Annotated in this window: 57 protein-coding genes and 1 pseudogene (1 of these 58 only partly in view); 23 read left to right on the top strand and 35 right to left on the bottom strand. The window is 70.1% G+C overall.

Translation table 11 applies throughout. From position 1 onward, the window contains the following. The 4 genes from ACFYXF_RS24160 to ACFYXF_RS24145 form a co-directional block, all read right to left on the bottom strand. A protein-coding gene (locus tag ACFYXF_RS24160; protein ID WP_389352212.1) for a bifunctional serine/threonine-protein kinase/ABC transporter substrate-binding protein crosses the window boundary here: on the bottom strand, positions 1–538 show its 5' portion. 1,712 nt of this gene lie to the left of the window's left edge; the window shows 538 of its 2,250 coding nt (coding positions 1–538); the start codon lies at positions 536–538; its stop codon lies beyond the left edge, outside the window. Positions 539–620: 82 nt separating this feature from the next. Then, entirely contained in the window at positions 621–2,792 is a 2,172-nt protein-coding gene (locus ACFYXF_RS24155) for a bifunctional serine/threonine-protein kinase/ABC transporter substrate-binding protein (RefSeq protein WP_389352211.1), read from the bottom strand. Next, complete coding sequence (locus ACFYXF_RS24150) at positions 2,792–3,703, bottom strand: hypothetical protein (RefSeq protein ID WP_389352666.1); 912 nt, start codon at positions 3,701–3,703, stop codon at positions 2,792–2,794. Before ACFYXF_RS24150 ends, ACFYXF_RS24155 begins: the two co-directional genes overlap by 1 nt. Before the next feature lie 449 nt (positions 3,704–4,152). Further along, a complete protein-coding gene (locus ACFYXF_RS24145; RefSeq protein WP_389352209.1) occupies positions 4,153–5,628 on the bottom strand; it encodes a hypothetical protein in 1,476 nt (491 codons plus the stop codon). Positions 5,629–5,805: 177 nt separating this feature from the next. Here ACFYXF_RS24145 and ACFYXF_RS24140 point away from each other — a divergent pair, with 177 nt between their 5' ends. Beyond that, a complete protein-coding gene (locus ACFYXF_RS24140) occupies positions 5,806–6,756 on the top strand; it encodes a transglutaminase-like domain-containing protein (RefSeq protein WP_389352207.1) in 951 nt (316 codons plus the stop codon). 6 nt (positions 6,757–6,762) lie between these two features. Here the strand turns inward: ACFYXF_RS24140 and ACFYXF_RS24135 are convergent, their stop codons facing one another. Further along, entirely contained in the window at positions 6,763–8,061 is a 1,299-nt protein-coding gene (locus ACFYXF_RS24135; RefSeq protein WP_389352206.1) for a PucR family transcriptional regulator, read from the bottom strand. A 118-nt stretch (positions 8,062–8,179) separates the two neighbouring features. Here ACFYXF_RS24135 and ACFYXF_RS24130 point away from each other — a divergent pair, with 118 nt between their 5' ends. The 4 genes from ACFYXF_RS24130 (at position 8,180) to ACFYXF_RS24115 (ending at position 13,481) form a co-directional block, all read left to right on the top strand. Then, the gene (locus tag ACFYXF_RS24130; protein ID WP_389352664.1) at positions 8,180–8,638 is read left to right on the top strand and encodes a nucleoside deaminase; all 459 of its coding nucleotides are present in this window, start codon (positions 8,180–8,182) and stop codon (positions 8,636–8,638) included. Next, positions 8,631–9,620 (top strand): isopenicillin N synthase family dioxygenase, encoded by a 990-nt coding sequence (locus ACFYXF_RS24125; protein ID WP_389352204.1) that lies wholly within the window; start codon positions 8,631–8,633, stop codon positions 9,618–9,620. The genes ACFYXF_RS24130 and ACFYXF_RS24125 overlap by 8 nt, the downstream gene beginning before the upstream one ends. A gap of 154 nt (positions 9,621–9,774) precedes the next feature. Next, positions 9,775–11,895: a hypothetical protein gene (locus tag ACFYXF_RS24120; RefSeq protein WP_389352203.1), complete on the top strand. Its 2,121-nt coding sequence runs from the start codon at positions 9,775–9,777 to the stop codon at positions 11,893–11,895. Beyond that, the gene (locus ACFYXF_RS24115) at positions 11,895–13,481 is read left to right on the top strand and encodes an ABC transporter substrate-binding protein (protein WP_389352202.1); all 1,587 of its coding nucleotides are present in this window, start codon (positions 11,895–11,897) and stop codon (positions 13,479–13,481) included. The genes ACFYXF_RS24120 and ACFYXF_RS24115 overlap by 1 nt, the downstream gene beginning before the upstream one ends. A gap of 4 nt (positions 13,482–13,485) precedes the next feature. Here ACFYXF_RS24115 and ACFYXF_RS24110 read toward each other — a convergent pair whose 3' ends face one another. From ACFYXF_RS24110 to hemL, 9 genes are all read right to left on the bottom strand, one after another. Further along, on the bottom strand, positions 13,486–14,457 hold the full coding sequence (locus tag ACFYXF_RS24110) for a CU044_5270 family protein (protein ID WP_389352200.1): 972 nt from the start codon (positions 14,455–14,457) through the stop codon (positions 13,486–13,488). Continuing rightward, positions 14,454–15,068, bottom strand: coding sequence for an RNA polymerase sigma factor (locus tag ACFYXF_RS24105; RefSeq protein WP_389352198.1), 615 nt, complete (start codon positions 15,066–15,068; stop codon positions 14,454–14,456). The genes ACFYXF_RS24110 and ACFYXF_RS24105 overlap by 4 nt, the downstream gene beginning before the upstream one ends. Before the next feature lie 84 nt (positions 15,069–15,152). Further along, positions 15,153–16,280 carry a c-type cytochrome biogenesis protein CcsB gene (ccsB, locus tag ACFYXF_RS24100; RefSeq protein WP_389352196.1) on the bottom strand — a complete coding sequence of 376 codons (1,128 nt, stop codon included), beginning with the start codon at positions 16,278–16,280 and terminating at the stop codon, positions 15,153–15,155. Then, on the bottom strand, positions 16,281–17,984 hold the full coding sequence (locus ACFYXF_RS24095) for a cytochrome c biogenesis protein ResB (protein WP_389352194.1): 1,704 nt from the start codon (positions 17,982–17,984) through the stop codon (positions 16,281–16,283). Positions 17,985–17,987: 3 nt separating this feature from the next. Beyond that, a complete protein-coding gene (locus tag ACFYXF_RS24090; RefSeq protein ID WP_389352662.1) occupies positions 17,988–18,764 on the bottom strand; it encodes a cytochrome c biogenesis CcdA family protein in 777 nt (258 codons plus the stop codon). 10 nt (positions 18,765–18,774) lie between these two features. Further along, positions 18,775–19,413 (bottom strand): TlpA family protein disulfide reductase, encoded by a 639-nt coding sequence (locus ACFYXF_RS24085; protein ID WP_389352192.1) that lies wholly within the window; start codon positions 19,411–19,413, stop codon positions 18,775–18,777. Positions 19,414–19,479: 66 nt separating this feature from the next. Further along, the gene (locus ACFYXF_RS24080) at positions 19,480–20,802 is read right to left on the bottom strand and encodes a hypothetical protein (protein WP_389352190.1); all 1,323 of its coding nucleotides are present in this window, start codon (positions 20,800–20,802) and stop codon (positions 19,480–19,482) included. Between the two features lie 110 nt (positions 20,803–20,912). Next, the gene (locus tag ACFYXF_RS24075; protein WP_389352188.1) at positions 20,913–21,620 is read right to left on the bottom strand and encodes a histidine phosphatase family protein; all 708 of its coding nucleotides are present in this window, start codon (positions 21,618–21,620) and stop codon (positions 20,913–20,915) included. Beyond that, positions 21,617–22,939, bottom strand: a complete 1,323-nt coding sequence (hemL, locus tag ACFYXF_RS24070; protein ID WP_389352661.1) for a glutamate-1-semialdehyde 2,1-aminomutase — start codon at positions 22,937–22,939, stop codon at positions 21,617–21,619. The genes ACFYXF_RS24075 and hemL overlap by 4 nt, the downstream gene beginning before the upstream one ends. A 360-nt stretch (positions 22,940–23,299) precedes the next feature. Here hemL and ACFYXF_RS24065 point away from each other — a divergent pair, with 360 nt between their 5' ends. After that, positions 23,300–23,947 carry a hypothetical protein gene (locus ACFYXF_RS24065; protein ID WP_389352186.1) on the top strand — a complete coding sequence of 216 codons (648 nt, stop codon included), beginning with the start codon at positions 23,300–23,302 and terminating at the stop codon, positions 23,945–23,947. 72 nt (positions 23,948–24,019) lie between these two features. Here ACFYXF_RS24065 and ACFYXF_RS24060 read toward each other — a convergent pair whose 3' ends face one another. The 5 genes from ACFYXF_RS24060 to ACFYXF_RS24040 all read right to left on the bottom strand — a co-directional run bounded on the left by ACFYXF_RS24060 (position 24,020) and on the right by ACFYXF_RS24040 (position 29,528). After that, positions 24,020–24,670, bottom strand: coding sequence for a LysE family translocator (locus ACFYXF_RS24060; RefSeq protein WP_389352185.1), 651 nt, complete (start codon positions 24,668–24,670; stop codon positions 24,020–24,022). Positions 24,671–24,955: 285 nt separating this feature from the next. Then, a complete protein-coding gene (locus ACFYXF_RS24055; RefSeq protein WP_389352183.1) occupies positions 24,956–25,996 on the bottom strand; it encodes a hypothetical protein in 1,041 nt (346 codons plus the stop codon). Positions 25,997–26,123: 127 nt separating this feature from the next. After that, positions 26,124–26,417: a putative quinol monooxygenase gene (locus tag ACFYXF_RS24050; RefSeq protein WP_389352182.1), complete on the bottom strand. Its 294-nt coding sequence runs from the start codon at positions 26,415–26,417 to the stop codon at positions 26,124–26,126. A gap of 28 nt (positions 26,418–26,445) precedes the next feature. Then, entirely contained in the window at positions 26,446–28,974 is a 2,529-nt protein-coding gene (locus ACFYXF_RS24045) for a GH32 C-terminal domain-containing protein (RefSeq protein ID WP_389352180.1), read from the bottom strand. Between the two features lie 347 nt (positions 28,975–29,321). Further along, positions 29,322–29,528, bottom strand: coding sequence for a hypothetical protein (locus tag ACFYXF_RS24040; protein WP_389352178.1), 207 nt, complete (start codon positions 29,526–29,528; stop codon positions 29,322–29,324). Between the two features lie 209 nt (positions 29,529–29,737). On the opposite strand from ACFYXF_RS24040, the gene ACFYXF_RS24035 reads away from it, so the two are divergent. The 4 genes from ACFYXF_RS24035 to ACFYXF_RS24020 all read left to right on the top strand — a co-directional run bounded on the left by ACFYXF_RS24035 (position 29,738) and on the right by ACFYXF_RS24020 (position 33,861). Next, entirely contained in the window at positions 29,738–30,760 is a 1,023-nt protein-coding gene (locus ACFYXF_RS24035) for a sugar ABC transporter substrate-binding protein (RefSeq protein WP_389352177.1), read from the top strand. Between the two features lie 176 nt (positions 30,761–30,936). Continuing rightward, positions 30,937–31,932 (top strand): ABC transporter permease, encoded by a 996-nt coding sequence (locus ACFYXF_RS24030; protein ID WP_389352175.1) that lies wholly within the window; start codon positions 30,937–30,939, stop codon positions 31,930–31,932. Beyond that, complete coding sequence (locus ACFYXF_RS24025; protein WP_389352173.1) at positions 31,929–32,765, top strand: ATP-binding cassette domain-containing protein; 837 nt, start codon at positions 31,929–31,931, stop codon at positions 32,763–32,765. Before ACFYXF_RS24030 ends, ACFYXF_RS24025 begins: the two co-directional genes overlap by 4 nt. A gap of 73 nt (positions 32,766–32,838) precedes the next feature. Beyond that, a complete protein-coding gene (locus tag ACFYXF_RS24020) occupies positions 32,839–33,861 on the top strand; it encodes a LacI family DNA-binding transcriptional regulator (RefSeq protein ID WP_389352172.1) in 1,023 nt (340 codons plus the stop codon). Positions 33,862–33,928: 67 nt separating this feature from the next. Here ACFYXF_RS24020 and ACFYXF_RS24015 read toward each other — a convergent pair whose 3' ends face one another. The 4 genes from ACFYXF_RS24015 to ACFYXF_RS24000 form a co-directional block, all read right to left on the bottom strand. Beyond that, positions 33,929–34,753: an MOSC domain-containing protein gene (locus ACFYXF_RS24015; RefSeq protein ID WP_389352170.1), complete on the bottom strand. Its 825-nt coding sequence runs from the start codon at positions 34,751–34,753 to the stop codon at positions 33,929–33,931. Between the two features lie 23 nt (positions 34,754–34,776). After that, positions 34,777–35,184 carry an ArsI/CadI family heavy metal resistance metalloenzyme gene (locus ACFYXF_RS24010; RefSeq protein WP_389352168.1) on the bottom strand — a complete coding sequence of 136 codons (408 nt, stop codon included), beginning with the start codon at positions 35,182–35,184 and terminating at the stop codon, positions 34,777–34,779. A gap of 99 nt (positions 35,185–35,283) precedes the next feature. After that, positions 35,284–35,970, bottom strand: coding sequence for an aquaporin (locus ACFYXF_RS24005; RefSeq protein ID WP_389352659.1), 687 nt, complete (start codon positions 35,968–35,970; stop codon positions 35,284–35,286). A gap of 44 nt (positions 35,971–36,014) precedes the next feature. Then, positions 36,015–36,329 carry an ArsR/SmtB family transcription factor gene (locus tag ACFYXF_RS24000; RefSeq protein ID WP_389352167.1) on the bottom strand — a complete coding sequence of 105 codons (315 nt, stop codon included), beginning with the start codon at positions 36,327–36,329 and terminating at the stop codon, positions 36,015–36,017. A 65-nt stretch (positions 36,330–36,394) separates the two neighbouring features. Between ACFYXF_RS24000 and ACFYXF_RS23995 the strand changes: the two genes are divergently transcribed. Continuing rightward, positions 36,395–36,826 carry an arsenate reductase ArsC gene (locus ACFYXF_RS23995; protein ID WP_389352165.1) on the top strand — a complete coding sequence of 144 codons (432 nt, stop codon included), beginning with the start codon at positions 36,395–36,397 and terminating at the stop codon, positions 36,824–36,826. Between the two features lie 97 nt (positions 36,827–36,923). Further along, entirely contained in the window at positions 36,924–37,556 is a 633-nt protein-coding gene (locus ACFYXF_RS23990) for a precorrin-8X methylmutase (protein WP_389352163.1), read from the top strand. A gap of 15 nt (positions 37,557–37,571) precedes the next feature. On the opposite strand, the gene ACFYXF_RS23985 is transcribed toward ACFYXF_RS23990, so the two are convergent. The 3 genes from ACFYXF_RS23985 to ACFYXF_RS23975 form a co-directional block, all read right to left on the bottom strand. Beyond that, on the bottom strand, positions 37,572–38,687 hold the full coding sequence (locus ACFYXF_RS23985) for a HoxN/HupN/NixA family nickel/cobalt transporter (RefSeq protein WP_389352162.1): 1,116 nt from the start codon (positions 38,685–38,687) through the stop codon (positions 37,572–37,574). Positions 38,688–38,801: 114 nt separating this feature from the next. Then, positions 38,802–39,575, bottom strand: coding sequence for a cobalt-precorrin-6A reductase (locus ACFYXF_RS23980; protein ID WP_389352160.1), 774 nt, complete (start codon positions 39,573–39,575; stop codon positions 38,802–38,804). Between the two features lie 263 nt (positions 39,576–39,838). Then, positions 39,839–40,378, bottom strand: coding sequence for a GNAT family N-acetyltransferase (locus ACFYXF_RS23975; protein WP_389352159.1), 540 nt, complete (start codon positions 40,376–40,378; stop codon positions 39,839–39,841). 87 nt (positions 40,379–40,465) lie between these two features. On the opposite strand from ACFYXF_RS23975, the gene ACFYXF_RS23970 reads away from it, so the two are divergent. Further along, entirely contained in the window at positions 40,466–41,017 is a 552-nt protein-coding gene (locus ACFYXF_RS23970; RefSeq protein ID WP_389352157.1) for a hypothetical protein, read from the top strand. Positions 41,018–41,101: 84 nt separating this feature from the next. On the opposite strand, the gene ACFYXF_RS23965 is transcribed toward ACFYXF_RS23970, so the two are convergent. Then, complete coding sequence (locus ACFYXF_RS23965) at positions 41,102–42,325, bottom strand: AI-2E family transporter (RefSeq protein ID WP_389352156.1); 1,224 nt, start codon at positions 42,323–42,325, stop codon at positions 41,102–41,104. A 196-nt stretch (positions 42,326–42,521) separates the two neighbouring features. On the opposite strand from ACFYXF_RS23965, the gene ACFYXF_RS23960 reads away from it, so the two are divergent. Both ACFYXF_RS23960 and ACFYXF_RS23955 read left to right on the top strand, forming a co-directional pair. Beyond that, entirely contained in the window at positions 42,522–43,730 is a 1,209-nt protein-coding gene (locus ACFYXF_RS23960; protein WP_389352154.1) for an acyltransferase family protein, read from the top strand. Positions 43,731–43,832: 102 nt separating this feature from the next. Beyond that, a complete protein-coding gene (locus ACFYXF_RS23955) occupies positions 43,833–44,333 on the top strand; it encodes an NUDIX domain-containing protein (protein ID WP_389352152.1) in 501 nt (166 codons plus the stop codon). Positions 44,334–44,528: 195 nt separating this feature from the next. Here ACFYXF_RS23955 and ACFYXF_RS23950 read toward each other — a convergent pair whose 3' ends face one another. The 3 genes from ACFYXF_RS23950 to ACFYXF_RS23940 all read right to left on the bottom strand — a co-directional run bounded on the left by ACFYXF_RS23950 (position 44,529) and on the right by ACFYXF_RS23940 (position 46,960). After that, complete coding sequence (locus ACFYXF_RS23950; RefSeq protein WP_389352150.1) at positions 44,529–45,176, bottom strand: class I SAM-dependent DNA methyltransferase; 648 nt, start codon at positions 45,174–45,176, stop codon at positions 44,529–44,531. 130 nt (positions 45,177–45,306) lie between these two features. After that, positions 45,307–45,894, bottom strand: a complete 588-nt coding sequence (locus ACFYXF_RS23945; protein WP_389352149.1) for an exonuclease domain-containing protein — start codon at positions 45,892–45,894, stop codon at positions 45,307–45,309. Between the two features lie 271 nt (positions 45,895–46,165). Beyond that, positions 46,166–46,960 (bottom strand): helix-turn-helix domain-containing protein, encoded by a 795-nt coding sequence (locus ACFYXF_RS23940; protein WP_389352148.1) that lies wholly within the window; start codon positions 46,958–46,960, stop codon positions 46,166–46,168. Positions 46,961–47,056: 96 nt separating this feature from the next. Between ACFYXF_RS23940 and ACFYXF_RS23935 the strand changes: the two genes are divergently transcribed. Continuing rightward, positions 47,057–47,452, top strand: a complete 396-nt coding sequence (locus tag ACFYXF_RS23935) for a GNAT family N-acetyltransferase (RefSeq protein ID WP_389352146.1) — start codon at positions 47,057–47,059, stop codon at positions 47,450–47,452. A 24-nt stretch (positions 47,453–47,476) separates the two neighbouring features. Here the strand turns inward: ACFYXF_RS23935 and ACFYXF_RS23930 are convergent, their stop codons facing one another. Both ACFYXF_RS23930 and ACFYXF_RS23925 read right to left on the bottom strand, forming a co-directional pair. After that, a complete protein-coding gene (locus tag ACFYXF_RS23930) occupies positions 47,477–48,115 on the bottom strand; it encodes a nucleotidyltransferase domain-containing protein (protein WP_389352145.1) in 639 nt (212 codons plus the stop codon). 211 nt (positions 48,116–48,326) lie between these two features. Then, on the bottom strand, positions 48,327–48,992 hold the full coding sequence (locus ACFYXF_RS23925) for a nitroreductase (RefSeq protein ID WP_389352143.1): 666 nt from the start codon (positions 48,990–48,992) through the stop codon (positions 48,327–48,329). 99 nt (positions 48,993–49,091) lie between these two features. On the opposite strand from ACFYXF_RS23925, the gene ACFYXF_RS23920 reads away from it, so the two are divergent. Continuing rightward, on the top strand, positions 49,092–49,493 hold the full coding sequence (locus ACFYXF_RS23920) for a RidA family protein (protein ID WP_389352141.1): 402 nt from the start codon (positions 49,092–49,094) through the stop codon (positions 49,491–49,493). Here the strand turns inward: ACFYXF_RS23920 and ACFYXF_RS23915 are convergent. Next, a pseudogene (locus ACFYXF_RS23915) lies at positions 49,474–49,659 on the bottom strand (short-chain dehydrogenase); the annotation flags it as partial. The gene ACFYXF_RS23920 and the pseudogene ACFYXF_RS23915 sit on opposite strands and share 20 nt — an antisense overlap. Before the next feature lie 38 nt (positions 49,660–49,697). On the opposite strand from ACFYXF_RS23915, the gene ACFYXF_RS23910 reads away from it, so the two are divergent. After that, a complete protein-coding gene (locus tag ACFYXF_RS23910; protein WP_389352690.1) occupies positions 49,698–50,162 on the top strand; it encodes a hypothetical protein in 465 nt (154 codons plus the stop codon). A 129-nt stretch (positions 50,163–50,291) separates the two neighbouring features. Here ACFYXF_RS23910 and ACFYXF_RS23905 read toward each other — a convergent pair whose 3' ends face one another. After that, positions 50,292–50,921, bottom strand: a complete 630-nt coding sequence (locus ACFYXF_RS23905; protein ID WP_389352140.1) for a TetR/AcrR family transcriptional regulator — start codon at positions 50,919–50,921, stop codon at positions 50,292–50,294. A gap of 125 nt (positions 50,922–51,046) precedes the next feature. On the opposite strand from ACFYXF_RS23905, the gene ACFYXF_RS23900 reads away from it, so the two are divergent. Genes ACFYXF_RS23900 through ACFYXF_RS23890 form a run of 3 tightly spaced genes read left to right on the top strand, consistent with a single transcriptional unit; the run spans position 51,047 to position 52,698 of the window. Next, the gene (locus ACFYXF_RS23900) at positions 51,047–51,781 is read left to right on the top strand and encodes an SDR family NAD(P)-dependent oxidoreductase (protein ID WP_389352139.1); all 735 of its coding nucleotides are present in this window, start codon (positions 51,047–51,049) and stop codon (positions 51,779–51,781) included. Positions 51,782–51,804: 23 nt separating this feature from the next. Beyond that, positions 51,805–52,053: a hypothetical protein gene (locus tag ACFYXF_RS23895; protein ID WP_389352137.1), complete on the top strand. Its 249-nt coding sequence runs from the start codon at positions 51,805–51,807 to the stop codon at positions 52,051–52,053. A gap of 27 nt (positions 52,054–52,080) precedes the next feature. Continuing rightward, a complete protein-coding gene (locus tag ACFYXF_RS23890; protein WP_389352135.1) occupies positions 52,081–52,698 on the top strand; it encodes an NADPH-dependent F420 reductase in 618 nt (205 codons plus the stop codon). A gap of 32 nt (positions 52,699–52,730) precedes the next feature. Here the strand turns inward: ACFYXF_RS23890 and ACFYXF_RS23885 are convergent, their stop codons facing one another. Beyond that, on the bottom strand, positions 52,731–53,534 hold the full coding sequence (locus ACFYXF_RS23885) for an SDR family oxidoreductase (protein ID WP_389352133.1): 804 nt from the start codon (positions 53,532–53,534) through the stop codon (positions 52,731–52,733). A gap of 163 nt (positions 53,535–53,697) precedes the next feature. Between ACFYXF_RS23885 and ACFYXF_RS23880 the strand changes: the two genes are divergently transcribed. Together ACFYXF_RS23880 and ACFYXF_RS23875 are read left to right on the top strand one after the other, a co-directional pair. Then, positions 53,698–54,693, top strand: coding sequence for an ArsR/SmtB family transcription factor (locus ACFYXF_RS23880; RefSeq protein ID WP_389352131.1), 996 nt, complete (start codon positions 53,698–53,700; stop codon positions 54,691–54,693). Between the two features lie 119 nt (positions 54,694–54,812). Next, positions 54,813–55,013, top strand: a complete 201-nt coding sequence (locus ACFYXF_RS23875) for a hypothetical protein (protein WP_389352129.1) — start codon at positions 54,813–54,815, stop codon at positions 55,011–55,013. The last annotated feature ends 149 nt before the right edge of the window (positions 55,014–55,162 follow it).

The raw sequence follows: 55,162 nt of genomic DNA, 5'->3' as shown, positions 1-55,162 counted from the left end.
CGAGGTAGCCGGGGGTGCCGACGATCGCGCCGGGCTCGGTCAGCGCCGTGGCACCGCCGGCCTGGGCGATGCCGAAGTCGATCAGCCGGGGGCCGTCGAGGGCGAGCAGGACGTTGCCCGGTTTGACGTCCCGGTGCACCAGGCCGGCACCGTGCACCTCGGTCAGTGCCTCCGCCAGCCGGGCGCCGAGCGCGGTGACGGCGTACGGCGTCAGCGGGCCGTGGCCGTCCACCGCCTCGGCCAGGGACGGCCCCGGCACGAACGCGGTGGCCAGCCACGGCTCGCGGGCCTCGGCGTCGGCGTCGGTGACCGGCACCAGCCAGCGGCAGGTGAACCCCCTGGCCAGCCGCGCCTCGCGCCGGAACCGTTCCCGGAAGGCCCGGTCGGCGGCGTACTCGGCGCGGATGACCTTCAGGGCGACCAGGGTCCCGTCGGCGGTGCGGGCCAGGTAGACCACGCCCATGCCGCCCGCGCCGAGCCGGGCGAGCAGCCGGTGCCCGCCCAGCTCGCCGGGGTCGTGCGCGTGCAGCGCCCGCATCAGTCCAGCTCCTCCGGTTCCACGGCCACCGTCCCAGCCCCTCCGACATCTACCGCGCCGGATCCCGTCGGATCCCGTCGGATCAGCTTCCGGTGAGGTCCAGGACGCCCACGTACGCGAACCGGCTGTTCTGGACGCGGTACTGGTGCATCAGTCGCTGCTTCATCCGCTTCCGGTCGTCGAAGGCGTAGGTCGCGGCCACCCCGGTGAACCGGGCCGCGGCGAGGGCCCGGGTGAGCCGGTCGTGGGTGGGCCGCTTCCCGCCCTTCGGGGCGAGGGCGGTGAGCCGGTCGGCGAGCAGCCGCGTCACGTCGTACGCCTCGGCCGCCCACGGGCCCGGCGCGCTGCCGTACCGCTTGCGGTAGGCGGTGGCGAAGGCGCTCACGGGTGCGGCGTCGGGTCCGATGTACGACGTCAGCGCCTGCCAGCCCTCGGCCGCCCGGCCCGCCCCGGCGACGAAGGCCCCGGTGGCGGAGGCGGCGTCGAGGTAGCGGGGCCCGGTGAAGTTCCGCTCCGCGAGGGTACGGGCGACCGCGGCGGCGCGTTCGGGGGTGCCGATGTAGTAGAAGCCGTCGACACCGCGGCCGAGCATGTCGTCGGTGACGGGTGCCAGGTCGCTCGTGCTCGCGAGGGCCGGCACCACGCGCAGGTACAGCTCCAGCTGGCCGCTCGCGGCGCTGCTGGTCACGAGCACTGACTCCATGCCGACCAGCCCGCCCGCCCTGTCGCCCAGCAGACCCATTTTGCCGACACCCCCCGCGCCGAGTGCGGTGACAGTGGCGAAGGCGCCGTACGCGGACAGCGTCGCGGCCTGGAAGTACGAGCGCGGGTCGGTGCCGGCGATGCCCGCCTGCGCGGCGCGGGTCGACAGCTCCGACACCGTCAGCAGGGGCATCACGGCGGCGTCGTAGACCTCCAGCGCGGCCAGCGTCGAGGCGTAGCCGGTGGGGCCGACCACGGCGAGGACATCGGTGGCGCCGGTCAGCCGCCGCGCCGCCCGGACCGCGCGGGCCGGCTCCCCCCGGTCGTCCTCGGTCCGCAGGGCGAGGGTGAACGGCCTGCCCTCGCGTGCGTTGAACCGCTCCACCGCCAGCCGCGCGCCCCGCTCCTGCGCCCGCCCGGCCTCCCGCAGCGGGCCCGTCAGATCCGCGTGGAGGCCGATGACCCAGGGGCTGTTCGCGGTCTGTGCCCGCGGAGTGTCCTCGTCGTCGCGCAACGCCGCCCACAGCGCGGCCCCGCCGCCCGCCAGGAGCAGCGCCGCGCCGCCGCCCAGGGCGAGGACCCTGCGGCGGCTGCGCCCCGGGGAGTCCTGGGAATCCGGGAACTCCGGGGAATCCTGCGGGACTTCGGTGGGCTCTATGCCCGGAAGGGCGAGCATCTCCGCCGACCGTTCGGCGATCATCCGTACGACCGGGTCGGGCAGCCAGTCGACGGTGCCGGCCGGGGCGTCCTCCACCAGTGCCGCGTCCAGCTCGGCGGACGTGGGCCGCTCCTCCGGCTCCTTCGCCAGGCAGCGGCCGAGCAGCGCCCGCAGCTCGGTGTCCTCGACACCGTCCAGCTCGGGCTCGTCGTGGACGGTGCGGTACAGCAGCGCGTCCGCCGCGCCGGTGCCGAACGGCAGGCGGCCGGTGGCCGCGTACGCCAGCACGCACCCCAGCGAGAAGACGTCGCTCGCCGCGCCCACCTGCCGCGCCCGTGCCTGCTCGGGAGAGAGGAAGCCGGGGGTGCCGACCACCATGTTGTCCGAGGTCAGCTCGGTCTCGTCGGCCGCTGTCGGACGGGCGATCCCGAAGTCGATGAGGCGGGGGCCGTCGAGGGCGAGCAGGATGTTGCCCGGCTTGACGTCCCGGTGGACCAGGCCTGCCTCGTGCACGGTGGTCAGGGCGCGGGCCAGCACCTTGCCGAGCACCCGTACCGCACGGTCCGGCAGCGGTCCGCAGGCCGCGACCGCCTCGGCGAGGGAGGGTCCGGGCACGAACGTGGTGGCCAGCCAGGGCGCCGCCGCCTCCGTGTCCGCGCCGAGCACCCGTACCACCCACGGGCTGTCGACCTGCCCGGCAGAGGACGCCTCGCGTCGGAAACGGGCCCGGAACTCGGCCTGTTCGGCGTACTCGGGCTGGATCACCTTCACGGCGGCCAGGTCGCCGGTCCCGGTCCTGGCCAGGTAGACCACGCCCATGCCGCCGGCTCCCAGGCGGCCCAGCAGACGGTTGTCGCCGAGGCGGGAGGGGTCGGCGGGAAGGAGACGCTCCATCACTCGCCGCCCTTCTTGTCCCCGACGGTGGGGCTGGCGGAGGGGGTGGCGGCGGGGGTACCGGGGGAGGTTGCCGGGTCCGGTGAGGCCGAGTCTGCCCCGGTGGGGCTTCCGATCACGTCCTGCACCCGCACCAGCGTCCTGGCGGCCACATCCAACTCGGGCGACGTGCCCTCCTGCCCTCCGCACGAGGACGCGGAGATCACGACCGGGCCGAACACGGACTGCGTCCACGAGTAGGGGTACGGCCCGCCCCGGGTGTCGCTGACGCACGCGCCCGACTCCGACAGCGAGTCGTCGCTGGACGTGTTGCCGCTCTCGCCCCAGGCGACGGCCACGGAGGAGAGATCGGTCAGCCGCTCGCCCGCCCGCAGGGTCTGTTCCGGGCAGCCGACGGCCTCCTCCAGCATCCCGGCCTGCTCCCAGGCGGCGTCCAGCGCCGTCCGGTGCACGGTGACCGTGGTCGACATCCGCATCGCCCCCTCGGCACCGCTCGCGGGCACCTCGAAGTGGCGGGTGAGCGTGGCCAGTACGTCCTCCGGCAGACCCTCCCGCTGCCATGCGCAGCTCTCGCCCAGCACGGCCCAGGTGTTCGGATCGCTCTCGTACGGCGTCCCCGGCGCCGCCCCCGACCCGGCCTGCTCCGGATCGGCGATCACCTTCCGGACGAACGCCCACGCCTCGGCCGCGCTGCGCGGCTGCTTCGCCGGGTCCGCCTGTTCGGTCGGCGAGGCCGCGGGTAAGGCATCGACGCCGGTGACCGCCTCCGTGTCACCATCACTCCGGGCGGGATCCGGGCTCGCCCCCCGCGTCGTCTCCCCATCCGGACCGCTGCCGCCGTCAGTACAGCCGACCAGCAGCGCCGCGCACGTCATCACCACCCCGCAGACCGACCGGGCTCTCGCATACATCACGATCTCCTCCTCCGGTTCCGCCGCTCCACGTGCCGGCCACCGCGCACACCGCGTCAGCGGCGCGGTTCATGCCTGTACCGATGCCGCACCCGCACCAGGCGGTTCCCCCAACGCCCTGTTTCCTCAAGGTAGTTCAGAGTGCTCATGCTGTACGGGACATGCCTCATGAACTGTCGGCAACCGGGACGCCGGTGCCTCGCCGATGGCCTGCGAGAGCTCGGCCGACCGTGCGGACCTGCGCCGAAACCACGACCCGTGCCGCATCGCCCGTGCCGCATCGCCTGTGGCGGAAGTCCGGGACCGAGTCCGCGATCAGGTCATCGGTGCGCCCGGGGGCGCGGGGGCGTACCGACGGCGGACCATCGGCCCCTGTCGGGGTACTCGCCGGGCGAGACGCGACGGAGCTCAGGGCAAGCGCACATGGGCACCAGTCTCTGCCCCACGCCCTAAGGCATCAGCCGCTGCATCACCGCGCGCGGCAGCGACGGATTGCCGGCCGCAGCCTCCGCCACCCCCCACTCCTCGTCGGCGAGCAGTTCCACGACGGCCTTGGGCGGGAGTGCCGGGTGACCGGCGGCTATGGCTCTCGCCCGGATGTCCGCCAGGCAGGCGAGCAGTGCTCGCGGGGTCGCGTTGCGATGGCGGGCGACCTCGCGGAACGCCTTCTGTACCGGCGGCCGGTGGCGGGTGAGGTCCTCCAGGAGTTCCCCGGACGCGTCCGGGTTGGTCGCCACCCTGGCGAGGACCCGGACTCCGTGCCGGTCGAGCATCGCGCGCAGCTGTGCCTCGGAGAGGCCCGGGTGCGGTGCGATCGACTTGAGCACCTTCGCGTCGGGGTCGGCGGCCAGCGCGTCGCGTATCCCGGCGGGCAGATCGCGGCGCAGGGCCAGGAGCATCCGTACGGTCGAGTCGGTCGACCGGGCCAGCTCCTCGACCTCGGCCGGGGAGGCGGTCGCGACGCGTGGGAGCAGGGCGGCGCCGAGCTTCGTGGTGGTGGCGAGGCGGGCGAGCAGGTCGAGCGGCACGTTGGGGTTGTGCGCGAGGTGGAAGCGAACGTCGCGGCTCTCGTCGTCCGCCAGTGCGCGCATCAGGGTCTCGTCGATCGCCGGGTTCTCGGCGAGGACGGCGCGGATGCCGGGAACGGGGTCGACGGTGAGGCGTCGGGCCGCCTCCGGAGGGAGGTCGTGGCGTTCGGCGAGGGCCCAGCGCAGCATCGTCGACGGGTGGTCCGCGAAGGCGGCCACGGCCTCGGTGGGGGTGGCGGAGTTGCACAGGGCCGCGTGCTGGATGTTGTGCACGGCGGACTCGTGGGAGCCGTCGCAGGAGGCGTCGGGCGGCAGATCGCAGTCGGAGTGTTCGCAGTCCGGGTCGTGGGTGTACGGCGTCTCCTCGCGGTCGCAGACCTCGCACCGGCTCGCGGGCGGCAGCCCCTCCCCGCTGATCAGCGCCGCCAGTACGGCGGGCGGCGTCGCCTCGTTCCAGGCCACGGCCCGGCGGACCTCGGCGTGCGGATGCCCGGCGAGCCTCGCCGCGGCCTCCGGGGTCGCCCGCAGGGCGAGTTCCGCGACGACGTCCACGTCCGGGTCGGCGGCGAGCGTCTCCACCACGTCGGGCGGCAGGCCCGGGCAGGAGGCCAGTCGTTCCCGGTTCCGGTGCCACGGGTCCGCCGCGAGCCGCCGGGCCCACTCCGGGTCGCCCCGCCCCCGGTCGAGCAGCTGGAAAGCGGTCTCCGGGACCCGGGCGTGGAGCGCGACCACCTGCGCGTGCGTGAGGTCCTCGCGTTCGACGAGTTCGTCGACGAAGTCCGCGTCGGCCGCCGCGACCGCGATCAGCCGGTCGACCAGCTCCGGCGGCAGGGCGGTGTTGGCGGCGAGCCCGTTCAGGACATGGGCATGGACATGGACATGATTCGCAGGGGGCACAGGGGCATTCTGGCCGCGGCAGGGCCGGCGTTCACATGCTTTTCCCCGCCCCGGCCCACTCCCCTGCCCGCCCCCCTGGACAATCTGCGGCGAATTTTGGCACGGTGGTGCGAGCCGGCCGGCAATCGAACGTACGACCGAATACGTACTCGACCCCCAGTCCCAGGGAGCCCCATCGTGCCGTCCGCGCACCCCGGTCCCGCCCCGGAGGCCGCCGCCTTCTACCGCACCCACAGCACCTTCTCCGACCCCGGCGACCTCGCTCCGCTGTACGCCGGCCTCCCCGCCTCCCCCGCCCAACTCGCCCGCACAGCACGCGACTTGATGATCCACCGGCGCGAGGGCGACCTCTTCCGGCACACGCACCCCGCCGAGCGACTGCGGCTCGACGCCGAGACCCGCTACCTCGACGACATTCTGCGGATCGTCATCGCCCGCGACGACTCCCCGCTGACCCGGCGGCGCGCGGCCGGGGACCGGTTCGTGGGCGTCTGCCGGGACTTCGCGCTGCTGCACTGTTCGCTGCTGCGGCACAGCGGCGTTCCCGCGCGGGTGCGGTCCGGGTTCGCCGACTACTTCGGGACGGACGGTTTCCACTGCGACCACGTCGTCACCGAGTACTGGGACGAGGCGCGCGGCTGGCTGCTCGCCGACGCGCAGCTCGCCGATCCCGCCGTCACCGCCGCCTGGAACGTCGGCTTCGACCCGATGGACGTACCCCGTGACCGTTTCCTGGTCGCGGGCCGGGCCTGGCGGGACATCCGGGCCGGGGACGCCGACCCCGGCGCCTTCGGGCTCCACCCGCCGGAGGAGGGTCCGCTGAACGGCGAGTGGTTCGTGGCCGGCAACGTGCGGCTCGACCTCGCCGCGCTGAACAAGGTGGAGACCCTGCTGTGGGACATCTGGGGGACGGAGGCCGAGGAGGACGGCCGGACCATGACCGAGCCCCTCCGTGAGCTGTACGACCGGGTCTCACTGGTCGTCGCCCCCGACTCTCCCGAGGACGTCTCGTTCGAGGCCGCTCGGCAGCTCTTCGCCGAGGAGGACGGGCTGCGGACGCCGAAGACCGTGCTGTCGGTGTCCGAGTACAACCCGCCGCGCCAGGTCACCCTCCGGGCGTTCGGCTAGCGGCTGCTACGCCACCGTCCGCAGGCCCGCTGCTCCCGCCCCCGCCGCCCCCGTCCCCCGCACCACCCGCCACGCGCAAGCCGCCGTCAGCAGCTCCCCCAGCAGGTCCGGGTCGTCGATCTCCAGGCCCAGCAGGGACTCGATGCGTTCCAGGCGTTGGTAGAGGGACTGGCGGCCTATGTGGAGGAGGGTCGCCGTGCGGGTCGGGGAGCAGCCGTTGCGGAGGTGGACCTCCAGGGTGCGGACCAGGTCGCTGGGGTGGGCCGCCTCCCAGGCCAGCAGCGGGCCGAGGGTGTGCTGGACCAGGCGGGTCAGGCGGTCGTGGTTGGCGTCGACCCCGCCTCGGGTCAGTTCCCGTTCGAGGGCCAGGGCACGGGACGAGGTCACCAGGGGGCCCTGGGGTGCGTTCGGCTCCGGGGGCGGCACCGTCAGGGCCAGTTCCAGCGTCGTACGGGCCGCGCGCAGCGTCTCGCTCCAGCGCAGCCAGCCGCTGTCGGCGTCGACGGCGTGGCCCACGGCTACGGTGAGGCCGGGGGCGGTGGTCGCCGTACGGAACGCTTCCTGCACCGCCCGTACGGGATCCCGTCCCCTCTTCGGTCCAGGCCCCGCCGCCCCCACTCCCGCCCCCGGCAGCACCGCCACCAGCGCCAGCACATCCCCCGGGAACGCCGCCCGCAGCACCGCCCCGCCCAGGACCCGCACCGCCCGGTCCACCGCCCCGACGTCCCGCGTGCCGTGCACGGAGACGCCGATCAGCCGGGCGCCGGGGCCGGGGTGGAACCCGGACAGGGCCGCGCGGGCCTCGACCTCGGGCTGGTTCAGGGGCTGGGCGTCGGCGAGGTCCGCGAGCAGGGCGGCGGTGTGGTCGTCGCCCCAGGGGCGGACCACCGTACGGCCGGACAGGCCCCGGGCGACGATCGCGCGGTTGGCGGCCTCGGTGATGCGTACGAAGGGGACGACCCGGCGGAGCGCCAGGAGGGGCAGGCCCAGGCGGCGGGCCTCGTCCGTCACCTCGGGCGGCATCGCCGGGAGCGAGCGGCCGATCTCCACCGCGAGGCCCGCCGCACCCCGGGCGGTCAGCTCACGGACGTACCGGCGCCGCACCTCCTCGTCCGTGTCGGTGAGGCCGAAACCGTTGGTCAGCAGCAGCTCGCCGCCGTCCAGGAAGTTCGCGCCCTCGTACACCTCGCTGGAGTGGACCCAGCGCACCGGACGGTCCAATGCCGACTGGCCGGTGAGCAGTTCGGGGTCGGCTGCGCGGACCGGGTCCAAGGTCAGGACTTCACGGAGGGTGAGTGCGGGCACGGGTGCCTCCAGGGGCGCTGACACTTCGTCCTGCTGCGGGATGTCCGGAGAGTACTTTCCGCACGTTGCCCCGGTGTTTCCGTCGAAGGAGAGTGGACCCATGGATCAGATGGATCAGATGGTTCAGCTGGATGACGTACAGGCCCGCTCCTGGCTCGCCGTCGCCGTCTCCGAGGCCCGTGCCGGGCTCGCCGAGGGCGGTATCCCGATCGGCGCCGCGCTCTTCGGCGCCGACGGCACGCTCCTCGGGCGTGGGCACAACCGGCGCGTCCAGGACGGCGACCCCTCGACACACGGCGAGACGGCCGCGTTCCGGAACGCGGGACGGCAGCGTTCGTACCGTGGGACGACCATGGTCACCACGCTCTCGCCCTGCTGGTACTGCTCGGGTCTGGTCCGGCAGTTCGGCATCTCCCGGGTGGTCGTGGGCGAGGCCGTGACCTTTCACGGCGGCCACGACTGGCTCGCCGAGCACGGCGTCGAGATCGTGCTGCTCGACGATCCCGAGTGCGTCGAGCTGATGCGCGACTTCATCAAGAACAATCCCGCACTGTGGAACGAGGACATCGGTGAGTGACCAGGTGAGTGACCGTCCCGTGGAACCGCGCATTCCCACCATCGACCTGCGCCCCTGGCTCTCCGGGGACCCCGACGCCCGTGCCGCCATCGCCCGTACCGTCGACGAGGCCCTCCAGACCGCCGGTTTCCTGCTGGTCACCGGGCACGGCGTCGACCCCGCCCTGCGGGCCGGCGTCCGGGAGGCGGCCCGTGCCTTCTTCGCGCTGCCCGCCGAGGCGAAGGAGCGGTACGCGGTGAAGGTCGGGGGGCGGGGGTGGCTGGGGCCCGGGGCCGAGGCCAACGGGTACTCGGAGGGGACCGAGACTCCGCCCGACCTCAAGGAGTCGCTGTCCTTCGCCACGCACGAGCCCTTCGACGACCCGGTCGTCAACGCCGAGTGGTGCGCGCCCAACGTGTGGCCCACCGAGGCGCCCGAGCTGCGGGCGCTGTGCGAGGAGTATCTCGACCGGATGGGCGAGCTGGAGAAGGAGCTGCTCACCCTGCTCGGTGACGCGCTCGGGATCGAATCCGACTTCTTCTCCCGGCACATGGACCATCCGACGTACGGCTTCAACATCAACTGGTACCCGGGGATCGAGGTCGTCGGCGAGCCGGAGCCGGGGCAGTTCCGGATCGGGCCGCACACCGACTTCGGGACGGTCACGATCCTCGACCGGCAGGCCGGGAAGGGCGGGCTGCAGGTCTACACGGACGAGGGCGGCTGGGAGGACGCGCCCTTCGATCCGGAGGCGTTCACCATCAACATCGGTGATCTGATGGCCCGTTGGACCGGGGACCGGTGGCGGTCGGGGCGGCACCGGGTGCTGCCGCCGCCGGCCGACGCGCCCGCCGAGGAGCTGATGTCCCTCGTGTACTTCGGCGAGTGCACCCCGGGCACGATCGTCGAGTCGGTCCCCGCCCCGGTGGGCCGGGTCGCGTACGAACCCTTCGACTCGCACGTCTATCTGCGGGGACAGTTGGACTCGATCACCGTCGAGTAAGGGGCCGTTCAAAGCTGAGCATCGGGCCGATAATTTCGTAACTCAACGGACATCTCACTATCTGGTCCGATGCAACTCCCTCTTCTTACACTGGTGTTGCTGCAACAAACAGCAGACTGACAGTGCACTGGACCGCGCCAGGGGGAGGGATGCGGTGCTCAGACGGCTGCACGGACGCGGGGCGCTCTTCGACATCGAGCCGCCGGGGCTCGCGCCCCGGCTCATCGGACTGCGGCCCCACCACCACATCGCTTCTCCCCTCGAACACCCCCGTGAGCTGCCGTTCGTCGTGCTCACCGCCGGGCGCGGGCTCGGCAAGAGCGCCGTCTTACGTGAGCTGCGCGCCGCCTACCAGGGGCACACCCCGATCGCGCTGATCGACTGCGAGGACCCCCAGTTCACCGGGTCGTTCGAGTCGCGTCCGGCGCAGGCCTGGTCGCCGCTCGCGCAGGCGCTTCTCGTGATCGCCGAGCAGCTCGCCGAACCGGTCACCGGGGCCCGGCGGATCGCCTTTCCCCGGCTGATGTCGGGGCTGATCGCGGTGGCCGCCGGCGGCTGGGGCAACGCCGACACCGAGCGCATCCGGTGGGAGGTCCAGCGGATGCTGCTGCTCAACGAGAGCGGCTCGTGGTTCAGCGGGTTCGCCGCGCGCTGGGCGGGCCGGGTCGCCGCGAAGGCGGTCGCGGCGGCGATCAGCGACGACCCGCTGGTGTCGGCGGTCATCGAGGCGACGCTGGAGGCGATGACGGAACGTTCCTCGGGTTCGCGGCAGCGCCGGGCGTCCACCTGGTACCGGACCTACCCCAACGCCGGTGACCGTGCCGAACTCGGACTCCGGCTGCTCTCCGACCACTTCAGGGCCGGCGGCACCTCCCGCGAGCACGCCGAGCGCTATCTCGTCCGCGCCCTGCGCGCCGACCTCACCGACGCCTACACCGGGATGCGGGCGCACCTGCAACGCCTCGGCCGTCCACTGGTGTTGGTCGACAACGCCCAGGGGTCGCCCGGCCGCGAACTCATCGAGCAGGTGCTGCGCGACCGGTCCGAGGGGATCACCGACCAGGTCGCCTTCATCGCCGCCGTGCGGGGCAGCGGCGGCCAGTCCTCGCTGCGCAACGCCGTACGCCGGGATCTGCGCGAGACCGCCCAGCGCACCCGCTGGACCCCGTCCGACACGGCCGCCTCCCGGGCGCTGCTGGTGTCGCTGCCGCCGCTCTCCTCCGACGACACGCTGCACATCGTCGACGCGGTCTGCACGGGTACGGCGGTGCCCGTACCGGCCGAACTCCCGCCCGCCACCCACCGGTTGACGTGCGGAAACCCGCTGGGCATCGCACTGCTCGCCGAGTCGGCCCGGCAGAACCTCCCCCAACTGCCGCCCACCGCGCCCTTCGGCGCCCTGCTCACCGCCGACCTCGTCCTGTACGAGGACCGCGACGGCCGTCCCGCCTACCGCGAACTCCTCGACCGGCTCGTCCCCGCCGACCGGCTCGACGAACTGACCGTGCTGGCCGCCGCCCACGACCACGACTCGGCCTGTCTGCTCGCCGCCGCCGGGCTCCCGGACGACTTCGGCCCGTCGAGCGTCCGCGCCCTGGAGACCCGGCTCACGGCGGAGGGACTGCCCGCCGTACCCGGGCAGTTCGTCGGCGACGGCTTCGTCCGCACCCTGCTCCTGCTGCGCCTGCACCACCGGCACGCCGACCACGGCAAGTGGCGGGACGTCCACGAGACCCTCATCCAGCACTACGAGGGACCCGAACCGTCGGCGGCCCGCTACCGCCTCCACCACGAACTCGCCCTCGGCGACACCGGACCGGCGGTCGCGTACCTCCGCGACACCTTCCACACCCTCGACACCCGCACCTGGCTCGACACGCTCCTGTTCGTCGCGTCCGCGCCCTACTTCCACGCCCACGACACCGAGGGCCACGACTTCGCGGGCGGCGACCACCACCGCGCCCGGATCGCCTTCGGCCACACCGACGCCGAGCAGCTCCCGCCGGACGACGTGGACGCCGTACTGCATCTGCGGGTACGCCGACTCCTGCACGCCGTCTGGCAGTTGACCGACCCGCTGGTGCTGCCCGACCGCACACTGTGCTCCCGGCTGCGCTACGAGCTGGAGCAGCTCTCCAACGACCCGCTGGCCAGCAACGCGCTGCTGTGGCAGGCCTCGCAGGAGTGGCCCGAGGACGCGCTGGCCGGGCGCCCGCTGCGCGTCCCGGGCGACGAGGACTCCGCCGACGACGACCGCAACGACGGAGGCGCGTGATGGCTCGCAGGGGTTTCAGGGGCATCGGGATGCGTCTGCGCGAGGAGGTCTGGGAGATCCCCCTGCGCAGGTTCCTGGCTCTGCTGCTGGTCGCGGGGCTGGTGGCCGGACTGACGTACGGCATCAAGGAGTGGACGTACGACGACCGTTCGTGCGCGCCAGGTGTGGAGCGGCCCGAAGGCAGCGAGGAGTGCGTGGGCGTCTCGTCCACTGGTTACTCCTTCGGCCGCGCCCAACTCGCCGACACCATCAGGGCGATCGACCGCGAGAACGACTCGCTCGGCGACGACTACGTCACCGTCGCCCTGTTCGAGCCGTTCACCGCGACCGACGCGGACAACCTCGGGGATGTGCTGCACGAACTCCAGGGCGCGTATCTCGCCCAGTGGAAGGTGAACCACGACGCGAACGGCGAGGGTCCGCCGATCCGCCTCGTGCTCGCCAACCCGGGCCGCACCGGCGCCCATTGGGAGCACACGGTCGACCAGCTGGAGAAGATGACGACCACCTCGGACCGGCTGCGCGCGGTCACCGGGATCGGGCTCAGCACCGAGGAGAACACGCGGGCGGTCAAGGAGCTGACCAGCCGTGGCATCCCCGTCGTCGGCACCTCCATCACGGCCGACAGCCTCGCCAACGGCCAGCAGGGCAACCCGGCGGGCATGGAACCCTTCCCCGGGCTCGCCCGCGTCGCCCCCACCAACACCGACGAGGCCCGCGCCCTCGCCTCCTTCGCCAAGGTGGCGGCCGACAAGGCGGTGCTGGTGTACGACGATCCGGGCGACCCGTACACCCTCACCCTGCAAGCCTCGTTCGAGAAGCTCCTGACGGGCTCGCGCTATCAGCCGTGGCCCTTCACCCCGCTCGCCGACCGCACCAAGGAAGGCACCACCGCCAACGACTTCCGGCAGATCAGGGAGCTGATGTGCGACACCGCGCCCGCCGTGAACACCATCCTGTTCGCCGGCCGTCACACCCAACTGCGCCAGTTCATCAACGCACTTGGCGAACGAGGCTGCCAGCAGCGGGAGTTCACCATCCTCACCGGTGACGACGCCTCCTATCTCACCGGCGACGCGAAACTCGACCCCGAGGCCCTCAAGCACGGCATCTCGGTCCGCTACAGCGCCCTCGCCCACCCGGACGCCTGGATCAAGAGCCCCCCGAAGACCGGGGGTTCGGCGGCCGACGCCCAGGATCTGGCCGACCTGCTGACCGCCGCCCAGGCCAACAGGACGGCCAAGACCGACAGGCCCCTGCCGATCGGCGAAGTCGACCTGGAGGACGGCCAGCTGATCGTGGCGTACGACGCGATGCGACTCACCGTCGAGGGCGTCCGCGAGGCCACGCCCCGCGGTCAGTCCGCGCCGACCCTCGCCGACGTGGGCGACGAGTGGACCCTCATCAAGGGCTCCTCGGGCCGGGTGAACGGCGCGAGCGGCTGGATCTGCCTCGACAACTACGGCAACCCGTACGACAAGGCCGTGCCGATCGTGGAACTGACCCCCGACCGGCACGCCCGTTTCGTCGAGATCGCCTGGCCTACCGGGAAGCCCCCGGAGAAGGACTGCCTGCCGCCGTCGTGACCGCTTACGGGCGTTGGCCGGTCCGGTCGACCACCGCCCGCTCCAGGACCGAGCTGCTGCCCGCCAACTTCCCGTCGTCGAGCAGCCGTTCGCCGAGGAAGGTGTACTTCTTCCTGTCGAAGATCAGCTGCTCCTCCTCGCCGTCGGCGCCGGTCCTGGTGACCGCGATCCCCGTCCGGCCCGCCGCGTCCTTCACGTCCGGGACCACCTCGACGCCCGGGATCTTCGCGGCGGCCCGGTAGAGCGCGGCGCCCACCTTCGGCGGCATCAGGGTCTCCCGGATCAGGTCGCCGAAGAGGACGAAGGCCCGGTAGTCCTTGTCGGGCTGCTCGTTGTCGACCTCCTTGGCGACGGTCTCGTACAGCCAGGCGAGCATCTTGTCGGGGTCGGTCGGCAGCTTGGACAGGGAGCGGTAGCTGGTGGCCGACGGGGTCTTGGGCTTCGGCAGCAGGTCCCCCTCGAAACTCAGTACCTGGTGCTCGTGGCCCTCCTTGTCCTCCTCCAGGAGTCCGTCCCGGACGCCGTCCACCGACAGCCAGGTCTCCCGGTCGTGGACGGGATCCAGCTTCCCGGGCCCGCCGTTGGTGTAGGTCAGGTAGGCGACCCGGCTCTTGATGTAGACGAACTGGTCGTCACGGACACCACTGGGCAGTTCGGTGCCCTCGGCGGCGAGCGCGATGTTCTCCAGCAGGGTCGTCGCCGTCTGAGCGGTCGTCGTGGTCGTGGTCCCCTTGCCACTCGTACCGTCCGCGCCGCCGCCCGGAAGGGCGACGAAGGTGAGCGCGGCGACGGTGGCGACGGCCCCGGCGGTGATCGCGGGCCGCAGCCACGGATTGCGCCGCGCCGCCTTCTTCTCGCCCTCGTGCCGTATGTCGCGCTGGCTGTCGTGCCGGATCTCGGTCATCAGATGCTCCTTGAGGAGTCGGTGACGGGCCGGCGGAAGGTCTCGCTCGGAAAATCCGGGGGATGTGCTCATCGGTTTCCCTCCCTCATGGGCCCGACCGCGGTGATGCGGTCACCTCTCATCTGTCCGCGCCCGGTTGGCGGTTCCAGGTTTTTGACATGTTTCGCGAGCTTTGTACGCGCCCTCGACAGCCGCGACCGTACGGTCCCCACCGGCACCCCCAGCGCCTCGGCCGCCGCCGGGTAGTCGAGCCCCGACCACACGCACAGCGCCAGCACCTCCCGCTCGGGCCGCCGCAGCAGCGCCAACGCGGTCCGTACGAGGGCCAGTTGGTCCGTGTCGTCCAGGCGGCCCGCGACCTCGTCGGCGAAGTCCCGCTCGACCTCGTCCCGGGGCAGCCGGGCGACGGCGGCGGCGTGTCTTCGGGCGGCGCGGCGGGTGTTGCGCGTGACGTTGGTGGCGACGCCGAGCAGCCAGGGCCGCAGCGAGCCGCCCTCCTCGTCGACCTTGGCGCGCAGCCGCCAGGCGTCCAGGAAGGTCAGCGAGACCACGTCCTCGGCCGCCGACCAGTCCCCCGTCAGCCGGAAGGCATGGTTGTAGACGGAGCGCGCGTACGCGTCGAAGAGTTCACCGAAGGCGTCGTGGTCTCCCGCGCGGATCCGTTTCCGCAGATTCGTGTCCACGCCCACTTACCTGTCCGTACGCCGAAGGCCGGTTCCCGTGACCTGAGTCACAGGAACCGGCCTTCGGTACAAGGGAGTTACGGCTCAGACTCCGGCGTACGAGTGCTTGCCGCTGACGAAGATGTTGACGCCGTAGTAGTTGAAGAGGAAGCACGCGAAGGCGATCAGCGCGATGTACGCGGCCTTGCGGCCCTTCCAGCCGGCCGTGGCGCGTGCGTGCAGGTAGGTGGCGTAGGCGACCCAGGTGATGAACGCCCAGGTCTCCTTGGGGTCCCAGCCCCAGTAGCGGCCCCACGCGTCGCCCGCCCAGATCGCGCCCGCGATGATCGTGAACGTCCACAGCGGGAAGACGGCGGCGTTGACGCGGTACGAGAACTTGTCGAGGGACGCGGAGGCGGGCAGCCGTTCCATGACGGAGGTCGCGAAGGTGCCGGGCTTGCCGCCGGACGCGAGCTTGTTCTCGTACGAGTCCTTGAAGAGGTACAGGATCGTGGCGACCGCGCCCACATAGAAGACGGCACCGCAGAGGATCGCCGTGGAGACGTGGATGTACAGCCAGTACGAGTGGAGCGCCGGGACGAGCTGGTCGCTCGCCGTGTACAGGACGGTGACCGCGAGTCCGAGGTCGAGCAGGACGGACGTCACCAGGGGCAGGCCCAGCCAGCGGATGTCCTTCTTCAGCGCGAGGAAGACGAGGTACACGCCCACGGCCGTGGTGGAGAACGTGAGGTTGAACTCGTACATGTTGCCCCACGGCGCCCGCTGCACGGACAGCGCGCGGGCCAGCACCCCGGCGAACTCGACGAGGAACGCGACGACCGTGAGGGACACGGCGATCCGCCCGTAGAGGTCGCCCTGCTCGTCGCCGCCGTGGGCGCCGGGCCCGTCCGGCACGTCCCGGGCCCCGGCGGCGGCCCGTACGACGACCTTCGGCCGCTCCAGTACGGCGGTCCCGCCGGCGTTCTTGACGGTCACCTCCGGCGCCTTCGCACCGGCCGCCCCGGCCGGCTTCGCGGTGAGCGCGGCGGCCGTACGGCTGATCTTGCTGCGGCTGCCGAAGGTCCACTCGGCGATGTAGGTGAAGAAGGCCAGGGTGTAGACGGCCATCGCGGAGTAGATCAGCGTGTTGCTGATGTTCGCGAGGTTCTCGTTGGTCGCGGCGGCGAGAGTCGTCGTGTGGACGAGTTCGGTCGCGGTGGCGAGAGCGGACATTTACTTCTCAGCCCCTTCGGAAGGTACGGCTGTGGGGTCGGGGGTATCGGAGGCAGGGGGTTCGGCATCGGGGGCGCCTGGCGCCTGGTCGTACAGGATTCCGGCGAGGTCGCCGAGTTCCTCGGGCACCTTGGCGGACTCGCTGCGGCCGAGGCCGCCCAGCTCGACGACGGTCACGCCGTCGGAGCCGCGCACCGCCCGCACCCACACCCGTCGGCGCTGGATGAACAGGGAACCGGCGAGGCCGAAGATGGCGACGATCGCGCCGGCGAGCGCCCAGCCGCTGGCGGGCTGCCGGGTGACCTGGAAGTTGGCCCACTCCTGGGTGCCCTCGTAGGTGACCGAGCCGGCGCCGTTCGGGAGGGTCATGGTCTCGCCGGGCTTCAGGTTCTCCCGTACTTCCTTGCCCTTGGCGTCCTTGAACACCTTCATGTGGCTCTTGTCGAGCTGGTACACGCTCTGCGGGATCCCCGCGTTGACCCCGAGGTCGCCGTGGTAGCCGACCAGGTTCAGCACCGGGTTGTCGAGCGCCGGGAACTGCGAGGCGATCTCGTTGCCCGGCACATAGGTGGGCAGGAAGAAGGCCTGGAAGCCGAGCTGTTCCGAGACGCCCTTGGCGTTGCGGTAGCCGTCCATGACCTTGATGGCACCGGAGGAGGTGACGTTCGAGTCGAGGGGCAGCAGGGCCACGGGCTGGCTGTAGACGACCTTGCCCTTGCCGTCGCGGACGGTGATGACGGGCGCGTAGCCGTGGGCGGTGAGATAGACCTTCGAGTCGCCGATCACCAGCGGCTCGTTGACCTTGATGGTGCGCTTCTGGTCCTTGCCGTACGCGCCCACGCTGTAGCTGACGTCGGCCTCGTAGGTGCGCGGGGTGCCGCGGTTGGGCCCGGAGACCTCGTACGTGCCCTTGAAGTCCTTCAGGGTGAAGCTGAAGGGGTCGAGGTCGTCGGTGTCGAAGAGGGTGCCCGACTTGAAGTCGTCGTACTGGGTGAGCGTGTTGGAGAAGCCGTCGCCTTCGAGGATCAGCTTGTTGCCCTCGGACTTGTACAGCTGGCCCCAGGCGAAGGCGGTCAGCATCACGATCAGCGCGATGTGGAAGGCGAGGTTGCCGACCTCGCGCAGATAGCCCTTCTCGGCGGCGACCGCGTCCCCGGCGAGGTGGGCGCGGAAACGGCGCTTCCGCAGCAGTACGAGGGCTGCCTCGCGCACCTGCTCAGGCTCGGTCTCCGTACGCCACGTCGTGTAGGCGGGCAGCCGGGTCAGGCGGCGGGGCGCGCCCGGCGGACGGCTGCGCAGCTGGCCGACGAACTGCCAGGTGCGGGGCACGATGCAGCCGATGAGGGAGATGAACAGCAGGATGTAGATCGCCGAGAACCACACCGAGCTGTAGACGTGGAACAGCCCGAGCTTCTCGTAGATCGGCCCCACGAAGCTGTGCCGCTGCATGAAGTCGGCGACCTTGGTCTCGTCGGTCCCCGACTGCGGGATCAGCGAGCCGGGGATCGCCCCGAGCGACAGCAGGAACAGCAGCAGCAGCGCGACCCGCATCGAGGTGAGCTGCCGCCAGAACCAGCGGAACCAGCCGATGACACCCAGGGCGGGCACACCCGGTGCCTCCTCCTGGGGGGCGGTGGACAGCTGGGAGGCGGCGGCGCCGAGTTCCTGCTCGTCGCTCTTGCTGTCGGCGGTGGTGTTGCTCATGGATCAGATCCCCACAGTGAAGCCGTTGGACCAGGTCTGCATCTCCTGCACAAGACGGTCCCACGCGCCGGTAAGGAGCAGGACACCGGTCAGGATCATCATCGTGCCGCCGATGCGCATGACCCAGACATAGTGGCGCTTGACCCAGCCGAAGGCACCGAGCGCCTTGCGGAAGGCGACCGCCGCGAGCACGAAGGGCACGCCGAGTCCGACGCAGTAGGCGACCGTCAGGATGGCCCCGCGCCCGGCGCTGGCCTGGTCGAAGGCGAGGCTGTTGACGGAGGCGAGGGTCGGGCCGATGCAGGGCGTCCAGCCGATACCGAACAGCGCGCCGAGGACGGGAGCGCCGAGCAGCCCGCTCACCGGCTTCTTGTGGAAGCGGAACTCGCGCTGGGTGAGCCAGGGCATCATGCCCATGAAGAAGATCCCCATGAGGATCATGAGGACGCCGAGCACCTTGGACAGCGTGTCCTGGTGCTCCTGGAGCGTCTGCCCGAAGTACCCGAACAGGGCGCCCGTGGACACGAACACGGCGGTGAACCCGAGCACGAAGAGCGAGGCCCCGGCGACCATCCGCCCCCGGCGGGCGTCACCGAGATCGGTACCGGTCACGCCGGTGACGTACGACAGATAGCCGGGTACGAGGGGCAGCACACACGGCGAGAAGAAGGAGACGAGGCCGCCGAGCAGGGCGATGGGGAGAGCCAGTATCAGGGCGCCGTTCAGCACGGTCTGGTTGGCCTCGGGCACGGAGGCGGCCAGCGTGAGCGCACCGGTGATGCCGGACACGTCACTTCTCCGCGAGGACGGGCTTGAGCATCTTGCGGAGGTTGTCCTCGCTGAGCGCCTGGAGCGTACGCGCGGCGATCTTCCCCTGCCGGTCGAGAATCAGCGTGGAGGGGATGGCCTGCGGGTTGAGCGTGCCCTTCTTGAAGCGGAGCATCAGCTTGCCCGTCGGGTCGTACAGACTCGGGTACGTGACCCCGTACTGCTTCTCGAAGGCGACCGCCGGACCGGTGCTGGTGTCACGGGTGTTGATCCCGACGAACTCGACGCCCTGGTCCTTGAGGTCGGCGGAGACGGCGACGAAGTTCTTCGCCTCCAGCCGGCAGGGCCCGCACCACGAACCCCAGACATTTATGACGACGACCTTGCCCTTGTAGTCGGCGACGTCGAGCTGCTTGCCGTCGATGGTCGGGCCGGAGAGATCGGGGGCGGCGACCCGCTCGCCCTTGGCGACGGTCGCGATGCCGTCGGTCCCGGTAACGAAGTTGGTGTCGCCCGAGCCCCCGGACGTACCACCGGAACCGCACGCGGTCAGGGCGAACGCGGAGGCGACGACCGTGGCGGTGAGCGCCATGGCCCTGCGGCTACTGACATGGCCACGGGGACGGTTCGAGGAGAGGGGGGCGCGGCTGGCGGCACTCATGTGAAAAGTTTCGCATGTCCGTTCCGAGGATCTTGCGCACCCCCCTTGCGGGCGTAAACCCGCATTTCAGGCGGCGTTTCCGGTGCTCGACGGGGAGGCCGTCCCGGCAGCCTTCCCGGCATCGGCGAGGAACTCCTTCCAGCCACCCACCGGCTGCGTCCCGACATCGAGGGTCCGCAGCTTCTCCAGCACCTCGGGCTTCTGTACGTCCATCCAGTCGACGTACTGCCGGAACGAGACGAGCCTGACGTCCTCACCCTTCTCCCTCTCCCGCGCGATGTGCTTGAGGGCGGCCTCGACGGCGTCCATGTAGATGCCGCCGTTCCAGTGCTCGAAGTGGTTGCCGATGAAGAAGGGGGCGCGGTTCGTCTCGTACGCCCGCTGGAAACCGGCGATGTAGGCGCCGGCCGCCTGCTCGCGCCAGGCCGGGTAGTTGTAGGCGGGCGCGTTGGTCGAGTTGATCGACTGGTTGGCGAGCATGTTGTAGTCCATGGACAGGACCTCGAACTGGCGGCCGGGGAAAGGTATCGCCTGGAGGGGCAGATCCCAGACGCCGTCCGTCTTCGTGGGCCACACCTGACGGCCGCCGGGCGAGGAGGCGTCGTAGCGCCAGCCGAGTTCACGGGCGGTGGGCAGCAGGTTGTCCTGCCCGAGGAGACAGGGCGTACGACCGCCGATCAGCTCCTTGTCGTAGTCGAAGGGGAGGGCGGGCAGGTCGGTCCACCCGGTGTTGGTGCGCCACTCCTTGACGAACCCCTTGGCCTGGTCGATCTCGCTGCGCCACTGCTGGGGCGTCCAGTTGGCGACCGTGCCGTAGCCGGAGCAGAAGTGGCCGTTGAAGTGGGTGCCTATCTCGTGGCCGTCGAGCCAGGCCTGGCGGACGTTGGTGAGGGTCGCCTTGACGTGCTCGTCGGTGAGGTAGCCGATGTCGGAGGCGCCGGGGGCGTTGTTCGGCGGGAGGTACTTGCGCTTCTGCGACTCGGGGAGGAGGTAGAGCCCGGAGAGGAAGAAGGTCATGTGGGCGCCGTGGGTCCTGGCCAGCTCCAGAAAGCGCGGGAAGAGCCCGTTGCCGACCTCGCCCGCTCCGTCCCAGGAGAAGATCACGAACTGGGGCGGGGTCTGGCCGGGCTCCAGCGGTACGGGCTTGGCGGGCTGGTGGGGCTGCTTGCCGGTGAAGGAGGTGGAGCCGTCGCCGATGGGCTTGGCGGTGGAGGTGGCGGTGGGCGACGGCTTGCCGGAAGGTCGGCCGTCGCTGGAACCTCCGGACCCTCCCGACCCCTCTTGCAGGACGGTCCCGCAGCCGGCGGTACCGAGCGCGGCGGCGGCCCCGAGGCCGAGGCCGAGCGCACCTCGCCGGCTGAAGCCGGCGGCACCCTTCTTGACGTGCATGTGTTCCCCATCCGTCGTACCCGCTGGTGGTCACCCAGTCAGAGGGCACGACGAATGGGGAGGTTCCTCCTGTTGTTACGCAGTTCGGAACAATTGCAACAACTGTGTCACTACGCCCCGAAGGCCTTGTCCTTCCCCTTCACCGGCTTGGCGCCGGCGAGGAGATGGGCGGGGACGAGGTCGCGGGCGGGCTCGCTGTAGCCGACGGACACGATCTTGTCGCCGCGGTAGGTGAAGCTGGTGAGGGAGGCGAGCGTGCACTGCCGCTTGCGGGGGTCGTGCCACAGGCGCCGCCGCTCCACATAGCTGCGCACGATCCAGATCGGCAGCTGGTGACTGACGAGCACGGCCTCGTGCCCACGGGCGGCGTCCTTGGCGGCGTCCAGCGCCCCCATCATCCGTACGACCTGATCGACGTACGGCTCCCCCCAGGACGGCTTGAACGGGTTGACCAGGTGCTTCCAGTTCTCGGGCCGCTTGAGGGCGCCGTCGCCGACGCCGAAGGTCTTGCCCTGGAAGACGTTGTCGGCCTCGATGAGCCGCTCGTCGGAGGCGAGATCGAGGCCGTGCGCCTTGGCGATGGGCGTCGCGGTCTCCTGCGCCCGCTCCAGCGGGGAGGCGCCGACGTGCGTGACGTCACGGGAGGCGAGGTGCTCGGCGACGCGGTCGGCCATGCGGCGCCCGAGGTCGGAGAGGTGGTAGCCGGCGAGCCGCCCGTACAACACCCCGTCGGGGTTGGCGACTTCGCCGTGCCGCATGAGGTGGACGACGGTGATGTCGCTGTCGGAGTTGTTCGTCTGATTGCTGATGTCGCTCATGCTGCCGTGGCCTCCGCCGCCGCACGGGCCGCCGCCGGGAGGGCGTCGGCGATTTTCTGGATGGCCCGCTCGTCGTGCGCGGTGGAGACGAACCAGGACTCGAAGGACGAGGGCGGGAGGTAGACGCCGCTCGCCAGCATGGAGTGGAAGAACGCGGTGAATCGGAACGACTCCTGCGCCTTGGCGCCCTCGTAGTCGCGCACGGGCTGGTCGGTGAAGAACACGGAGAACATGTTGGAGGCGTTCTGCACGGTGTGCGCGACGCCTTCCTTGCTCAGCGCGTCGGAGACCAGTGTCTGGAGTTGCGCGGAGACGGCGTCGACGGTGACGTACGCGGCCTCGTCGAGCAGCCGCAGCTGGGCGAGCCCGGCGGCGGTGGCGACGGGGTTACCGGAGAGGGTGCCGGCCTGGTAGACGGGCCCGGCGGGAGCGAGGTGGGCCATGACATCGGCCCGCCCACCGAAGGCGGCGGCGGGGAATCCCCCGCCCATGACCTTGCCGAAGGTCATGAGATCGGGCCGTACGCCGTCGATCCCGAACCACCCGCTACGACTGGTCCGGAACCCGGTCATGACCTCGTCGGAGACGTAGAGCGCGCCGTTGGCGGCACAAGCGTCCTTGAGCCCCTGATTGAACCCGGGCAGGGGCGGTACGACGCCCATGTTGCCCGGGGAGGCCTCGGTGATGAGGCAGGCGATCTCGCCGGGGTGCGCGGCGAAGGCGGCGTGCACGGCGTCGAGGTCGTTGTAGGGGAGCACGATGGTGTCGCCGGCCTGGGCACCGGTGACGCCGGGGGTGTCGGGCAGCGCGAACGTGGCGACACCGGACCCGGCGGCGGCGAGCAGCGAGTCGACGTGACCGTGGTAACACCCGGCGAACTTGATCACCTTGGCGCGCCTGGTGAAGCCGCGGGCGAGGCGAATGGCGGACATGGTGGCCTCGGTGCCACTGGAGACGAGCCGCACCTGCTCAAGGGGATCGATCCTCTCGACCATCTCCTCGGCGAGAGCGACCTCCCCCTCCCCCGGCGTACCGAAGGAGGTGCCGCGCGAGACGGCGTCCTGGACGGCGGCGATGACCTCGGGGCGGGAGTGGCCTAGGATCATCGGCCCCCAGGAGCAGACGAGGTCGACGTATTCGCGCCCGTCGGCGTCGGTGAGATATGGGCCACGCCCCGACACCATGAACCGGGGCGTACCCCCCACGGCACGGAAGGCACGCACCGGCGAGTTGACTCCGCCGGGTGTGACGGCCGTCGCACGGTCGAAGAGGCCCTGCGAGACGGGCGCTTCATATGAATAGGGCAACCCACCAGCCATCCCGCTGGCTGCCCCGCTAGACATTTCGCTAGACGTTTCGCTCATGACCTGCGACTTCTCCGACTTCTCGGACTCCGGTTGCCAGTGACCCCCTCAGGGTAGGCGGCCGGACAGCGGCCCGTCGGCCCCACCCGTCTGCGAAACTGGGACCGAACACACACAGGGACACACAGAGACACACGGCTCATCTGCCCGTACATACGGACGATGGGCGGACGATGGTGTTCAGAGGCTGCGAAGATCCTGCGGACAGGTGTTTCAACGCACGTTTCGGCGGGCGGACGTGGGGGAGGTCACTGACACGATGATCGGGTTGCGCGGAGGGGTTCGCGCGTCCTAGAAAAGCAGTCGGGTGGAGATATGCATCGCGGTGGCGGACTGGGCGAGGGGACCGACGACCTGGGTCCTCGACGTGCGCAGCGGGGAAGGCACCGACGCGACGTGGAGGAAGCGGCAGAAGCGGCACGGCAGGGAACGGGTCCTGGGCAGGGCCCGGGATCGAACGGTGTGCCCGAGGGCCTCGACCGGAGGGTCGAGCGGCTCCGGGCGGCGAGCGGGAATGGTGGTCGGGTGGGGGTGACGTACAAATACTTCGGCGCGCCGGACGGCGCCACGGCAGCCCGCGTCCCGATCTCGATGCGCCCCGAGGAACTCGGCGGCGACGAACTCGGCATGAACGGCATGTTCACCAAGATCAAGCCCGAGACGATGGCCGCGATGGTCCTCACGGGCATCGAGGGCGTCCCCCTCAACAAGGTGCCGCCGCTGGAACTGGTCGTGCTGCATCCGGACTACGCGGTGGTGAAACTCCCGATGACGGTCGTCGACCCGTTGCGGGGCATCGGCGAGGAGGCGGTGGGCGCGGCGGCGTTCATCTGGTCGACGGTGCCGGACCGGGGCGGGCCTCGGGATGCGTTCAATGTGTATCAACTGCTGCATGAGTGGCAGGACTTCTCGCATCGGCTGCATGAGGCGGGGCATCAGCCTTATTGCCTTGTTTGGCCGTGAGCCGGGGGTTGGTGAGTAGGTAGCGGGCGAGGTCTTCGGGCCTCGCCCTTTTCCGTGCCGCTTCTACGTCTTCTACGTCGTCCCCCGGTCGTCCAGCGCCAGGCGTACCGCGAAGGTCGCGATGACCGTGCCGGTCACCCGGTCCAGGGCCCGGCGGACGTGGGCTCTGCGGAGCCAGGTGCCCAGGGCGGACACGGAGATGATGAGGACGCTGCACCAGAGGACGGCGACGACTATGTGGACGGCGGTCAGGAGCAGGCCCGTCGAGAGGTGCGGGGCGCCGGCGGGGATGAACTGGGGCAGGACCGCGACGTAGAAGACGCCCATCTTGGGGTTGAGGAGGTTGGTCAGGGTTCCCTGGCGCCAGCCGCCGGCCAAGGTGTCGTCGTCGCCGGTCACGGCCTCGTCGGGGGTGGTGTCCGTGGGGCGAGCGCGGAAGGTGGCGTGGATCATGCGGGCGGCCATCCACAGCAGGTAGGCCGCGCCGGCCCAGCGCAGGATCTCGTACAGGATGTGGGACGCGGTCACCAGGGCGGTCACACCGAGCGAGGTCAGCGTGCCCCAGACGACCGTGCCGGTCTGGATGCCCAGCACCACCCCCCAGGCGCGGGTGCGGCGGCCGACGGCCGCGGTGCGCAGGATGACCGCCGTGTCCAGGCCGGGGGTGACGACGAGCAGCCCGACGACCAGGGCGAAGGACCACAGCGCGGTGCTCATTGTCATGCGGGACCACCTCGGGGCTCTGTGGATCGACTCGGAGTCCGGCGGTTGTGGATGCTGCCATGGGTTGGTTACGGGCGGATATCAGCCACGCGAGGCTGGGGACGCTCAGCGTCACCTGCTCGCGGGTGTCCGTCTCGACCGGCGGTTCGCCCTCGTGCTCGGCCAACAGGGTCCTGCGGAGCCGGAGTTGGGACAGGCAGATGAACGCGTGGACGAAGAGGGCGACCGCGCCGGCGGAGTTCATGCCCGGGAGACAGTTCCCAGACTGAAGGAAGCCGCTCCTACCTACCCTGGCGTTGCCGGAGTGTCATCGGGATCACCCGGGCCATACACATCGGCGGAGCTGTCACTGGAGATCACAGTGCTACCGCCGGCGCGTAGCGGTACAGGAATCGCGTCCAGCCGTGCCAGGGAGGGATCGTTCACCTGGCCGGCTGCCAACGCCCACGCGACGCCTTGCTCCGCCTCCGTACGCGCCGCCACACCGACATAGATCAAGACAATCAGGAACGGCAGGGCCAGCAGACACCAGGGGGTCCAACGGACCGCCAGGACGACACAGGCCGCGGCCAAGGGGCCGAACATCGCGATACGGAAGTCGGCTTCGGACTGGAGCCGGTCGTGTTCCAGTGCGACAGGCTCCGCCGAACCACGCAGGCGCAGAATGATGTCATAGCGGTCCGCCTTCAACTGATCGGCCAGCGTCTCGGCGTCGACCACCTGGCGGACAAGCCAGTGGCGAGTCCAGCCGCGGGTGAGCGCGTGGGTTTCCCACTCGGCCTTTGTCCGAGCCGGTAGATCTGCGGGAGGATCGGCCAGCAACTGGTCGAGGAGTTGGCTGCGGAACACCGCGTCATGACTGAACCTCTCCGCGAGCCGGCTGACAACCGCGTCGCCGAGTGCCTCGTCGCCTTGGTTCTCCCGGCGATCGCCAGGGGTTACGGGCGCGATCGGAGTACGACGCAGGGCAGCCCCGACCGCGTATGTGACGCTCAGACCCAGCCTCGTCGCGATCACACCGACGAGGTAGGCGATCACGCTGACGGCGATTCCCACCGCGACGAGCCCTACGGCGTGCGCCAGCCGGTACAGATCTGACAGGACCCCCCGCGCATTCCCTGGCTCGGGCACTCGATGGCCGACAGCGAGCCACAACACGACCAACCACGTATACCCCACAGCGAGAGGAGTACGAATCTCCCGCACTCCCGGCAACAGAGCGGCCAGCATGCGGCAATTCTCACTGAAACCGCATTGTCCGAAAAGGCCCTGACGTGCCATCACCGGTGGCTGGTCGAGGGGATCGGAAGACCGCAGATCGGTCACGATCGCAGCAGGACGCGGGTGCGAAGGAGCCGGAAGGAGCCGCGGCCGTACATCTGCCGCTTGATCGTCACAGCGTCCCGGTCCTGGCGCAGGAATCCGGCGAAGCGCCGTACCGGACCAGGTCAGGTCAGGTCACCGGGTCGAGGAACGTCAGCACCGAGGCGTCCTCCTCGATCAGCGGGGCGAGGACCGCGTTGAACGGGCCGCCGTACGGAGCCTTCAGGTGCGTCTGGAAGGCGTCCTCGTCGCGGTACGCCTCGAAGATCCAGAAGGCGCGTGGGGCGGCTGCCTTGGTGTAGACGTCGAAGGCGAGGTTGCCTTCTTCCTCGCGCACCTTCAGGGCGTAGTCGCCGATCAGGCGGGCGACCTCGTCCTCCGCTCCCTCGCGGGCGGTGAACTCGGCCAGCAGGGTCTTCTTCACAGTTTCGTGTCCTTGTCCGTTGCGGGTGTCACTCGTGGGCCGAGTCGAGCTGCCAGACCTCGGCCTCGTCCAGCTTCACCGAGCCGTTCTCGGCGAAGATCTGCACCCCCTCGCTGGCGGGGTCGGGGAAGATCTGGTCGGTGATCACGGCTTCGCCGCTGCCGCCGAAGACCTCCACGGAGGACCAGTCGACGAGGATGCGCAGCTTGACCTTGCCGTTCTCCGCCTTCAGAGGTGCGGTCTGGACTCCGGGGAAGGTGCTGTCGAAGTCGACGGCACCGGAGTGGGTGCGGTCGACGTACAACTCCTGTGTCGTGGTGTCGTAGCCGATGACGGTCTCCTCGCCGTCGGCGCCGGTACGCACCTTCAGGCCGAAGCGGTCGGCGTCCGCGAGGGAGAAGGTCGCCTCGATGTCGAGGGCCTTGCCCTGGACCGCGGGGTCGGTCAGGGGCTGAGAGGTGTTCGTGACGGTGACACCGGCCGCGGTCGCCGGGGGCTCCTGTCGCAGGGACGTCACGCTGTCCACCGGCTCGCTGGTCAGCCGGATCCGGCCGTCGACCGTACGGAGGGCCATCTCCCGGGGGACGCTCTGCGCACCGCGCCAGGGGGAGGTCGGGATCGCGCCGCCGTAGTCCCAGTTGTTCATCCAGCCGACCATGTACCGCTTGCCGTCCGGCGCGTCCTCCCAGGACACGGCCGCGTAGTAGTCCTTGCCGTAGTCGGCCCAGTCGGCGCGCTGTACGACGGACTTGGCGGCGGTGTCGGCTTCGGTGAACCGGTCGGCCAGGATGTGGCCCCAGCCGGTGGTGTTCATGTCGACGAGTTGGATCCGCGCCTGCTTGCCCGCGTAGGGGCGCAGGTCGAAGGAGGCCCAGTCCAGGGTCTCGCTGTTGGCTCCGGTGGCGCTCCGGACGACCTTGCCGTCGACGATCAGGTTGACGGACGTCTCCTGGGAGACGGGCTGGGCCCGGGTGTCGGAGAGCGTGATGTGGTCGACGTTGAGGTGGCCCCAGCCGCCGGTGTTGTCGTCGACGATCCTGATCCGCGCCTGCTTGCCGGCGAGGTCCTTGACGTCCCAGGAGGCCCAGTTGAGCGCCTCGGCGTCCTTTCCGGTGGCGCTGCGGACCACGTTGCCGTCGACGAGCAGTTCGATCGCGGTCGGGTTGTCGGAGCCGGCGGGGTGGTTGCCGCCGCCCACAAGGAAGTTGACGTAGTCCTTGTCGATGGTGAACTCGGGCGAGGTGAGGGTGCCGGTGGTGGAGTCGCCGTGCAGATAGCTGTTGACCAGGCCGTTGCCCAGGAAGCCGGAGACCGCCTGCTGGTCGGGGAGGGTGCCGGTGGCCGGTGCGGTGCCGAAGGCGGTCCCGGTCGTCGTCCAGCCGCCGTACGTGCCGCCCTCGAAGTCGGCGAGGAGCGTGCCGTCCACGTGCGGATGCCGGCCGCCGCCGACCTTGAAGTTCAGGTACTCGCTGTCGACGGTGAAGGAGGGCGAGGTCAGGGTGCCGGTGGTGGCGTCACCCGAGTGGAAGCTGTTGGCGAGGCCCTTGCCGTCGAAGCCGTCGACGGGGCTCTGACCGTCCAGCGCCCCGGCTGCCGGTCCGCCGCCGAAGGCGGTGCCGGTCGTCGTCCACGTACCGAAGTCCGTGGCCTCGAAGTCCTGCATCACCGTGCCGGTGGGCGGGGTGTACGTGTCCTTGTCGTCGGCGGTGAACTTCTCGCCGTCGAAGTCGCCGACGAAGTACTGGGCGGCCGAACCGCCCGCGATACCACCGGGGTTGATGTTGACGACCAGGACCCACTTGATGTTGTTCGTGTCCCCGTCGACCGCGAGGGGGAACAGGTCCGGGCACTCCCACACCCCGCCCGTCGCGCCCGCCGGGCCGAACTCGCTCCGCAGGCTCCAGTCCTTGAGGTTCTTGGACGAGTAGAACCGCACCTTGTGCTCGGCGGACATCGACACCGTCATCAGCCAGCTCTTCGTCGGTTCGTACCACTGGACCTTCGGGTCGCGGAAGTCCCTGGAGCCGATGTCGAGCACGGGATTGCCCTGGTACTTCGTCCAGGTACGGCCGCGGTCGGTGCTGTAGGCGAGCGACTGGGCCTGGATGCCCGTCGTTTTGTTGTGGCTGGTGTAGATCGCCACCATCGCCGGGTTCTCCGTCGTGCCGAAGCCGGTGGTGTTGTCCCGGTCGACGACCGCGCTGCCGGAGAACACCATCTCGTTGGCGTCGTACGAGAGGGCGAGCGGGAGTTCCGTCCAGTGGACGAGGTCCGTGCTGACCGCGTGGCCCCAGGACATGTCGCCCCACGAGTTGCCGTTTGGGTTGTACTGGTAGAAGAGGTGGTACTCGCCCTCGTAGTACACGAGACCGTTGGGGTCGTTCATCCAGTTCTGTTGCGGCGTGAAGTGGAACTGGGGCCGGTAGGTCTCGGCGTACGGCGCGGTGTCGGCGGCTACCGCCTGGGGGGCGAGCGGGGTTGCGGACAGGGCGCAGACCGTCGCCACCGCCGCGATCGTCCGTATGCGGGCATGCCGGGATACACGTCCAGCGCTCATGGGCTCTCCTGTGCTACGGCCGTTCCGCGCAGCGAAGCCCTGTTGCCCGGCGCGGACCCGGCCGCTGAAGTAGCGCCTCGCCGGTGCCGTCGTCCCACGGCACCGGTTCCGGCGAGGAGTGTCATCGTTGACTTGAGTCATCGATGACATCGAGTGGCCCGATGATGGAGGCAATCCGGGCGGTGCGTCAACGGTTCGGCCGCGATGGCCTGTTGGGCGGCAGGCTTCCTCGATTGTTCTCGCCCCCGCCGCCCCTACCCGTTCCCATCCCTGGGGGCTGCGCCCCCAGACCCCCCTTTGTCCTCAAACGCCGGACGGGCCGAGATGCCTGGGCTCGCGCTGAAAGATCAAGCCCCGGCCGGCACCATCCAGCCTCTCCAGCATTTGAGGAGCGGGGGTTCGGCGGCAGCGCCCCGAGGAAGGGGCTGCACCGCCGTATTCGCAGGTCCGCCGACCGGCAGAACGCGGAGGCCGAGTTCGTTCGAGGTGCTCGCGGGTTCGGCGAAGGTGTCCGCGACGCGCTCCCCCAGGGCGGTGATCCGACGCGGGCTCATGACTGCTCTTCTCTGACGGACAGTCACAGTGGGCGCCCGCCACGCGTGTTTGCCGATTTGTGACGTGCGCGGGGCATTGACGTTTCCGGGAAGCGGAGTCCATCATCCTCGCCAGGCAGTGTCAACGATGACATAAGTCAACGATGACACCCCGGGCGGCGTGCTCCGATCCCAACTCCGTGCCGCTCGCTATCCCACAGGAGCCGATGATGTCTCGTACCACTCGCCTGTCCTCCTCCCTCCTCAGAGTCGCCGCCGTTTCGGGCGTCGCGGCCCTCACCCTGACGGCCTGCGGGTCCGGCTCCGGATCGGGCTCGTCGAGTTCCGGCTCGGGTTCGGGCGAGGTCAAGGTCGGTCTGATCACCAAGACCGACACCAACCCGTTCTTCGTGAAGATGAAGGAGGGCGCGGAGAAGGCCGCCAAGGAGAACGGCGCCCAACTGTCCACCGCCGCAGGCAAGTTCGACGGGGACAACGCCGGGCAGGTCACCGCCATCGAGAACATGGTCGCCGCCGGGGTCAAGGGCATCCTGATCACCCCGAGCGACTCCAAGGCGATCGTGCCCGCGATCGAGAAGGCCCGCGCCAAGGGCGTTCTGGTCATCGCCCTGGACACCCCGACCGAGCCGGAGAGCGCCGTCGACGCCCTCTTCGCCACCGACAACCTCAAGGCCGGTGAGCTGATCGGCGAGTACGCCAAGGCCGCGATGGCGGGCAAGACGGCGAAGATAGCCGCGCTCGACCTCGCGCCGGGCGTCTCCGTCGGCGTCCAGCGCCACGACGGTTTCCTGAAGGGCTTCGGCGCCACCGACAAGGACGTCGTGTGCGCCCAGGACACGGGCGGCGACCAGGCCAAGGGCCAGACGGCGATGGAGAACTGTCTCCAGAAGGAGCCGGACATCAACGTCGTCTACACCATCAACGAGCCGGCCGCGCTGGGCGCGTACACCGCGCTGAAGGCCAAGGGCCGGGAGAAGGACGTACTCATCGTCTCCGTCGACGGCGGCTGCACCGGCACCCAGGCCGTCAAGGACGGCAAGATCGCGGCGACTTCGCAGCAGTATCCGCTGAAGATGGCGGAGGAGGGCGTCAAGGCGGTCGTGGCGTATGCCAAGGACGGCACGAAGGCGTCCGGTTACACGGACACCGGGGTCACGTTGATCAGTGACAAGGCTCAGGACGGGGTGGCGTCCAAGGACACCGCTTATGGCCTGGAGAACTGCTGGGGCTGAGCGGGGCGCTCCGCTGGGGGGCGCGGTGTTTGGCTGCGGGCCCGGTGGGGGCTGGTCGCGCAGTTCCCCGCGCCCCTGTCGGGGGCGCTGTCGCGCCACCCGACATCGCCCCCCCGGCCAGCGTCCCCCGCCCCCGTCTCCCGACCCGGCCATCTGTCTTCCGACAAGGACTTCGCATGACAGCCACCATCACCCCGTACTCGGAGCTCAAAGCGCCAAGTACGGCCCGCAGACTGCTCACCGCGCCGACCACCGGACCTCTGGTCGCCCTTCTCCTGGCCTGTGCCTTCTTCTCGATCTCGACCGATCAGTTCCTGACCGGTGGGAACTTCTCGCTGATCGTGCAGCAGGTCATGGTCGTGGGTACTCTCGCCATCGGGCAGACCCTGATCATCCTGACCGCCGGCATCGACCTGTCGTGCGGGGCGGTGATGGCGTTCGGCAGCATCGTGATCGCCAAGATGGCCGCCGAGGGGTCGCTGCCGCCGCTGGTCGCCATCGCGCTCGGCATCGCCGTCTGCGGCGGGTTCGGGCTGGTCAACGGGCTGTTGGTGCAGAAGATCCCGCTGCCGCCGTTCATCGTCACCCTCGGCATGCTCAACGTGGCGTTCGCGCTGACCCACATCTACTCCGAGGAGCAGACGGTCAGCAATCTGCCGGGCCCGCTGACCGCCCTCGGCGAGACCTTCCCCCTCGGCCACACCGACATCACCTACGGCTCCCTCGTCACCATCGCCCTGTTCCTGATCTTCGCCTACTCGCTGAGCAGCACCGGCTGGGGCCGGCACGTGTACGCCCTGGGCAACAGCGCCGAGGCCGCCCGGCTGAACGGCATCCGTACGTCCCGTCTCACCATCGGCATCTACACCGTGGCCGGCCTGCTGTACGGCATCGCGGCCCTGCTGCTCATCTCCCGTACCGGGGTGGGCGATCCGCAGGCGGGGCAGACCGACAACCTCGACAGCATCACGGCCGTGGTCCTCGGCGGTACGAGCCTCTTCGGGGGACGCGGGTCGGTCCTGGGCACCTTCATCGGCGTCCTCATCGTCGGTGTGTTCCGCAACGGGCTCCAGTTGATGGGCGTCGCGTCCATCTACCAGACCCTGATCACCGGGGTCCTGGTGATCCTCGCGGTGACCGTCGACCAGCTCTCCCGGAAGAAGGCCCGATGACCGCCACCGGAACCCCCACCCCTGTTCTTCAGGCCCGCGGTCTGTTCAAGCGGTACGGACAGGTCACCGCCATCGACGGCGCCGACTTCGACCTGCTGCCCGGGGAGGTCCTCGCCGTCATCGGGGACAACGGCGCCGGCAAGACCAGCCTGATCAAGGCCCTCACCGGAGCGGTGACCCCGGACGCGGGCGAGATACGGCTCAACGGCGAGCCCATCACATTCTCCGGGCCGCAAAGTGCGCGCGCCCACGGCATCGAGACGGTCTACCAGGACCTCGCCGTGGCCGCGTCCATGGACATCGCCTCGAACGTGTTCCTCGGGCGCGAGCTCCGCCGCCCCGGCGTCCTCGGCAGTGTCTTCCGCATGCTCGACAAGAAGCGCATGCGTCAGGAGGCCGCCGAGCACATGGCCGATCTGAAGATCGGTCTGCGCTCGCTGACCCAGTCGGTGGAGACCCTCTCCGGCGGTCAGCGGCAGGCCGTCGCGGTCGCCCGTTCCGTCGCCTGGGCCAGCTCCGTCGTCGTCATGGACGAGCCCACCGCCGCGCTCGGCGTCAAGGAGTCCGGCCAGGTCCTCGACCTGATCCGCCGGGTCCGGGACAAGGGCATGCCGGTCGTCCTGATCAGCCACAACATGCCGCACGTCTTCGAGATCGCCGACCGGATCCACGTCCACCGGCTCGGCCGGCGGGCCGCCGTGATCAAGCCCTCCGACTACTCCATGGCCGAGGTCGTCGCCATCATGACCGGCGCTCTCTCCGTCGACGCGGCCGGAGATACTGTCGTAGCGGATTCCGAGGCGGCGAAGGCCGCGGGAGTCCAGGCCACCTGACAGCACGACCCAGCTCTCGTGGTTTCCGGCCGAGGCCGCGGCCGGAACCGAGAGCCCACAGGACGGTTTCTCCATGGCAGCGAACCGCCGCCCCACCCTGACCGATGTCGCCCGAGAAGTCGGCGTCAGCGCCAAGACCGTCTCCCGAGTCCTCAACGAGGACGGACCCGCTTCCGCTCGGACCAGGGAACAGGTGCTCGCCGCCGTGGCCAAGCTCGGCTTCCAGCCGAACCTCATGGCCCGCAACATCCGCGTCGGCGGCCCCGACACCACGGTCGGACTGGTCATCCCGGACCTCGGGAACCCCTTCTTCGGGGCCGTGGCCCGGAGCATCGAGGACACGGTCCGCGACCGCGGACTGACCCTGCTGATGGGCTCCTCCGCGGACGACCCCGTACGCGAACGCGCCCTGACGGACAAGTTCCTCGCCCGCCGGGTCAGCATCCTGATCGTCGTACCGTCCGTCGGCGCCGACCACGCCCACCTCAAGTCCCACCGTACGGCGGGACTGCCCGTGATCTTCCTCGACCGGCCCGGAGCCGGCCTCGCCACGGACAGCATCGTCAGCTCCAACCGTGCCGGAGCCCACGACGGGGTCGCCCACCTCATCGCCCACGGACACCGGCGCATCGGCTTCGTCGGCGACCTGCCCCCGAAGCTGTACACGCGCCGCGAACGGCTGGCCGGCTACCGCTCGGCGCTCCAGGAAGCCGACATCCCGTACGACCGCTCGCTCGTCACCAACGCCCACGACCAACAGGGGGCCGAGGCGGCGACCGCCCAACTCCTCGGCCTGGCCGATCCCCCCACGGCCCTGTTCGCCGGCAACAACATCATGGCGCTGGGGACGGTCGCCGAACTCGCCCGCAGCAAGCGCAAGGAGGTCGCCGTCGTCGCCTTCGACGACGTGGCGCTCGCCGAGGCACTTGAACCGGCCCTGACCGTCGTCGCCCAGGACGCGGAGGAACTCGGCAGGACCGCGGCGACCACCGCCCTGACCCGACTCGACGGCGACCGCACCCGCGCCCGCACCATCACCGTGCCCACCCGCCTGATCGTCCGCGGCTCGGGCGAGCAGCCCGCGCCCACGCCGTAGACAACTCCGCAGCCGGCTCGACCTTTTCAGCGCGGGAGAGCCCGCGGCACCGTACCGGTCACACCGGTCACACCCACCGGACCGTGTCGCCGTGCCTGATCCGGCCAGGGACGACGACCTGTGCGTACGCTCCGGCGCAGGGCATGGGGGCCATGGAGTCCAGCGGGACGACCCGGTTGTGGTCGGCGAGCACCCGCAGGGCGGCCGTGGCCGCCGGTACGGGGCCGTGCGCGAGGGTGGGGACGGCGCACCGTGGGGTGCGGGCGATGACGAGGAGGGTGAGGTCGTCGCCTATACGCAGGGTGCGGCCGGGCCAGTCGTTCTCGGGGAAGCCGGAGCCGGAGCCGGGTGTGTCGACGACGATGTTCGGGCGGTAGCGCACGGCTTCGGCGACGCCCGGGGCGAGGGTGTCGATGCGGGCCAGGGCGGCCGTGGTGAGCAGGTGGACGGGCGCGTAGTCGACGAATGTGCCGGCCGGGGCCGCGCTGCCGATGTGGCTGATGTCGATGCCGATGTCGGTCGCGCCGCGCAGGATGTCGTCCGGGCGGGCGCGGTCGAGGGTCGGCGACTCCGGTGCGGTGTCGGTCAGGGTCACGTCGCGGCCGATGAAGTGGGACAGGTGGTGGTCCGCGTCCGGGTCGGTGGAGTGCCACACCTTGCCGTCGGGCGCGGTGATGCGGACCTCCCCGCCGCCGAGTTGGGCGCTCAGGGCCAGCAGACGGCCCCACCGGCGCGGGTGCTTGGCGCTGGCGATCCTCCCCGTCTCCGTGTCGACGAGGGCGAGCCGACGGTCGTGGGCCAGGCCGTGCTCGGTGACCTCCGTGGCCGTGATCGCCTCGCCCAGCAGGGATTTGACCGGGTAGCGGTACAGGCCGCCCACGGTTCCGATCACGATCGCTCCGTTCGTCGCCGGGATCAGCAGCAGGTGCTGCCCTGCTGCTTGGCCAGGGAGTCCGCGTCGGCCTTGACGACGTACACCTCCCAGGGTTCCTGGCCGGGGCCGTGGACCCAGACCTTGTCCTGGAGGGCGTAGCAGCAGGTGGTGTCGTCCTCCACGTCGGTGGCGAGACCGGCCTCGGCCAGGCGGGCGGTGGCCTCGTGGACCGCCTCGGTCGTCTCGACCTCCACCCCCAGGTGGTCCATACGTGTCGTCTCGCCCGCCGCGCCTTCGATGAGGACGAGCTTGAGCGGCGGCTCCGCGATCGCGAAGTTGGCGTAGCCGTCGCGGAGTTTGGCGGGTTCGGTGCCGAAGAGCTTGCTGTAGAAGGCGATGGACGCGTCGAGATCGGGGACGCGGAGAGCGAGCTGTACGCGGGATGACATGACGAACCTCCATGATCGCGTGGGCTTACTTCGACATCTGTCGATTTCCTGCGGCCCAGCATGGCACCTGATTCGGCAACCGTCAATATAGATAGTTATCTAATTCGCCGCTCCAGCGGTCCGGCCGGGCCGGAAGACGACCGCCACCAGCGCCAACCCGACCACCCCGCCCACCAGCTGCGCACCGATGAACCCCGCCACCGACCCCGGCGCGATCCCCGCGAACGTGTCGCTGAAGGTGCGGCCGATCGTCACCGCCGGGTTGGCGAACGACGTGGACGACGTGAACCAGTAGGCGGCGCCGATGTACGAGGCCACGGCCACGGGTGCGTACCGGAGGCGGTCGGTGCGGGCCAGGCCGAAGATCAGGAGGATCAGACCGGCGGTGGCCACCACCTCGCCCAGCAGCAGATGACCGGCCGAGCGGTCGTGCGTGGACCACTCCACCAGCGGCTCGCCGAACATCGCGTCGGCGAGGATCGCGCCCGCGATCGCACCGACGATCTGCGCGGGGACGTACACCGCGACCTCGCGAGCCGTGACGCCGGCGCCGCCACCGCGTCGGGCCGTCCACCACTCGGCCAGGGTGACCACCGGGTTGAAGTGCGCGCCCGAGACCGGGCCGAGCAGCAGGATCAGGATGCCCAGGCCGAAGACCGTGGCGATCGAGTTCGCCAGCAGTTGCACCCCGACGTCCGTCGTCAGCTCGGTGGCCTGGATGCCCGAGCCGATCACGATCGCGACGAGGAGTGCGGTGCCCAGCAGTTCGGCCGCGGCCTTGGACATCAGCGGGGCCACTGCGGGCGCCGCAGGGGCTGTCGTCGCCGTCTTCAAGGACAGGACCGCTTGACGTTGTTCTCGGCGGTGGCCCGCGCGGTCTCCGCCAGGTCCGCGAACCGGCCCGCGAGGGAGGCGATGACATCGGGCTTCAGGCGGTAGTAGAGGAACCGGCCACACGGTTCCGTCTCCACCACGCCCGCCTCGCGCAGCACCTTCAGATGGTTGGAGAGATTGGTCTGCCTGGCCCCCGTCTCCTCGATCAGGTGGGTGCTGCAGAGCGTCTCCTTCGCGAGCAGGGTGACGATCCGGAGGCGGAGCGGGTCCGCCAGAACCCGCATCAGATCAGTGTCGACTGATTTCAGCATGGGCTGATACTTTCACATCACTCCGAGTACGCCCATATGAAGCCGCACATATGAAGGAAGGGCCCATGTCCTCCAGCCCGCCCCGCCCCCTCGCCTCCGTGCTGTTCGTCTGTGTCCACAACGCCGGGCGTTCCCAGATGGCCGCCGGTTTTCTCGACCACCTCGCGGGCGACCGGATCGAGGTCCGTTCCGCCGGTTCCATCCCCGGCGACCGGGTCAATCCGGCCGCCGTCGAGGCCATGCGCGAGGTCGGTGTCGACATCGCCGGTGCCACGCCGAAGATCCTCACCACCGAGGCCGTCCAGGCGTCCGACTACGTCATCACCATGGGCTGCGGCGACGCCTGCCCGGTCTTCCCCGGCAAGAAGTACCTCGACTGGGACCTGGCGGACCCGGCCGGCCAGGGCGTCGAGGCCGTGCGTCCCATCCGCGACGAGATCAGGCACCGTATCGAGGCCCTGATCGCCGAGATCGACGGCGCGAAGCGGGAGGCGTGATCCCCCACCCCTGACCCCGCCCCGTGACCGGCCGAGGCAAGATGTGACAGCACCTCTGCCGCACATCTGACGACCCTGACGCAGTGAGAAGAGCGCCGTGACCACGTACGACTACGAGAAGGACGGCGCGGCCATCTACCGTCAGTCCTTCGCCACCATCCGCGCCGAGGCCGACCTCGCGGGCCTGCCCGCCGACATCGGTCAGGTCGTCGTACGGATGATCCACGCCTGCGGGATGGTCGACCTCGTACAGGATCTGTCGTACACGCCCGGTGTCGTGGCCCGCGCCCGTGAGGCGCTGCGCGGCGGCGCGCCGATCTTCACCGACGTACGGATGGTGGCCAGCGGCGTGACCCGCAAGCGGCTGCCCGCCGGGAACGACGTGCTGTGCACCCTGACCGACCCGGCCGTCCCCGAGCTGGCCGCGAAGCTCGGGACGACGCGCAGTGCCGCCGCCCTCGAACTGTGGCGGGACCGGCTGGAGGGGGCGGTTGTCGCTGTCGGCAACGCGCCCACCGCGCTCTTCCGGCTGCTGGAGATGATCGAGGAGGGGGCGCCACGGCCCGCCGCGGTCATCGGCGTCCCGGTCGGGTTCGTCGGCGCCGCCGAGTCGAAGGACGCGCTTGTCGCGAACGTGTCGGGGCTGGAGTACATCGTCGTACGCGGTCGGCGTGGCGGCAGTGCCATCGCCGCCGCCGCGATCAACGCGATCGCCAGCGAAGAGGAGTAGGAGAGGAGTGAGCGGTCAGTTCTGCTCGACCGCCGGGATCGGCTCTGCCAGGCCCGCCGTCCACTTCTCCTCGATGCGGCCGACCTTCCACACCAGCAGGGCCACCGCCCACGTCGCGAAGAACAGCCCGACGATGACGTAACCGATGATGTTGAGGTCCAGGCCGGAGACCCAGTCCCAGAACGGGCCGTGCAGGTCCGCCTGTTCGGCGATCAGGCCGAGCAGCTCCACCGTGCCGATGATGAGCGCGACGGCGACCGACAGGCCGGTGATCGTGAGGTTGTAGTAGACCTTGCGGACCGGCTTGGAGAAGGCCCAGCCGTACGCGAAGTTCATGAACGAGCCGTCGATCGTGTCGAGCAGCGACATGCCGGCCGCGAAGAGGACCGGCAGGCACAGGATCGCGTACCAGGGCAGGCCCGAGGCCGCGCCCGAACCCGCGAGGACGAGGAGCGCGATCTCGGTCGCCGTGTCGAAGCCTAGGCCGAAGAGCAGGCCCAGCGGGTACATCTGCCACGGCTTGGTGATCGACCTCATGAGGCGGCCCAGGAGGCGGTTCATGAAGCCGCGGTTGTTGAGCTGCTCCTCCAGGGCCGCCTCGTCGAAGTGGCCCGTGCGCATCTGGCGGAAGACCTTCCAGATGCCCGCCATGATCACGAGGTTGATGATCGCGATGATGTAGAGGAAGGTCCCGGAGACCGTCGTACCTATCCAGCCGGTGACATCGTGGAGGCCCGAGTTGTCGTCCGCGACCGGGCCCGACAGGGCCTTGACACCGATGGACAGCAGAAGAGCCAGCGCGAACACGATGCTCGAATGCCCCAGCGAGAACCAGAAGCCGACCGACAGCGGGCGTTGGCCCTCGCTCATCAGCTTCCGGGTGGTGTTGTCGATCGCGGCGATGTGGTCGGCGTCGAAGGCGTGCCGCATGCCGAGGGTGTAGGCCGTGACGCCGATGCCGATGCCGAAGGTCTTCGTGCCCAGGCTGTAGTGCTCGGGGGCGACGATCACCACCAGCGTGAACCAGCCGATGACGTGCAGCGCCAGGATGAACGCGGCCATCCCGCCGAGGCTCGCCCACTCCTTGCGGGTCATCGAGGTACGGATGCGCTGCCGGGTAGCGGTGGTCATGGGGGACGGGCCTTACCTGTCGACGGGACGGCCGCCTTCAGCCGCACACCACAGGTTTCTGCATAGAGGTTGCAAGTAGAAGAAGAGGGCGGCAAAGCCCGTGCAAGGTTTCCGTCAGGCAGGTCTCAGCAGTTCGCCGATCCAGCCCGCCGCCGTCTCCGGGTCGGCCGCGACCGGCACGCCCTCCGGTACGGGTGGCCTGCGGACCATGACCACGGGCAGCCCCGCCTCCCGGGCCGCCGTCAGTTTCGGTGCGGTCGCCGCTCCCCCGCTGTCCTTGGTGACCATGACGTCGATGCGGTGGCGGCGCAGCAGCTCGCGCTCGCCGTCGAGCGTGAACGGGCCCCGGTCGAGCAGCACCTCCATCCGGGGCGGGTGCGGAGGTTCGGGCGCGTCCACGGATCGTACGAGGAACCACATGTCGTCCAGGTGGTTCAGTGCGGCGAAGGCGGGCAGGCCCAGGCGTCCGGTGGTGAGGAACACCCGTCGGCCGAGGGCGGGCAGCAGGGTCGCGGCCTCTTCCAGGGAGCCGGCCTCGTGCCAGTCGTCCCCTTCCACCGGGGTCCAGCCGGGGCGCCGGAGCGCGAGCAGGGGGATCCGGGCGGTGGCCGCGGCACGCGCCGCGTGGAGACCGATCGTGACGGCGAAGGGGTGGGTGGCGTCGACGAGCACGTCCACCCGGTGCTCGCGCAGCCACGCGGCCAGCCCCTCCGCGCCGCCGAAACCGCCGATCCGGACCTCGCCGGGGGGCAGCCGGGGTCCGGCCACCCGTCCGGCGAGGGAGCTGGTCAGGGTCAGGTCCGGGGTGGCGTGGAGTAGTTCGGCGAGGCGGCGGGCCTCCGCGGTGCCGCCGAGGATCAGTACGTGCGGGGTGGTCGTGGCGGTCATGGAGGTCCGGGTCCGTTCATGGGCGGCGAGGCGAAGGGGTGGCCGACGGCGGCCACGACGGCGACGTAACACCGCCCGGCTGGGCGAGGAGATCGCCCGGTCCGCACGAAACCCGCGGCTGGGGACCCCCTTGGGCGGGCTGTACAACCTCGGTATGACCCGGAGGCGGAGTCGGGGAACACCGCCAGGCTGTTGCCGCTGTAGGGGCGGGCGCTGAAGACATCGACGTGTACGTAGCGCATGTTCCGCGACGTTATCGGCCCTCAGCGCCGGAGCCGGGCCGGGTACTCCGAGGCGAGGAGGCCGAAGAGGACGTCGTCGGTCCACTCCCCCTTGATCCAGGTGCTCCGCACGAGATGGCCCTCGCGGCGGAAACCCACGCGCTCCAGCAACTTCGCCGAGCGGACGTTACGTCCGTCGCAGGCCGCCGAGACCCTGTGCAGCCCCTCCTCCACCAGCAGGAACTCCACCGTCCGCGCGACCGCCTCGGTGGCGTACCCCCGCCCCTGGAACTCCGGCGCGAACGTGAAGCCCAGCTCCGCCTGCCGCCCGTCGTCGCTCCGGCACACCCCGACATCACCGATCAGCCCCGGTACGTCCAGCCGCTCGACGGCGTACTGGAACCACCCCGGATCACGCGGATCCCCCGCCGAGAGCGTGGCCGCCAGCCGCTCGGCCTCCGCCGACGGCACCGGCGACTCCCAGGACTGGTACCGGCTCACCTCGGGGTCCGAGCGGTACGCGGCCAGGGCGGTCGCGTCCGCCGGGGTGAACCCGCGGAGCCGTAGCCTCGCTGTCTCCATGTCTTCGTTTCCTTCCTCACCTTCGTCGCCCGGTGGTCGAGGAGGAGCGGGTGAGGCAGGCCATGGTACGTGCGGGCCGGAAGGGAAGTGATCGCGGTGGTGCGGTGGGACGGCGAACCGGTGACCCCGGTCGGCGAGAGCGGCTTCGAGGCCGAACTGCTGAGGTTCGACTGGGAGCGGACGGAGTGCGGTTGCGGTGGGAGTGCCGCGCATCTGCCGGCCAGGATCAGGGAACTGCTCGCCCTCGACGAGGGGCACGGCGGGGGCGAGGCGTTCCTCACCTCGCTGCATGACCACGTGATGACTCCGGCCGACGGACTGGTGCCGGCGTCGGCCGCCTTCGTCCCGGTGGCTCTCGCCGCCCTGACCGGCCCCCTGTCCGAACCCGCCAGGCGCGAGACGCTCGGCTGGGTGCTGCGGATTCTCGGGCCGGCCGTGGACTCGGAGAGCGCCGTGGCCGTGGCCTGTGTCGAGGCGGTTCGGCGAGGGCTGCGGGTGCTGTACGCCGAGGTGGTGCGGGGCGGGTCGGAGGCCGGCGCGGCCTATGCCTTCGAGGCGCTCACGCTGATCGAGGAGGACCTGGACAGGCTGAGTGCGGTGCGGACCGCCGTGGGGGACCGACTCCCGTGGGACCTCTGAAATCGACCTGAGGGGGCCGCCCGGGGAAACCCGGGACAGCCCCCTCCACGGTGCCGTACGGCCGGGCGGATCATTCCGCCATGATCAGCTCGGTGCTCCGGCGCCGACGCTCTCGCGCCCGCCGACCCCCTCCTCGTACCGCCCCCGCAGCTCCGACACCACCCCGAAGGCCGCCGCCGTCAGCGGTACCGAGAGGAGCATGCCGAGGATGCCGGCGATCGAGGCGCCGGCGGTGAGGGCGAGGAGGATCACCGCCGGGTGGATCTGGAGCGTGCGGCTCTGGATCATCGGCTGGAGCACGTTGCCCTCTATGAGCTGCACGACGAAGACCACGCCGAGGACCCACAGCATGGTGTTGAGCCCGCCGTCCGCGAACGCGACGAGGACCGCGACCGCGCCCGACAGGAAGGCGCCGAGGTACGGGATGTACGCGCCTATGAACACCAGCGCGCCCAGCCCGATCGCGCCCGGCACCTGGAGGATCAGCAGACCGACGGTGATGAAGACGGCGTCGATGAACGCGATGATCGTCGTCCCCAGCATGAAGCCCTCGATGGCCTGGAAGGCGCGGCGGGCCATGACCTCCAGGGTCGCGCCGGAGCCACGGGGCGCGAGCGAGTGCAGCGAGGCCACGGCCCGGTCGGAGTCACGGAGGAAGAAGAAGAGGAGCAGCAGTGCGAGAGTGCCGGTGGCGATCATCTCGGTGAGCAGGCTGACGCCGCTCAGTACGCCGGAGAGCGCGGTGCCGCCGAACTTGGACAGCAGGTCCTTGGCGTTCGTGGCGAGTTCGTCGAGGGAGTTGCCGACCACGTCGAAGCGCTCGCTGAGCGACTTCGCCGCGTCCTGCACCGAGTCGATGATCTGGTCGCCGCTGTCGATCAGCGCGGTCACCACGATGTACGCGGCACCGCCCATGACCACGAGGACGGCGGCGCAGGCCAGCCCGGCGGCGAGCGACTTGTTGAACTTCATCCGGACCAGGCGGCGGTAGAACGGGCCGAGCAGGGCCGAGAGGAGCAGCGCGATCAGGACGGGTGTGACGGCGGTCTGGAAGGTGATGCAGAACCACACCCCCACCGTGATGACCCCGCTGATCAGCAGGAACAGCACGCTTCCGGCGGCCAGGCGCCGAGCGGGCTCCGACAGCAGGGGTGCGCCGCGGCCGTCGGCGGGGACCGGCCCGGTCAGGGGTGCGCGGGTGGCGCGGACCGTCGTACGCGTGCGATGTATTCGCGCACCCCGCGACCCTGGCTGCCTGGTGCGGCCGCCACCGCCGACTCTTCGAGGGGCTCCCGTAGGGCTGTTCATCTGGTTTCGTCTCCGCTCACACGCATGACCGCTGTCCGCGGCGACAGAGTAGACCGGCGCGGGACCCGCAGGGTTGAGCGGGCTGGAGGGGGAGGCCCCCTGGGAGGGGAGACGCGGTGGCCGGAAAGCCGCGCCGAAGCTGTGGGGACCATAAGAACTTGTGTGACGCCGCCGGGGCTGGGCAGGCGCGGTCGTTATGAGCACCCCCACCGACCCGAGCACCATAGAAGCAGAAGAGGCGGAAGCGGCAGACGGGACCGCCCAGCAGAGCGCGAACGTACGTACGGCCGAACCGCGGCGCAGATCCGGTGGTGGCGGGCGGGGCTTTCCGTCGGCATCGCGTGCCGGTGGTGGGCGGGTGGCGGGGCTGGACGGGCTGCGGACGGTCGCGGTCGTCCTGGTGATCGTGTACCACGTGGCGCCGGGCCCGCTGCCCGGCGGTTCGGTGGCCGTGGACGTCTTCTTCACGCTCAGCGGCTTCGTCATCACCCGGCTGCTGATCGCCGAGTACGCCCGTACCGGCCGTATCGGCCTGCGGAGGTTCTACCGCCGGCGCTGGCTACGGCTCGGCCCGGCCCTGCTGCTGATGTGCGCGGTCACGGCACTGCTCTCCCTGGCGCTGCCGCTGCCGCTGTTCGACGGGGCGTGGACGGCGGCGGCGCTGGCGGCGGTGTCGGTGGTCAACCTCGTACGGGCGGGAGAGCCGGGCCCGTACTCGGACGTCACGTCCGCTCTCAGCCACACCTGGTCCCTGGGGGTGGAGGAGCAGTTCTACCTGGCATGGCCCCTGCTGCTCCTCCTGCTCCTACGGCACACCACGGCACGGAAGGTACTGGCGTGGGTCGCGGTACTGTGCGTGCTGCCGCTGCTGTGGCGCCTCGCCCTCTGGGACCCCACGGCGGCGCACCGCATCTACAACGGCCCCGACACCCGCGCCGACCAGCTCCTGATCGGCGCGCTGCTGGCCGTACTCCTGGCCCGCCTACGAGCCGACGACCCCCGACTCGCACTGCTCCGCCGCTGGGCGAACCGCCTGTGCTGGCCGGCGTTGGCTCTGCTGGGCCTGATCGCCTGGCAGATCCCGATCGCGGAGGCGAGCGCGTGGAACCCCGTCTGGTACACGGCGGGCTTCATGGTCGCGGCAGTGCTGGCGGCGACGGTGGTGGCGGCTTTGGACCTGGTCCCGGACTCCTGGCCCTCCCGCCTGCTGTCGATCGGGGCACTGGCCTGGATCGGCCGCAACCTGAGCTACGGGATGTACCTGTGGCACTACCCCGTCATCCGCCTCCTCTCCGACCTGGGCGTGACCGACGACCACCTGCTCCCGGCGGGCCTGGCGGCGACGGTGGTGGCGGCGCTGGTGTCGTACGTGGTGGTGGAACGGCCGTTGCTGCGGCGGGCGTGAAGGTGGAGATGCCGTTGCTGCGGCGGGCGTGAGGGTGCGTTGGCCTGGGCACGGCTCGCGGAGGGGGCGATGTCAGTGGGCGACCCTAGACTCCGCCGCACCATGACGAACAACCACCCCGGACCCCTGAATCCCCTGAAGCCGGCCCTCGACTCGATGACGGTGCTCGTCGCGGCGGTCATCGTCCACGACCGGGCGGCGGACCGGGTCGTCCTCCTCCGACGCGGCCCGAACGCCAGGTTCGGCCAGGGCATGTGGGACCTCCCCATGGGCAAGAGCGAACCCGGCGAGCCCATCACCGAAACGGCGGTCCGCGAGCTGCACGAGGAGACGGGCCTGCGGGTGACCCCGGAGTCCCTGAAGGTCGCCCACCTGGTCCACGGCGCCCAGGGCGCGGAGACCCCGAACGGCTACCTCACGATCGTCTTCGCCACCCACACCTGGACGGGCGAACCGGAGAACCGCGAACCGGAGAAGCACGCGGAGGTCTGTTGGGCGGAAGTGGGGGTGCTGCCGGGGGAGTTCGTGCGGTCGAGTGCGGGGGCTCTTCGTAGTTATCTGGGCGGTGGTGGGCTGGATATATCGCTGGCCGGTTGGCGTTAGTCAGCGACTAGACTCGCGATCTTCGGCTGGCGGAAGCCACCTGGAGTCCCCTGAGGCGGCAAGCGGTTGCCCCTCCTGATCGGTCAAGCCGCGCACACCGACAGGCTGAGCCACCACACCCCCAGCAGTCGGAGGGATACCACTGCACATCCAACTGGCGGTACCACCGGCTCGGGGAATCCACTGGTCGGAGCACTAGTTCTTGGCCGCCAGCAATTGCAGCTCCTGGAATTGCCGTTTGTCGGTGGGCTTCGGCTCGCACAGCACCCGGGCGATCTCGCTCACGCCGACATCGCGCAGCAGCCCCGCCAGGCGGTCGGGCGACCAGCGATAGGCCGTCATCACCGAGTGGTCGAAAGACTGCGTGGGGATCGCGGAGTCGTCGGTGGCGAAGCAGCTGATCAGCAGGTGACCGCCAGGGGCCAGGACCCGGGCGAACTCCGCCACCACGGTCGGGACGTCCTGCGGTGGGATGTGGATGATCGAGTATCGCGAAAGCACCCCGCCCAGAACGCCGTCCGCGATGTCGAGTGCCGCCATCGAGCCCACCTCGAACCGCAACTCCGGGTTGGCCTCCTGGGCCAGCCCGATCATCGCGGGCGACGCGTCGACGCCGAAGGCACGCAGTCCCAACCGCCGTAGATGAGCGGTGATATGCCCGGGTCCGCAGCCCAGATCCGCGACCTCGCCTTCGCCACCAGCGCGCACCGACTCGGCGAACGCGGCGAGCAGCGCACGCTCCAGCGGCCGGTCGCGCAGAGTGTCGGTGAAGTGCTGTGCGTAGCGCATTGCGACGGCGTCGTAGGCGTCACGGGTGGCGGGGAGGGAGTCCAGTTCGACCATTCCTGGAACGTAGCGGGTGCCACTGACACGGGCAGCGCCCGGAGCGACCCGACCGACTCGTGGTCAGGCAGGTCTGGTCTGGTGCCGTGTCAGGGGGATCACCACACGGTCGGCCTGTCCGCTCACGGCACTAGACGACCGCGTCCGTGACCGGCCACGCCCCGCGCCCCACCAGGTCAAGGACGAGTGCGGCGATGTTCCACGCGTCGTCCTCACCCCGGTGGTGGCGTCCTTCGAGTGGCAGTCCGGCGATCTGGAGGGCCTGGCTCATGCCGGGCTTTCTGCGCAGGCCGTAGGCCTCGGTGAATACGGCCTTGGCGTTGGTGTGGGTGCGTTCCGTCGGGTAGCCGAACGGGTAGGCCACCCGGTCGGCCTGGCTCTGGCGGGCGAACTGACGGCGGTCGTACTCGCCCCAGCTCGCCCAGGGGCGCCCCCCGGCCCCGTACTCCTCGACGAGGACCCGGCACGCCTCGGCGAAGCTGACGCCCCGTTCCACCTCGGCCTGCGTCAGGCCGGTCAGCTCGGTGCAGAAGTCACTCACCCTCGACCGGACAGGCCGGACCAGGACCCGGTGCCTGGACACCCGGCGCCGTGCCGGCACGTCCACGACGGTGAGCCCGATCTCGATGATCTCGTTCACGGAACCGGGCGGCGGCTGTCCGTCCCAGCAGGTGGCTTCCACGTCGATGACGTTCAGGAGGGCGGATTGGTGGGGCATGGGGCGAGGGTAGGGATGTTCGCTCGGTTCCGGCACCCGAATTTCCTTCTGGAACACCCTCTACGGGGCAACGGTCCGCACGCTCAACGTCCCGGTGTGGCCGGGCTTCGCGGTGACCTGTCCAAGGGTTCTCGAACCTGTCGCGGTGCGGCAGAACCTCACCATCGGATCGGCTCCGCGTCTCCCCCCCCCGCACCCGTCGAAGCCACAGCAGGCGGACACCAGATCTCGCGCCAGCCCGCACACGCGGCACAGTAACCCGGCAGCCGGTTCAGGAATCGTAGTCGCCGCTGCGGGCCGCGCTGGTGGCCGCCGACATGACCAGCCCACCCCACACACGTACGCCCTCGGCCGTCGAGCTGTTCTCCTGCTCCACAAGATCAGCCGCGTACACGGCGGCGTGTTCGGCGTCCCCCAGCCGGTTCTGCCGTTGGTAGTTCCACGCCACGGAGTTGGTCACCATGGCCCCGAGGAGGGGATCCGAGGAGTTGTCGGCCGCGTTCATGGCCCGTTCGAGGGCGGAGAGGGCGAGGTCGGTCTTCCCCAGGCGGATGGCGAGATGGCCGGCCAGCTGAAGGGACTTCCCCAACGCGGCCTGGCCCTCGGCCCGTTGGTCGCCGGTGCCCACAGCCGCAGCGAAGCGGGCATCGTTGACGATGCCCGGCAGAACCTCCATCAGGGCCGCGAACTCGGCGTCGTGGTAGAGAGTCCACGCGGCGGCGATCTCCTTGCGGAGAAGGGGGATTGTCAGCTTCTCGACGCCGGACGGCTCCGGTGGAGGTGCGAACATCGGGGGCATGATCGCGCGACGCAACGCGACCAACTGAGGCGGATCGGCCTCCCCGTTGGAGGGCACTCCGGGCGGGTCGCCGAGAAGGCTGGTCAGCTCGACCCCGAGGCCGCCCGACAGAGCGTGAAGCGTGGGCAGCGACGCGGAGTGCCGTTGCCGCTGTTCCAGTTTCTTCACCGTGTCGACGGACAGGTTCGACTTCTCCGCCAGGCCCTCTTGCGTCAGACCGGCCACACGGCGAAGCCGCTTCAACCGGTCTCCCAAGTGCTCTGCCATGATTTCGAGAGTACTGCTCTGATCAAGCCACCGCCGGTGCGTGAACGAGCACGGTCGGTCGTCGTACTGCCGCACAAACCATGAGAGTGAGACCGCGTGACGGCGACATACGAATGGCGCGGCGACTTCGACAACGCCTCCCTCAACGCCCTGCACGCCGAAGGCTTCGGCGGCCCGCCCGTGGACATCGACTGGCGAGCACGACTGGAGCGGCACAGCCTCGGCTGGGTCTGCGCCTGGGACGGCGACTCCCTCGTCGGCTTCGTCAACGTCGCCTGGGACGGCGGAGTTCACGCCTTCGTTCTCGATACGGTCGTGGCCCGGCGCTGCCGGTCCCAGGGCATCGGCGCCACTCTCATCGCCACCGCCGCGCACCACGCCCGCGCCGCCAAGTGCGCGTGGCTGCACGTGGACTTCGAAGAGCACCTCCGGTCCTTCTACTTCGAGGTCTGCGGATTCCGGCCGTCCGATGCCGGTCTGATCCCCCTGTAGCCCCGCCCACCCCCGCCCAGATCCTCATCCCGCCAGCTCCGCAAGCCATGGGTGCCCGGGGTGGACGAGCTCCAGCCACTCGCTCAGGACATCCCGCCGCGGCCGACCCAGCAGCGGGAGCACCTCGGCGAAGTCCGCCTGATCCTTGGGTCGTGGCGTCTTCGCTTTGAACAGCAGCACCAACTCCGGTACCAGATACGGGATTCCGTCCGCCGTTCGCTCGATGATCCTGTCGTACGGCAGCCGGAGCCTCTCGTCCCGCCGACAGATCCATGTCCCGCCCTCGTGCGGCTCACGGAAGACGTCGAACAAGAACCGCCCGCTCGCCGGATCCCGCAGCCACGTCTGGTGCGTAGCCACCAGCTCCTCGGCTCCCGCCCCCGGCCAGACCCGCCCCGAACCCACCGCGTCAAACGCGTACTCGGGGAAGCGGCGCCGGATCTCCGGGAATCCCGCCGCAGGCACCGCGATCTCCAGGTCGCCGTGCGGCCTCGACTGTTGCCCGCGAAACAGATCAAGCGCCCACCCCGCCGCGACGCACCAGGGCGCACCGACCCCACCCAACCGCTCCGCGACTTGTTCCGGACGCCAGGCGTCCGCCCAGAGGGCCGCCAGTTCGTCCGCATCGAGCACAGTGCCGCCAGGCGGCAGGGGTCGGGTCATCGGCACAACCTAGTGCCGCGACCTGACGCGGGGGCGGCCTTGCGCAGGCACCCGGAGCCGGCCCGCCACCGTCCTCCATCACCTTTCGCGCCAGGCCGCCGAGGGTTGGGGCCTGTTGTTCGGATCACGTCTGGGCCGCCAGGAACGCGAGGCGATGACCACGGATACACGCTCTGCGGAGCCGTCCTGTCCGTCTCGACCGCCCAGCGGCTCACACCCCGATGAAGCTGACTGTCTCCGCCATGTCCGCCCGGCCGGTACGCAGCCGTGGCGCGCCTTCCTTCTCGAACCCTACCGAGACACCGCAGAACAGCACGAGCCCGTCATCGGCTCCGACCGTCTCGCTGACGGTCCTGTGGTACATGGTCCACATGACCTGGGGGCAGCTGTGCAACCCTTCCGCCCTCAGCAACAGCATGACCGTCTGCAAGTACATCCCCGCGTCAGCCCACTGTCCGGGTCCCATGGTCCGGTCGAGGTAGCAGAACAGGACGACCGGCGCCCCGAACGCCTCCGAGTTCAAGGCGGCGATCTTCATGGGTCTGTCGGGGTCGTCCCGCTCGATTCCCAGGGCTTTGTACCTCTCGGCGGCCGCGGCGGAAAAACGGTCCAGATACGGCGAGTTCAGTTCGGCCGGATACATCGGATACTCCCGGTCATCACCCGGGTCTCCCGCCAGTGCCCTAGCCGTAGTGCGCCTCTTCAGGCTGTCCAAGGGCCCGCCGGTCACGACGAACACATGCCACGGCTGGAGGTTCCCGCTCGACGGAGCTCGCGTCGCCGCGGTCAGCACTCGTTCGAGTCTCTCCTTCGGCACCGGCTCATCGCTGAACGCCCGTACAGCCCGGCGGCTGTCCACAGCCTCATACACATCCACGTCCTCGCGTCCTCTCACGGGATCACCGCCATATACCGTTGCCTCGTCGCCTGTTGTACGTGGAGGTCACCCGTGTCGGACGAGCCGAAAGAGCCGGCAATGGCCGCGCTCACCCACATTCCGCCGGACGGGGTCGCCCCGGGGAACGGCTACAGCCATGTCGTGGTGGGCGAGGGCCGGCTGGTCGTCATCTCCGGGCAGGTCGCACTCGACGAGCAGGGCAACCTGGTCGGGGAGGGCGACGCCGCCGCCCAGGCCCGTCAGGTCTTCGAGAACCTGCGGCGCTGCCTGGCCGCGGCCAGCGCAACATTCGCCGACGTCGCCAAGTTCACCTTCTACGTCACCGACGTGGCCGTCCTGCCGGACGTACGGATCGCCCGCGACGCGCACATCGACACCGCGCGCCCGCCTGCCAGTACGGCCGTACAGGTCGCCGCCCTGTACCGGCCGGAACTCATGCTGGAGGTGGAAGCCCTCGCCATCATCCGGAACCCGAACTGAACTGACCTTTGACCCACTCCCCCTCCCCGGAGCACAGGAAGTCGACAAGGCGGGCTGTGTCCTTCGGGGTGCCCAGGCGGCCCCGCGGGGTGTGGCGGATCGCGTTCGCCCTGTCCTCCTCCGTCATCCAACCCGTGTCCACCGGGCCGGGACTTCCTGCTCGCGCTGGTCCGCGTCCTGCTGGGCGCCGAGGACGGAACCCAGGTGAAGCACGGCGACGGCCGCCTGCATGAGTGGGAAGACCGCTGGAAACGCCTGACACAGTTGCATGACCGGGCCGAACGATCCGGACCGCACGAGGTCCAGGCCGACAGCCCCCGACCGGAATCCGTACAGGCGCACGCCGACTTCGTACCCCCGCCCAGCAGCGCGACCATCCAGGAACTGGAATCCGCGAAATCGGACCTCCAGGATATTCTTTCAAGTCTCGAAGCACACGAGAATCGTGTGCGCGACGAATTCCGTCAGGTTCTCAACGAGCAGTCCAGGGTCGCGGCCGAGTTGAGGCATCTCGCGGAACTGCTCGAACAGGAGCGCAGCAACAAGGAAAAGCTGGCGCGAGAGGTCGAGAAACTTGAGCGGCTGCGCGGAGAACTGGGCCCGCTACGAGGAGGACCGAAGGGCCCGCGCGGAAGCCGAAGTCGCTCGGCTCCGGGACGAACTCGGTGACGCGAGACTGAAGTTGGAGGCGGCGGACCGGCTGATCCGGGACGGACAGTCCCACAGATCCTCAACGTGACATACCCCGGCTCTCGCTTGCCAGCATCGGATGGTGCAGCGACGTCGACAACATCTCCCTCAGCAGTCGACAGCGTCACGGACGGAACGCGGGGCGCCGGCCGGTGCCGCTGCCGCTGCCGCTTCTGCGGGGAGGGCGTTGTCGACGAGGACGGCCGCGATGGCGGCGGCGGTGCTGAACGCATCGGCGTTGAGGACTCGGCTGCGGGCCGAGGCGCCGTCCAGGAGCAGCGCCAGTTGCTCGCCGAGCTGCTCGGGGTCGGTGGCGCCGGCCTCGCGGGCGGCATCGGTGAGCCGGGCGGCAAAGCCTTTTTTGTAGTCGCGGGCGAGTACGCGTGCCGGGTGGCCCGGGTCGGGGATTTCGACGGCCGCCGCGATGAACGGGCACAGGGGCGAGTGCATGTCGAACACGGCGAGGAGTCGTTCGCGAGGTGTGAGATCAGTGCGGTCGAACACCTCGGGCAGGATGTCGGGATCGAATCGCCGTAGGCATTCGGCGATCAGCTCGTCCTTGCCGGTGAAGTGCTGGTAGAGCGTGCGCTTGGACACCTCGGCCACCGCGCAGAGCTGGTCCATGCCGGTGCAGTTGATGCCCTGATCGCGGAACAGTTGTTGTGACGCGCTGACGATGCGCTCTCGTGCGCCCCTGCCGCGGCGCAGGCCTCGCGGCCCCTTCTCCAGCTCTGTCATACGCCCAGCGTAGCCCACCTGGGTACCGATCGGTGTGCATAGCTTGCACCCCGCACAGCTGTTCGCTACGTTAAGTATGCAGACCGGTGTACTTAACATCGGCACGGCATGTGAATGGAGCGGTCGTGGGAAAGCTCGATGGCAAGGTTGCGGTGATCACAGGTGCGACGAGTGGGATGGCGCTGGCCGGTGCGAAGTTGTTCGTCGATGAAGGCGCTCACGTCTTCATCTCGGGTCGGCGGAAGGACGCGCTGGACGAGGCCGTCAAGCTGATCGGCCGGGACGTGACCGGCGTGCAGGGCGATTCGGCCGACCTCGATGATCTTGACCGTTTGTTCGAGACGGTCAAGCGGGAAAAGGGCACGGTCGATGTGTTGTGGGCAAGTGCCGGGACGGGCGAGCAGGGCTCGCTCGGCGAGATCACCGAGGAGCAGTTCGATGCCGCCTTCTCGCTGAACGCGCGCGGCACGCTGTTCACGGTCCAGAAGGCGCTGCCGCTGTTCAACGACGGCGGCTCGATCTTCATGACCGGGTCGAACGCGTCGCTCCGGGGCTACCCCGACTGGAGTGTGTACGCGGCGAGCAAGGCCGTGCTGCCCGCCTACGCACGGGTGTGGGTGTCCGAGTTGAGGGACAGGAGGATCCGGGTGAACGTGCTGACCCCCGGCCAGGTCGCCACGCCGATTCTGGAGGAGGTCATGGACGACCGGATGAAGGCGCAGTTCGAATCCGTGATCCCGCGGCGAGAGATGGGCCGCCCTGAAGAGATCGCGTCGGTCGCGTTGTTCCTCGCCTCGGACGACTCGAGCTACGTCAATGGCATGGAGTTGGTTGCCGACGGCGGCACCACGGTGATCTGAGCGCGTCGCGGTCGGTCAGCAGGGTGTCGATCCGCGCGACGCGGGTATGGCGGGCGCGGATCGACACCGTCTCCCAGCACCTCGGCTCGGCGTTCGGCTCGGCGTTCGGCTCGGCGCTCGGTATCGCCGTCATCAGCACCTTCGTCGCCACCACGCGGCCGGCCGGCCCGAGCCCGTCGACCAGGTCGTCAACGGGCCGTCCGGCACCTGGGCGTCGGCGAACCTTCGACACCCCGGCCCAGCACGCCGGCAAGACCCCCACGACCAACTGATCCATACACAGCAAGGGGACACACGTCATGACCACCATCAGCATCATCGGCTCGGGCAACATGGCCACCGCCATCGGCACCCGGGCGGCGAAGCACGGCCACACCATCGAGCTCATGAGCCGCAACACCGCCAAGGCTCAGGCACTCGCCGACCAGATCGGCAACGGAGCCACCGTCGGCACGTTCGGCGCAAGGCCGGCGGGTGACATCGTCATCGTGGCCGTCCTGTACACCGGCGCGGTCGAAGCGGTCACGCACTACGGCGATGCGCTGGCCGGCAAGATCCTCGTCGACATCACCAACCCGTTCAACGCCGACGCAAGTGGACTCGTGACCACCGCGGGCAACTCGGTGTCCCAGCAGATCGCCGCCGCCGCCCCCGAGGGCGCACACGTCGTGAAGGCTTTCAATTCGATCTTCCGCGGCGTCCTTGCCGAGGACAAGCACCAGGACGCGTTCTTCGCCGGTGACAACGCCGAGGCGAAAGCACGAGTCGCGGCGTTTCTGGAGAGCGTGGACATGCGGGCCCTCGACGCGGGAGGGCTCGAGATGGCCCACGCCCTTGAATGGGCCGGCATCCTCCTGGTGGGCCTGGCACGCAACGGCGCCGGCTTCGACATCGCCTTGGGCGCCGAGATCCTCTGAGGATTGTTCCTGGCCTGGAATCCGACCCAGGTCTACCCAAACCCCCCATTGCTCATCAACAACTGCCCATTGACCCACTCCCCCTCCCCGGAGCACAGGAAGTCGACAAGGCGGGCCGTGTCCTTCGGGGTGCCCAGGCGGCCCCGCGGGGTGTGGCGGATCGCGTTCGCCCTGTCCTCCTCCGTCATCCAACCGGTGTCCACCGGGCCGGGGTTGATGACGTTCGCCGTCACGCCCAGGTGGGAGAGTTCGTGGGCCGCCGCCAACGTGATGCGGTCCAGGGCCCCCTTGCTCGCCCCGTACGGCAGGTTCCCCACCGTGTGGTCGCTGGTGAGGGCGATGATCCGGCCCGTTCCCGGGGGAGCCGTGAAGCGGCGGCCGAACTCCCGGATCAGCAGCCAGGTCGCGCGGGCGTTGACGGCGAAGTGGCGGTCGAAGCTCTCCAGGGTCGTGTCGAGCAGGCCCGAGTCGACCGACTCGCAGTGGCACATCACCAGTGCCGCGACACCGGCGCCGCCCTCGCCGCCCATTCTGCGCTCGACCTCGTCGAAGACGTGCGCCGGAGCGTCCGGGTCGGCGAGGTCCGCCTCGATCGCCGTACTCGCGGCGCCGAGCACGGACAGCTCCTCGGTGATCACCCGCGTCGCGCCCGGCTCGGCGCCCCAGGACATACGTGCGTCGTACGGGGTCCAGTAGGTGAAGGCGATGTCCCATCCCGACGCCGCCAGCCGACGGGCGATCCCGGCACCGATACCCACGGTGCGGCCCACTCCGGTGACCAGGGCGAGCGGGCGGACAGGGTGGGCGGGGCGGACTTCCTCGGCAGGTGTCTTCACGGTCCGGGATCGTCCATGACGGGCGTTCGCCCGGCAACCGCTTTTCCCGTCACCGGCGTTGGCCCTTATGCCGCTCACCCACGACCACGGGCATTCTGGCGGTGAGAGTGCTGAGAACGCCCGTGCCTGCCGGCCCGATGAGCGACCCACCGTCGGAGATTCCATGCTGCGAGTGCACTTCACCACCGACGACATCGCACGCGTCCGTCTCGCCACCGCACCCGACCCGCTGTGGGAGGTCACCAACAGTTTCCAGATCCTGATCACCAGGGAGGCTCCGCTCGCGTTCGGCGAGTGGCGGCGGCTGGTCCGGCCTCGGTTGCCCACGGCCGGGCGGCTGCTGGGCGGGCTGTTGCCGCCGCGCGGCTACTCCCCCGACTTCCTCACGCCCGATCTGGGCGGCCGTTCCGACCTGGCGAGTGCCGTCGACGCCGTGCTCAGCACGCCCCGGGCCGACCTGCGCGGTGATCTCGCCCGGCTCGCCGCGTCCCCGGAGCGGATACGGCCGTTGCCCGCCGGCACCCGCGCCCTCGCCGAGGGCGATCCCGAGGTGCTACGCCGTCTCGGCGACGCCCTGCACACGTACCACCGCCAGACCCTCGCCCCCTTCTGGCCGACCGTCCGCGCCCAGGTCGACGCCGATCTCGCCCTGCGCACGCGGGCCGTGCTGGCGGGCGGCGCCGACGGGCTGCTGAGGAGCTTCTGGCCCGTGCTGCGCTGGCAGCCGCCGGTCCTGGAGGCCGACTATCCCGTCGACCGTGAACTGCTGCTCGGCGGACGGGGGTTGGCGCTGCAACCGTCCTTCTTCTGTTGCCGCAGGCCCGTCACACTCGCCGTCCCGCCGGTCGGTCCGGCCCCGGTTCTCGTCTATCCGATACGGCACACCCTCGCCCTCGCCCGGGTGACGGGTCCGGAACTCGGACCCCTCATCGGCCACACCCGGGCCGCCATCCTGGAGGACGTCATCACCGGCCGTACGACGAGAGAACTCGCGCGTCGCATCGGCATCTCCGAAGCCGCCACGAGCTATCACACCGCCGTCCTGCGCAGGGCCGGGCTGCTGCTCAGCGAGCGGCACGGCAAGTACGTACTCCACACCGCCACACCCACCGGACTCGCCCTCCTCGGCAACCCGCTCGGCACGCCGTTCGACGTCTAGAGCGTTCGTCCAGGCGTTCGTTTAGAGCACGGTTTCAACCTGTGGCGCCGGCCCGGAACGGGGCGCCAGACTCGAACCCACGAACGGCACCACCAACGGGGAACCCGGAGGTACCACCCATGATCCGCAGGAAACTCGCGACCGTCGTCACGGCAGGCGCATTCACGTTCGGCGCCCTGCTCGCCGGGATCGGCACCGCATCCGCGGCCACCTCGGCGGGCAGCGGCTTCCACGAGAGCGGCCACCACGACAGCGGCATCGAGCTGACCGGCCATCACGACAGCGGCATCGAAGTGAACGGCCACGTCGACGGGGGCTGACCCCCTCGTACGACGGCGGGCAGCGACGTGGGGTGGGGGGGGCCCCGCCCCCCCGGGGCCCCCCCACCCCCCGCCCCCCCCCCCCCCCCCCCCCCCCCCCCCCGCGCCGGCCGCCCGCTCCAGTGACCCTAAAGCCGCGCCAGCCCCAC

The sequence above is a fragment of the Streptomyces sp. NPDC002680 genome, from assembly GCF_042889145.1.
Taxonomy (GTDB): Bacteria; Actinomycetota; Actinomycetes; order Streptomycetales; family Streptomycetaceae; genus Streptomyces; species Streptomyces adonidis.
The sequence above is the reverse complement of the archived record's forward strand: the minus strand, read 5'-3'. Positions and strand labels throughout refer to the sequence as shown.

Bases quoted from the DNA above. Each gene is read 5' to 3' on its own strand.
- ACFYXF_RS23930 (WP_389352145.1), bottom strand. From the start codon at position 48,115: ATGACCCGACCCCTGCCGCCTGGCGGCACTGTGCTCGATGCGGACGAA.
- ACFYXF_RS24005 (WP_389352659.1), bottom strand. From the start codon at position 35,970: ATGTCCAAGGCCGCGGCCGAACTGCTGGGCACCGCACTCCTCGTCGCG.
- ACFYXF_RS23985 (WP_389352162.1), bottom strand. From the start codon at position 38,687: ATGACCACCGCTACCCGGCAGCGCATCCGTACCTCGATGACCCGCAAG.
- ACFYXF_RS24040 (WP_389352178.1), bottom strand. From the start codon at position 29,528: ATGAGCCCGCGTCGGATCACCGCCCTGGGGGAGCGCGTCGCGGACACC.
- ACFYXF_RS23905 (WP_389352140.1), bottom strand. From the start codon at position 50,921: ATGACAGAGCTGGAGAAGGGGCCGCGAGGCCTGCGCCGCGGCAGGGGC.
- ACFYXF_RS24020 (WP_389352172.1), top strand. From the start codon at position 32,839: ATGGCAGCGAACCGCCGCCCCACCCTGACCGATGTCGCCCGAGAAGTC.
- hemL (WP_389352661.1), bottom strand. From the start codon at position 22,939: ATGGCTGGTGGGTTGCCCTATTCATATGAAGCGCCCGTCTCGCAGGGC.
- ACFYXF_RS23890 (WP_389352135.1), top strand. From the start codon at position 52,081: ATGACCACCATCAGCATCATCGGCTCGGGCAACATGGCCACCGCCATC.
- ACFYXF_RS24060 (WP_389352185.1), bottom strand. From the start codon at position 24,670: ATGACAATGAGCACCGCGCTGTGGTCCTTCGCCCTGGTCGTCGGGCTG.
- ACFYXF_RS24075 (WP_389352188.1), bottom strand. From the start codon at position 21,620: ATGAGCGACATCAGCAATCAGACGAACAACTCCGACAGCGACATCACC.
- ACFYXF_RS24110 (WP_389352200.1), bottom strand. From the start codon at position 14,457: ATGAGCACATCCCCCGGATTTTCCGAGCGAGACCTTCCGCCGGCCCGT.
- ACFYXF_RS24000 (WP_389352167.1), bottom strand. From the start codon at position 36,329: ATGCTGAAATCAGTCGACACTGATCTGATGCGGGTTCTGGCGGACCCG.
- ACFYXF_RS23960 (WP_389352154.1), top strand. From the start codon at position 42,522: ATGAGCACCCCCACCGACCCGAGCACCATAGAAGCAGAAGAGGCGGAA.
- ACFYXF_RS24010 (WP_389352168.1), bottom strand. From the start codon at position 35,184: ATGTCATCCCGCGTACAGCTCGCTCTCCGCGTCCCCGATCTCGACGCG.
- ACFYXF_RS23995 (WP_389352165.1), top strand. From the start codon at position 36,395: ATGTCCTCCAGCCCGCCCCGCCCCCTCGCCTCCGTGCTGTTCGTCTGT.
- ACFYXF_RS24115 (WP_389352202.1), top strand. From the start codon at position 11,895: ATGGCTCGCAGGGGTTTCAGGGGCATCGGGATGCGTCTGCGCGAGGAG.
- ACFYXF_RS23980 (WP_389352160.1), bottom strand. From the start codon at position 39,575: ATGACCGCCACGACCACCCCGCACGTACTGATCCTCGGCGGCACCGCG.
- ACFYXF_RS24095 (WP_389352194.1), bottom strand. From the start codon at position 17,984: ATGAGCAACACCACCGCCGACAGCAAGAGCGACGAGCAGGAACTCGGC.
- ACFYXF_RS24155 (WP_389352211.1), bottom strand. From the start codon at position 2,792: ATGGAGCGTCTCCTTCCCGCCGACCCCTCCCGCCTCGGCGACAACCGT.
- ACFYXF_RS24065 (WP_389352186.1), top strand. From the start codon at position 23,300: ATGCATCGCGGTGGCGGACTGGGCGAGGGGACCGACGACCTGGGTCCT.
- ACFYXF_RS24150 (WP_389352666.1), bottom strand. From the start codon at position 3,703: ATGTATGCGAGAGCCCGGTCGGTCTGCGGGGTGGTGATGACGTGCGCG.
- ACFYXF_RS23975 (WP_389352159.1), bottom strand. From the start codon at position 40,378: ATGGAGACAGCGAGGCTACGGCTCCGCGGGTTCACCCCGGCGGACGCG.
- ACFYXF_RS24080 (WP_389352190.1), bottom strand. From the start codon at position 20,802: ATGCACGTCAAGAAGGGTGCCGCCGGCTTCAGCCGGCGAGGTGCGCTC.
- ACFYXF_RS24045 (WP_389352180.1), bottom strand. From the start codon at position 28,974: ATGAGCGCTGGACGTGTATCCCGGCATGCCCGCATACGGACGATCGCG.
- ACFYXF_RS23950 (WP_389352150.1), bottom strand. From the start codon at position 45,176: ATGGTCGAACTGGACTCCCTCCCCGCCACCCGTGACGCCTACGACGCC.
- ACFYXF_RS24130 (WP_389352664.1), top strand. From the start codon at position 8,180: ATGGTTCAGCTGGATGACGTACAGGCCCGCTCCTGGCTCGCCGTCGCC.
- ACFYXF_RS23955 (WP_389352152.1), top strand. From the start codon at position 43,833: ATGACGAACAACCACCCCGGACCCCTGAATCCCCTGAAGCCGGCCCTC.
- ACFYXF_RS24025 (WP_389352173.1), top strand. From the start codon at position 31,929: ATGACCGCCACCGGAACCCCCACCCCTGTTCTTCAGGCCCGCGGTCTG.
- ACFYXF_RS23875 (WP_389352129.1), top strand. From the start codon at position 54,813: ATGATCCGCAGGAAACTCGCGACCGTCGTCACGGCAGGCGCATTCACG.
- ACFYXF_RS23965 (WP_389352156.1), bottom strand. From the start codon at position 42,325: ATGAACAGCCCTACGGGAGCCCCTCGAAGAGTCGGCGGTGGCGGCCGC.
- ccsB (WP_389352196.1), bottom strand. From the start codon at position 16,280: ATGTCCGCTCTCGCCACCGCGACCGAACTCGTCCACACGACGACTCTC.
- ACFYXF_RS23920 (WP_389352141.1), top strand. From the start codon at position 49,092: ATGGCCGCGCTCACCCACATTCCGCCGGACGGGGTCGCCCCGGGGAAC.
- ACFYXF_RS24030 (WP_389352175.1), top strand. From the start codon at position 30,937: ATGACAGCCACCATCACCCCGTACTCGGAGCTCAAAGCGCCAAGTACG.
- ACFYXF_RS24085 (WP_389352192.1), bottom strand. From the start codon at position 19,413: ATGAGTGCCGCCAGCCGCGCCCCCCTCTCCTCGAACCGTCCCCGTGGC.
- ACFYXF_RS23945 (WP_389352149.1), bottom strand. From the start codon at position 45,894: ATGCCCCACCAATCCGCCCTCCTGAACGTCATCGACGTGGAAGCCACC.
- ACFYXF_RS24035 (WP_389352177.1), top strand. From the start codon at position 29,738: ATGTCTCGTACCACTCGCCTGTCCTCCTCCCTCCTCAGAGTCGCCGCC.
- ACFYXF_RS23940 (WP_389352148.1), bottom strand. From the start codon at position 46,960: ATGGCAGAGCACTTGGGAGACCGGTTGAAGCGGCTTCGCCGTGTGGCC.
- ACFYXF_RS23880 (WP_389352131.1), top strand. From the start codon at position 53,698: ATGCTGCGAGTGCACTTCACCACCGACGACATCGCACGCGTCCGTCTC.